The organism is Microcoleus sp. Pol12A5 (assembly GCF_036701435.1).
Taxonomy (GTDB): Bacteria; Cyanobacteriota; Cyanobacteriia; order Cyanobacteriales; family Microcoleaceae; genus Microcoleus.
On the sequence record NZ_JAUBQU010000035.1, the window covers coordinates 1 to 52,206 of the forward strand.

48 protein-coding genes are annotated in these 52,206 nt (G+C 46.1%); 16 read left to right on the forward strand and 32 right to left on the reverse strand.

Going from position 1 to position 52,206, the window contains the following annotated elements; translation table 11 throughout:
• Positions 1-534: 534 nt before the first annotated feature.
• From QUA45_RS12070 to QUA45_RS12085, 4 genes are all read right to left on the reverse strand, one after another.
• On the reverse strand, positions 535-1,380 hold the full coding sequence (locus tag QUA45_RS12070) for a nitrate ABC transporter ATP-binding protein (protein ID WP_333098265.1): 846 nt from the start codon (positions 1,378-1,380) through the stop codon (positions 535-537).
• Between the two features lie 184 nt (positions 1,381-1,564).
• Positions 1,565-3,565 carry a nitrate ABC transporter ATP-binding protein gene (locus QUA45_RS12075; RefSeq protein WP_333098264.1) on the reverse strand — a complete coding sequence of 667 codons (2,001 nt, stop codon included), beginning with the start codon at positions 3,563-3,565 and terminating at the stop codon, positions 1,565-1,567.
• A gap of 278 nt (positions 3,566-3,843) precedes the next feature.
• On the reverse strand, positions 3,844-4,686 hold the full coding sequence (gene ntrB / locus QUA45_RS12080; RefSeq protein WP_333098262.1) for a nitrate ABC transporter permease: 843 nt from the start codon (positions 4,684-4,686) through the stop codon (positions 3,844-3,846).
• 79 nt (positions 4,687-4,765) lie between these two features.
• Positions 4,766-6,151 (reverse strand): CmpA/NrtA family ABC transporter substrate-binding protein, encoded by a 1,386-nt coding sequence (locus QUA45_RS12085; protein ID WP_333220859.1) that lies wholly within the window; start codon positions 6,149-6,151, stop codon positions 4,766-4,768.
• 699 nt (positions 6,152-6,850) lie between these two features.
• On the opposite strand from QUA45_RS12085, the gene QUA45_RS12090 reads away from it, so the two are divergent.
• Complete coding sequence (locus QUA45_RS12090) at positions 6,851-8,128, forward strand: leucine-rich repeat domain-containing protein (protein WP_333220860.1); 1,278 nt, start codon at positions 6,851-6,853, stop codon at positions 8,126-8,128.
• A 97-nt stretch (positions 8,129-8,225) separates the two neighbouring features.
• Here QUA45_RS12090 and QUA45_RS12095 read toward each other — a convergent pair whose 3' ends face one another.
• On the reverse strand, positions 8,226-10,991 hold the full coding sequence (locus QUA45_RS12095) for an HAD-IC family P-type ATPase (protein WP_333220863.1): 2,766 nt from the start codon (positions 10,989-10,991) through the stop codon (positions 8,226-8,228).
• On the opposite strand from QUA45_RS12095, the gene QUA45_RS12100 reads away from it, so the two are divergent.
• Together QUA45_RS12100 and QUA45_RS12105 are read left to right on the forward strand one after the other, a co-directional pair.
• The gene (locus QUA45_RS12100) at positions 10,990-11,223 is read left to right on the forward strand and encodes a hypothetical protein (protein WP_333098255.1); all 234 of its coding nucleotides are present in this window, start codon (positions 10,990-10,992) and stop codon (positions 11,221-11,223) included. The two genes, QUA45_RS12095 and QUA45_RS12100, sit on opposite strands and share 2 nt — an antisense overlap.
• Positions 11,224-11,256: 33 nt before the next feature.
• Positions 11,257-11,415, forward strand: coding sequence for a hypothetical protein (locus QUA45_RS12105; RefSeq protein WP_333098253.1), 159 nt, complete (start codon positions 11,257-11,259; stop codon positions 11,413-11,415).
• Between the two features lie 81 nt (positions 11,416-11,496).
• On the opposite strand, the gene QUA45_RS12110 is transcribed toward QUA45_RS12105, so the two are convergent.
• Positions 11,497-12,951, reverse strand: coding sequence for a methyl-accepting chemotaxis protein (locus QUA45_RS12110; protein WP_333220865.1), 1,455 nt, complete (start codon positions 12,949-12,951; stop codon positions 11,497-11,499).
• Between the two features lie 415 nt (positions 12,952-13,366).
• Here QUA45_RS12110 and QUA45_RS12115 point away from each other — a divergent pair, with 415 nt between their 5' ends.
• Complete coding sequence (locus QUA45_RS12115) at positions 13,367-14,389, forward strand: cysteine peptidase family C39 domain-containing protein (protein WP_333098249.1); 1,023 nt, start codon at positions 13,367-13,369, stop codon at positions 14,387-14,389.
• Between the two features lie 383 nt (positions 14,390-14,772).
• Here QUA45_RS12115 and QUA45_RS12120 read toward each other — a convergent pair whose 3' ends face one another.
• Both QUA45_RS12120 and QUA45_RS12125 read right to left on the reverse strand, forming a co-directional pair.
• Positions 14,773-15,261 (reverse strand): hypothetical protein, encoded by a 489-nt coding sequence (locus tag QUA45_RS12120; RefSeq protein ID WP_333098248.1) that lies wholly within the window; start codon positions 15,259-15,261, stop codon positions 14,773-14,775.
• 170 nt (positions 15,262-15,431) lie between these two features.
• Positions 15,432-16,460, reverse strand: a complete 1,029-nt coding sequence (locus QUA45_RS12125; protein WP_333098247.1) for an isochorismatase — start codon at positions 16,458-16,460, stop codon at positions 15,432-15,434.
• 77 nt (positions 16,461-16,537) lie between these two features.
• On the opposite strand from QUA45_RS12125, the gene QUA45_RS12130 reads away from it, so the two are divergent.
• The gene (locus QUA45_RS12130; RefSeq protein ID WP_333220867.1) at positions 16,538-17,269 is read left to right on the forward strand and encodes a TVP38/TMEM64 family protein; all 732 of its coding nucleotides are present in this window, start codon (positions 16,538-16,540) and stop codon (positions 17,267-17,269) included.
• A 16-nt stretch (positions 17,270-17,285) separates the two neighbouring features.
• On the forward strand, positions 17,286-18,821 hold the full coding sequence (locus QUA45_RS12135) for a mercuric reductase (RefSeq protein ID WP_333220869.1): 1,536 nt from the start codon (positions 17,286-17,288) through the stop codon (positions 18,819-18,821).
• 153 nt (positions 18,822-18,974) lie between these two features.
• Here QUA45_RS12135 and QUA45_RS12140 read toward each other — a convergent pair whose 3' ends face one another.
• From QUA45_RS12140 to QUA45_RS12150, 3 genes are all read right to left on the reverse strand, one after another.
• The gene (locus QUA45_RS12140) at positions 18,975-19,565 is read right to left on the reverse strand and encodes a Uma2 family endonuclease (RefSeq protein ID WP_333220871.1); all 591 of its coding nucleotides are present in this window, start codon (positions 19,563-19,565) and stop codon (positions 18,975-18,977) included.
• A 74-nt stretch (positions 19,566-19,639) separates the two neighbouring features.
• Complete coding sequence (locus QUA45_RS12145; RefSeq protein WP_333098241.1) at positions 19,640-20,488, reverse strand: phosphatase domain-containing protein; 849 nt, start codon at positions 20,486-20,488, stop codon at positions 19,640-19,642.
• Positions 20,489-20,708: 220 nt separating this feature from the next.
• Entirely contained in the window at positions 20,709-21,794 is a 1,086-nt protein-coding gene (locus tag QUA45_RS12150; protein WP_333098240.1) for a T4 RnlA family RNA ligase, read from the reverse strand.
• A gap of 190 nt (positions 21,795-21,984) precedes the next feature.
• On the opposite strand from QUA45_RS12150, the gene QUA45_RS12155 reads away from it, so the two are divergent.
• From QUA45_RS12155 to glgA, 6 genes are all read left to right on the forward strand, one after another.
• Positions 21,985-22,545: a hypothetical protein gene (locus QUA45_RS12155; RefSeq protein WP_333220874.1), complete on the forward strand. Its 561-nt coding sequence runs from the start codon at positions 21,985-21,987 to the stop codon at positions 22,543-22,545.
• Positions 22,546-22,690: 145 nt separating this feature from the next.
• The gene (locus QUA45_RS12160; protein ID WP_333098237.1) at positions 22,691-23,743 is read left to right on the forward strand and encodes a hypothetical protein; all 1,053 of its coding nucleotides are present in this window, start codon (positions 22,691-22,693) and stop codon (positions 23,741-23,743) included.
• 360 nt (positions 23,744-24,103) lie between these two features.
• Complete coding sequence (locus tag QUA45_RS12165) at positions 24,104-24,343, forward strand: hypothetical protein (protein WP_333098236.1); 240 nt, start codon at positions 24,104-24,106, stop codon at positions 24,341-24,343.
• Between the two features lie 48 nt (positions 24,344-24,391).
• A complete protein-coding gene (hemC, locus tag QUA45_RS12170; protein ID WP_333098233.1) occupies positions 24,392-25,363 on the forward strand; it encodes a hydroxymethylbilane synthase in 972 nt (323 codons plus the stop codon).
• 357 nt (positions 25,364-25,720) lie between these two features.
• Entirely contained in the window at positions 25,721-26,548 is an 828-nt protein-coding gene (locus QUA45_RS12175; protein WP_333098231.1) for a S1C family serine protease, read from the forward strand.
• A gap of 415 nt (positions 26,549-26,963) precedes the next feature.
• Positions 26,964-28,391 (forward strand): glycogen synthase GlgA, encoded by a 1,428-nt coding sequence (glgA, locus tag QUA45_RS12180; protein ID WP_333098229.1) that lies wholly within the window; start codon positions 26,964-26,966, stop codon positions 28,389-28,391.
• 133 nt (positions 28,392-28,524) lie between these two features.
• Here the strand turns inward: glgA and QUA45_RS12185 are convergent, their stop codons facing one another.
• From QUA45_RS12185 to QUA45_RS12195, 3 genes are all read right to left on the reverse strand, one after another.
• Positions 28,525-28,953, reverse strand: coding sequence for a DUF1824 family protein (locus QUA45_RS12185; RefSeq protein ID WP_333220876.1), 429 nt, complete (start codon positions 28,951-28,953; stop codon positions 28,525-28,527).
• A 222-nt stretch (positions 28,954-29,175) separates the two neighbouring features.
• Positions 29,176-29,889, reverse strand: a complete 714-nt coding sequence (gene rnc / locus QUA45_RS12190; protein ID WP_333098225.1) for a ribonuclease III — start codon at positions 29,887-29,889, stop codon at positions 29,176-29,178.
• A 327-nt stretch (positions 29,890-30,216) separates the two neighbouring features.
• Positions 30,217-30,771 carry an NYN domain-containing protein gene (locus QUA45_RS12195; RefSeq protein WP_333220878.1) on the reverse strand — a complete coding sequence of 185 codons (555 nt, stop codon included), beginning with the start codon at positions 30,769-30,771 and terminating at the stop codon, positions 30,217-30,219.
• Positions 30,772-31,443: 672 nt separating this feature from the next.
• Here QUA45_RS12195 and QUA45_RS12200 point away from each other — a divergent pair.
• A complete protein-coding gene (locus QUA45_RS12200; protein ID WP_015176459.1) occupies positions 31,444-31,587 on the forward strand; it encodes a chlorophyll a/b-binding protein in 144 nt (47 codons plus the stop codon).
• Between the two features lie 192 nt (positions 31,588-31,779).
• Here the strand turns inward: QUA45_RS12200 and QUA45_RS12205 are convergent, their stop codons facing one another.
• The 11 genes from QUA45_RS12205 to QUA45_RS29175 form a co-directional block, all read right to left on the reverse strand.
• Positions 31,780-31,992: a hypothetical protein gene (locus QUA45_RS12205; RefSeq protein WP_333093764.1), complete on the reverse strand. Its 213-nt coding sequence runs from the start codon at positions 31,990-31,992 to the stop codon at positions 31,780-31,782.
• Between the two features lie 106 nt (positions 31,993-32,098).
• Positions 32,099-32,317 (reverse strand): hypothetical protein, encoded by a 219-nt coding sequence (locus tag QUA45_RS12210; RefSeq protein ID WP_333074130.1) that lies wholly within the window; start codon positions 32,315-32,317, stop codon positions 32,099-32,101.
• A 462-nt stretch (positions 32,318-32,779) separates the two neighbouring features.
• Positions 32,780-33,172, reverse strand: coding sequence for a response regulator (locus tag QUA45_RS12215; RefSeq protein WP_190655560.1), 393 nt, complete (start codon positions 33,170-33,172; stop codon positions 32,780-32,782).
• Positions 33,173-33,354: 182 nt separating this feature from the next.
• Positions 33,355-33,519, reverse strand: a complete 165-nt coding sequence (locus QUA45_RS12220; protein WP_333220880.1) for a hypothetical protein — start codon at positions 33,517-33,519, stop codon at positions 33,355-33,357.
• 11 nt (positions 33,520-33,530) lie between these two features.
• A complete protein-coding gene (locus QUA45_RS12225; RefSeq protein WP_333220882.1) occupies positions 33,531-36,098 on the reverse strand; it encodes a PAS domain S-box protein in 2,568 nt (855 codons plus the stop codon).
• A gap of 354 nt (positions 36,099-36,452) precedes the next feature.
• Positions 36,453-38,699, reverse strand: coding sequence for a glycoside hydrolase (locus tag QUA45_RS12230; protein ID WP_333220884.1), 2,247 nt, complete (start codon positions 38,697-38,699; stop codon positions 36,453-36,455).
• A gap of 209 nt (positions 38,700-38,908) precedes the next feature.
• Positions 38,909-39,145 (reverse strand): NifU family protein, encoded by a 237-nt coding sequence (locus QUA45_RS12235; RefSeq protein WP_006632519.1) that lies wholly within the window; start codon positions 39,143-39,145, stop codon positions 38,909-38,911.
• Positions 39,120-39,260 carry a hypothetical protein gene (locus tag QUA45_RS12240; RefSeq protein WP_333098218.1) on the reverse strand — a complete coding sequence of 47 codons (141 nt, stop codon included), beginning with the start codon at positions 39,258-39,260 and terminating at the stop codon, positions 39,120-39,122. The genes QUA45_RS12235 and QUA45_RS12240 overlap by 26 nt, the downstream gene beginning before the upstream one ends.
• 163 nt (positions 39,261-39,423) lie before the next feature.
• On the reverse strand, positions 39,424-40,074 hold the full coding sequence (locus QUA45_RS12245; protein WP_333098216.1) for a DUF3386 domain-containing protein: 651 nt from the start codon (positions 40,072-40,074) through the stop codon (positions 39,424-39,426).
• Between the two features lie 225 nt (positions 40,075-40,299).
• Positions 40,300-41,022, reverse strand: a complete 723-nt coding sequence (locus tag QUA45_RS29170; RefSeq protein WP_445305308.1) for an RNA-guided endonuclease InsQ/TnpB family protein — start codon at positions 41,020-41,022, stop codon at positions 40,300-40,302.
• A gap of 6 nt (positions 41,023-41,028) precedes the next feature.
• Positions 41,029-41,559 (reverse strand): RNA-guided endonuclease InsQ/TnpB family protein, encoded by a 531-nt coding sequence (locus tag QUA45_RS29175; protein WP_445305307.1) that lies wholly within the window; start codon positions 41,557-41,559, stop codon positions 41,029-41,031.
• 307 nt (positions 41,560-41,866) lie between these two features.
• On the opposite strand from QUA45_RS29175, the gene QUA45_RS12255 reads away from it, so the two are divergent.
• Positions 41,867-43,405 carry a PAS domain S-box protein gene (locus QUA45_RS12255; protein ID WP_333220886.1) on the forward strand — a complete coding sequence of 513 codons (1,539 nt, stop codon included), beginning with the start codon at positions 41,867-41,869 and terminating at the stop codon, positions 43,403-43,405.
• 307 nt (positions 43,406-43,712) lie between these two features.
• On the opposite strand, the gene QUA45_RS12260 is transcribed toward QUA45_RS12255, so the two are convergent.
• The 3 genes from QUA45_RS12260 to QUA45_RS12270 form a co-directional block, all read right to left on the reverse strand.
• Complete coding sequence (locus QUA45_RS12260) at positions 43,713-44,522, reverse strand: GAF domain-containing protein (RefSeq protein ID WP_333220888.1); 810 nt, start codon at positions 44,520-44,522, stop codon at positions 43,713-43,715.
• Between the two features lie 776 nt (positions 44,523-45,298).
• Positions 45,299-47,197, reverse strand: coding sequence for an ATP-binding protein (locus tag QUA45_RS12265; protein ID WP_333220890.1), 1,899 nt, complete (start codon positions 47,195-47,197; stop codon positions 45,299-45,301).
• 561 nt (positions 47,198-47,758) lie between these two features.
• On the reverse strand, positions 47,759-47,986 hold the full coding sequence (locus QUA45_RS12270; RefSeq protein ID WP_333069950.1) for a type II toxin-antitoxin system CcdA family antitoxin: 228 nt from the start codon (positions 47,984-47,986) through the stop codon (positions 47,759-47,761).
• A 327-nt stretch (positions 47,987-48,313) separates the two neighbouring features.
• Here QUA45_RS12270 and lepA point away from each other — a divergent pair, with 327 nt between their 5' ends.
• Positions 48,314-50,128 (forward strand): translation elongation factor 4, encoded by a 1,815-nt coding sequence (gene lepA / locus QUA45_RS12275; RefSeq protein ID WP_333101039.1) that lies wholly within the window; start codon positions 48,314-48,316, stop codon positions 50,126-50,128.
• A gap of 216 nt (positions 50,129-50,344) precedes the next feature.
• On the opposite strand, the gene QUA45_RS12280 is transcribed toward lepA, so the two are convergent.
• Positions 50,345-50,782 (reverse strand): DUF5958 family protein, encoded by a 438-nt coding sequence (locus tag QUA45_RS12280; protein ID WP_333101038.1) that lies wholly within the window; start codon positions 50,780-50,782, stop codon positions 50,345-50,347.
• The gene (locus tag QUA45_RS12285) at positions 50,775-50,945 is read right to left on the reverse strand and encodes a ribbon-helix-helix domain-containing protein (RefSeq protein ID WP_333101037.1); all 171 of its coding nucleotides are present in this window, start codon (positions 50,943-50,945) and stop codon (positions 50,775-50,777) included. Before QUA45_RS12285 ends, QUA45_RS12280 begins: the two co-directional genes overlap by 8 nt.
• Between QUA45_RS12285 and QUA45_RS12290 the strand changes: the two genes are divergently transcribed.
• Positions 50,944-51,126: a hypothetical protein gene (locus QUA45_RS12290; protein ID WP_333220892.1), complete on the forward strand. Its 183-nt coding sequence runs from the start codon at positions 50,944-50,946 to the stop codon at positions 51,124-51,126. The genes QUA45_RS12285 and QUA45_RS12290 overlap by 2 nt on opposite strands.
• Before the next feature lie 133 nt (positions 51,127-51,259).
• Here the strand turns inward: QUA45_RS12290 and QUA45_RS12295 are convergent, their stop codons facing one another.
• Positions 51,260-51,571, reverse strand: a complete 312-nt coding sequence (locus QUA45_RS12295) for a hypothetical protein (RefSeq protein WP_333220894.1) — start codon at positions 51,569-51,571, stop codon at positions 51,260-51,262.
• 104 nt (positions 51,572-51,675) lie between these two features.
• Positions 51,676-52,095, reverse strand: a complete 420-nt coding sequence (locus QUA45_RS12300; RefSeq protein WP_333220896.1) for a hypothetical protein — start codon at positions 52,093-52,095, stop codon at positions 51,676-51,678.
• Between the last annotated feature and the right edge of the window lie 111 nt (positions 52,096-52,206).

Here is a 52,206-nt window from a genome sequence, read left to right on the forward strand (position 1 = left end):
CCAAATCCCTTCTCTTACTTGATGAATGAGAGGGAATTCTTATTTTCTTCTGCCTAGAGTGACAGAAGAGGGATATTGACAAAAGCCTTAATCCATGAAACACCGATAAGCGTTCCTGCAGTGTGCCAGTTCCCAGGGTGGAATGCACCAACCACCGATCGCCCAAAAACAGTTAATAACATGAAGAAGAAGCCCACCCTCGATCGAAGGTGGGCTCAGTTCATGCCAGCTTACCGACAGCTAGGCAATCGGGTCTCTTCGCTGGTAGACGTAAAATATCGGAAAAAGATCCGAACGTCCGAAAAAACTTATCGCCCACCATTAAGCTTCAGTTTACCCAACCGGATCGGGAAAATTGCGCCCCTAGCGATGTTCCCCTGAAACCGGGGAACACTGGGGCTTCAACTTTTCAATAGACTTCTGCAAAAAAGCTAGTCTTGGGCCGGCAGGATGCCCAACCCCTACTCCGCACAAGAATTAAAATTGTTCGAGAAGTCTCATAATTCTCCTCTTTAACTTTGATTTGCCAACCGATTAAGCATCGTGATCGTGTGCAAAACGACGGAACAGGAAATCTAGGGCGTAGTTCCGCAAATTGTAGTATTCCGGATCTTCCATCATTTGAACCCGATCGCGCGGACGCGGGAAAGGAATCTCCAAAACTTCGCCAATTGTCGCCGACGGGCCATTAGTCATCATCACCAGTCGATCGGCCAAAAACAGCGCTTCATCAATATCGTGAGTAATCATCAACACCGTACAGCGGTGATCGTTCCAGATTTTCAGCAATTCTTCCTGCAATTCCTCCTTAGTAATTGCGTCCAGAGCACCAAAAGGTTCGTCTAAAATCAGCACTTTCGGGCGAATTGCCAAAGCGCGGGCGATCGAGACCCGCTGCTTCATCCCCCCCGAAATTTGCGGCGGTCTTTTCTCAGCAGCTTCTGTCAATCCCACCATCGCCAAATGCTCTTTGACGATCGCATTTTTTTCTACCTTCGACTTATTCGGAAATACAGCATTAACCGCCAGATAAACATTTTCAAACACCGTCCGCCAAGGCAGCAAAGCGTAACCCTGAAACACCACCATGCGATCGGGACCCGGCTTCGTAATCCGCTGCCCGTTAATCGACACGGTACCCTGGCTTGGATGGCTAAAACCCGACACCATATTTAACAGTGTTGATTTGCCGCAGCCCGAGTGTCCGATCAGAGCAATAAACTCTCCCTCAGCTACATTCAGATTGACGTTTTCTAAAGCCCTGTAACCGTTTGGATATACTTTATAAACATTGTCCATCACCAAAAAAGGTTGGCGGCGGCTTTTTCCCCGCTGGATTTGAGTTTTGGTGTTCGTCTGGTTTTTAGTGGTGTTGAGCATGGGTTTAGGAAATTGTGAGTGGGTGATTCGCCAATAAAGAAGGAAGTTCGGCAACGAGCGATGTACGGGATGTAAAAGATGTAACGGATGTCATGAACAGGGAATTGCTCACTAGCAATTAACAGCTAAAAACCAACAACTAACAATTAGCAATTTCCCTGTTTTTATCTAACTAAAAACCTCTCTAAGCAGCTCTGCGGCCGGAATCGAGTACAACTTCAGCCATCGTGAAATCGCGTTTAATCGCCAGATTGTTGAGATAGCCGATCGGATCGTCAGCATTAAACACCGAGCCGTCAAACAAGCTGAGAGAACCGCGAGTGTAAGTAATATCAGCCATCCCCAGCTCTCGGGCCGCCGTGCTGAACGCACCGACTCGCACCACCCGTTCCAGAATTTCCACCCAGTTGCGCGGGAACACAGTATCGCCCCAGCGCGCCATCTGTACCATGTGCCACAGTTGTTCGGTGCGGCTCGGGCGATTCACCCCCTCTCCAGAAAACAAGTGGTGGGCGTATTCCCGCATCGGAGTATCAAGGTTGCAAGCAACAGATTTCGGGTCGCCTAGTTGGATGTAACTCTTGTCGGTGGCGACGTACTCCCTTCCCGCGACAATTTCCGAAACCTCGGCGGCGTGATTTGGATCGGCGCAATAGTGGCAAGCTTCCAGCAAAGCTTTGACTAGAGCAATGTGAGTGTTGGGATAAGCATTTGCCCAGTCTTCCCGCACCCCCAGAATTTTCCCGGGGTGTCCGGGCCACAGTTCCAAATCTGTCGCCACCGTAAAGCCGACTCCTTCCATCGAGGCCCGCAAGTTCCAAGGTTCGCCGACGCAGAAACCGTCAATAGTGCCACCCTGCAAGTCAACGATCATTTGAGCCGGTGGGATATTTTTCAGCAACACATCGCGATCCGGGTCAATGCCACCGGAAGCCAGCCAGTAACGCAGCAACAGGTTGTGCATCGAAGACGGGTGAACGATTCCCATACGGTGCGTTTGCGCGGGCGTTCTCTGGAGCATTTTTTTAAAGTCTGCCAGAGTGTAGATTCCTTGGTCGTAAAAGCGCCTCGCGAGGGTAATTCCGTTGCCATTGCGGCTCATGGTGAGGGCTGTAACCGTCGGAATCGGCTTCTCTTGGTGGCCTCCCAAGCTCAACCACACCGCCATCCCAGAGGGCATTTGAGCTGCGTCTAAGTAACCTGCGGCGATGCCGTCTACGATGCCGCGCCAGCTTGTTTCCCGCACGAGGTGGACTTCATCGAGGCCGTGCTTGGCAAAAAAGCCTTTTTCTTTGGCGACAGCGAGGGGAGCACAGGCTGCCAGCGGAATAAAGCCGAGTTCGAGGTTGACTTTTTCCAGACCGTGGCGGGCGATCGCGGGTACTTTCCGCGCCCGCAGTTTTTTCACCCGCTTCTGCTGGTTGAGGAAGTAAATCATTTCGCTGCGTAGAGCGTAGTAGCTGGGGTGTGAGACTACTTCCATCCGTTTGCGGGGGCGGGGGATGTCTACTTCGAGAATGCCGCCAATCTTCGATTCTGGGCCGTTGGTGAGCATGACGATGCGATCGCTCAGCAACACGGCCTCATCCACGTCGTGCGTTACCATCAGGGCGCTGATTTCGTACTCTTGGCAAATTTCCATCAACTTTTCTTGCAAGTTGCCCCGAGTCAAAGCATCCAAAGCGCCGAAGGGTTCGTCTAAGAGTAACAGTTTGGGCCGCAGGGCCAGAGCACGGGCGATCGCCACGCGCTGTTTTTGTCCGCCCGACAGCAGTGCGGGTTGCTTCTCGGCGTGGGGCGTCAAGCCCACCATGTCGATGTGTTTTTGAACGATTTCGAGGCGTTCGGCCTTGGGTAAGCCGCTCATTACCGAGTCTACGGCTAGGGTAATGTTTTCTCTGACCGTCCGCCAAGGTAGCAGGGAATAGTTTTGGAATACTACCATGCGATCGGGGCCTGGCTGGGTGATTCTTTGTCCTTCTATTGTCACCAATCCTTCTGTCGGCAGATCCAAACCTGCCACCATATTTAGTAGCGTAGATTTACCGCAGCCTGAGTGTCCTATCAAGGAGATAAATTCTCCTTTTTTAATTTCTAAGTCGATGCCTTTGAGGGCTATGTATGTGCCACCGTCTGTTAAATTAAATACTTTTCCGACTTGTTCTACTGCAATCAAAACAGACATGATTTTCTTGCCTTTTTTGTAGGTTTGTTATTTCGCTAGATATTGATTGTTGACTGTTGACTGTTCGCTGTTTGCTGTTTGCTGTGGATTGTTAGCTGTTAATATATAACAGCTAATAGTTAATACATTCCTGGATGCCTAAAACTGGTCTTTAAACTAACCAAAATACTTTGTTTAATCCCTCAACAATAGTTGAAAAAACAGGTTTCTGAGCCTCGGAGTTCGTACTTCCTGTAACAGTCAACCGTCAACTGCCAACCGTTAAACCATAGAATTAGCTACTTTCCTTGAGGGGGGGCAATTTTTTGCTGCAACCAAGCCATCATGCGATCGAGCAACAAACCAACAGCCCCAATGTAGAACACCGCTAACAGAATTTCGCTGATGTAGTTTTGCTGGTAAGCATTCCAAATAAAGAAGCCGATACCCGTAATCCCCGACATCACGATTTCCGCAGCAATAATCGCCAGCCAAGCCAAACCGATCGCAATTCTCAATCCTGTGAAGATATAAGGAAGCGCCGACGGAAACAAGATATTCATGTAATATTCCTGACGAGAAAGCTGCAGCACTTTCGCCACGTTGTTGTAATCGTCGGGAATTTGGCGAACACCTTCAGCCGTGTTGATTAAAATCGGCCAAACTGAAGTGATAAAAATCACGAACAAAGCAGCAGGTTCGTTTTGTTGCAGTGCAGCCAGGGCAATGGGCACCCAAGCCAAAGGGGCCACCATCCGCAAAAACTGAAAAAGCGGATCTAAAGCGCGGTTTAGAAAAGGATTTGTACCTACCAAAACACCCGTACCAATTCCCACAACGGCCGCGAGAGTGTAGCCTTTTGCCACCCGTTCCAAACTCGCCAAAGTCTGCCAAAATAAGCCAATTCCGTAGGTTTTGGAGTTCATGAAAGGATACATCAACAAGATCCGCGTCCGTTCGTCAGTCCAAATGCTGATCGGCCCCGGCAGTTTGATCAGTCCCGTACTTGACAAGAATTGCCAAACCAACAGAAACCCCAAAACTCCTAAAATTGGCGGCAAGATATTTGGGGAATTCTTCTTCCAAAACTCGCCAAAAGCTCCTTGTGCATTGCCGCCTCTCCGACTTGTACTTACAGCCATGCTGCTAATCTCCTATGTCTGGTGCTGTGTATTTTCGAGACTAAATTTCGAGACTAAATTATGGGAAGCTAAAACCCCATCACACTTTTTTAATTGCCAAACTCTTGAGATAAGCTTCTGGCTTTTCCGGGTTGAATTCTGTGCCGTCAAAGAACTTTTCAACGCCGCGAGACGTACTTTTCGGAATGTCAGCATCAGCAACTCCGGCTAATTTTGCTGCGGCTTTCCACAAATCTTCGCGGTTGACTTTATCGATGATTGTCTTAGAATCTGCCAAGGTTGTTGTCGGCAGGAAACCCCAGCGAACGCTTTCGGTTAAGAACCACAAATCGTGACTCTTGTAGGGATAAGAAACGTTGCCGAGGTCGTCTTTCCAGTACAGCGGACTCATCTTGAAATCGTCGATCTCTGGTTGGCCGTCACCCATCATGTACTTGCCTTGGTAGGGAGGTGTCAAAACTGCCGGAGGTACGTCAAAGAAGTTTCTGCCAGAAGTAATGGCAACTAATTCGGGGCGATTTTCTGGTTTGTCGCACCACTGCTGGGCTTCGATCAGTCCTGCTAGCAGGGCTTCGGTGGCTTTCGGGTGTTTGTCTACCCAGTCGCCACGAATAGCGAGATATTCCTCTGGGTGATCTTTCCAGATTTGGCCCGTGAGGGCGGACATAAAGCCGATGTCCTCTGTGACGATCCGCAGGGGCCAGGGGTCACCGGTACTGAAACCGTCCATGCTGCCGGTTTTCATGTTGGCTACGGTTTGCGCTGACGGTACTGTTAGCAACTCGGCTTCTGTGTCGGGATTGATGCCGTTAGCTGCCAGCCAGTAACGAATCCACAAGTCTTGATTGGCTTTGGGGAAGGTGTAGGCTGCTTTGAAGGGTGTGCCTGTTTGTTTGAGGCCTTTGATGTAGTCTTGGGCGGCTTGATCTAGTTTGAGCCCGATGCCTTTGCCTTTGTGTTTTCCGGCGATCGCAATTCCATTTCCCTGAGTGTTCAACTGGGCCAGAACATACATTGGGATTTGGACGCTGTTTTTGGTAATCAGACCTTTACTAATTTGATAAGGCATGGGCATTTGCCACTGGCCGCCGTCGATGCCGCCGCCAGCAGATCCGATTTCTACGTTATCTCTTGCCGAGCCCCAGTTTGCTTGCTTGGCAATCGTAACTTCGGTCATGCCGTATTTGGCAAAAAAGCCTTTTTCTTGGGCAATGATTAAAGGTGCTGCTTCGACGATCGGGATATATCCCAATGTGATTTTAGTGCTTTCAATTCCTTCGACTCTTTTCTCGTTGGCAACAGCCATTACTGAGGTAGCTGCGGGTATCGCGCCGTCAGCACCGGCAGTTGCACCGGGTTCTGGGGGATTTCCCAAACAACCTTTGAGCAGTATTGAACCCAGGGCAGATGCACCTGCTGTGACGATAAATTTGCGCCTGGAAAATTGATCGGAAAATCTTGTCATAGTCTAGCCTCACTGCAATTCATAATCTTCTGTAACGACATCACTGAAGTTTATCAATGCGCTTTTTTTGTGTTCGCTAATTGGGTTGAGCGAACTGTTTTGAGCGCAGGTTGGCAGGAGGGAGCCAAAGATTTATCGCTAGCATAAGTCTTTAAACTATCCCTGCTGATTTGACTTTTTTGATTAATATCGATATTTCGAGCTGCCGAGTTGTGTGAACTCACTTTTTGCGAGCCACACGTTTCCTTGGCTTCGTTATTAGCTTACCGTACTCTTGCGGAAATTATAAAACAATTATTAAATTTGATTGATAAGCAAATCTTTTAGGAGTGCGATATCGATAAGGAGCCGTTGGGAAGGGCGAGCCGGTTTGCTTATCAAAACCGGGTCAAACTAAGACTGGCAGGGTAAAGGTTGTAGCGAATGGCGATCGCGTGGCATTCAAATAGATTGTCAATAAGCTCTCAACATCTGAGCGATCGCACATTTACTTTGTTAATATGTGTATATTTTTTTTAAGGTGGCGGTTAATTGTATTTTAAAATACAGAAATAAATACTGTTTTATGGTAGTGCTGTTTTCTAAGAGTTAACTGGTTTTCATTGGTGGACTAAGATTGGCGCTTAATCGTAAGTGATTTACCAAACTAAATATTAAATCCTAAAACTTGAAATTTCAGAAGATTAGAAGTACAAGATTATGACACTTATAGTTGCAGAGAAACACATTAATTTACAAAAGTCGATCGCAGTTATTTGTAGCGCGATCGTCCTAACATTATGTGGAAGTGGACTGTCTGCTTATGCCGCCGAAACGCGATCGTCCAACAGTAGACGAACATTTGCTGATTGGTGTCGCCAAAAAGCTGATTTGAGTCCTGAAGCTAAACATACTGTTGAGGTGCTGTTGAAAAAAGCTGAGACTACAAACTGTGATGAGGCCGATCGGAAACTTTCGAGTCTCATTGAACTCGACCTCATCAACAATTCTATCAGCGACATCAAACCATTGCAATCCTTGACCAACCTGGCCGATCTAGACCTCACATTCAATCAAATCAGCGACCTCAAACCGCTAGAATCCTTAACTAATCTGAGCGATCTCGACATCAGGAGCAATAAAATCAGCGACCTCAAACCGCTAGAATCCTTAACTAACCTGACTGTACTCTCCCTCGGCGAAAATCAAATCGGTGACATCCAACCGCTAGCATCTTTGACTAACCTAAAGCGTCTAGAGCTCTGGAAAAATCAGATCGGTGACATCAAGCCGCTAGTATCTTTGACTAACCTAACTTTGCTCTGGCTCAGCGAAAATCAGATCGGTGACATCAAACCGCTAGTATCTTTGACTAACCTGACTTCACTCAACCTCAGCTACAATCAAATCGGCGACATCAAACCGCTAGTATCTTTGACTAAACTGACTTCGCTCTGGCTCGACAAAACTCAAATCGGCGACATCAAACCGCTAGCATCCTTGACTAACCTGAAACAGCTCTTCCTCTACAACAATCAGATCGGTGACATCAAGCCGCTAGCATCCTTGACTAGCTTGACTGAACTCTGGATCAACAACAATCAGATCGATGACATCAAACCGCTAGCGTCCTTGACTAACCTGACACAGCTCAACCTCAGCCACAATCAGATCGATGACCTCAAACCGCTAGCATCTTTGACTAACCTGACCGATCTCTGGCTCGACAGCAATGAAATCAACGACATCAAACCGCTAGCATCTTTGACTAACCTGACCGATCTCAGGCTCGACAGCAATGAAATCAACGACATCAAACCGCTAGCATCTTTGACTAACCTGACTTATCTCCGGCTCGTCAACAATCAGATCGGTGACATCAAACCGCTAGCATCTTTGACTAACCTGACTGAACTCGGGCTCAACGGAAATCCGATCGCTCCCAAAACTTGTCCCCTCAAACCAGAGTCTATCTGTCATTGGGAACCCTTAAATTAAATGCTAAAACTTTACAGGCGGTAGGGTGCGTCAGTGGGAAAATCCGAGTTTATCGTGCTCACCACAAGCCTGACGCACCATACAGGTTAATGGTGAATTAGTTGGGCGGGTCAAAGCGGTTGACCCAGAGAGCAACACCGATCATCGGTAGGGCTACGCCGAAGCAAATCAGCCACTGATCCAAATTCATTGGAGCCGTCTCAAATATGCGATTGACAAACGGAGAATTAGCAAAGATGATCTGCAAAATCACCGCCATGACAATTCCCACACCGAGGGCGGGAGCGCCGCTAACTTCTTCCTTAGAACCGCTAAATTTAGCAATCAAAGAAGGCAGCAACTGGCTGAGACTCAACAGGTAAAAAATTCTCCCCATTACCAAAGCTTGAATCGCCATCGTGCGGGCCAGTTCCAAGGTTCCCCAATCCGCTTGGCGTACCCATTCAAACATTCCGAAAATCAGAGTCCAATTGTAAAGAGAAATAGCGATGATCCGCTTGATCCGATTTCCGGTGAGGAAAGCTTCGTTTACCGGTCGGGGCTGCTGTTTCATGACTCCCGCTGACTTGGGCTCGAAAGCCAGAGGCACTGTCATGGTGATCGAGTTGAGCATATTCAGCCAGAGAATTTGTAGCGACAAAATCGGCAATTCTCGACCGAGGAGGGTGCTGAGCAAAATTGTCATCGATTCTCCGCCGTTGACTGGGAGAATGAAGCTAATTGCTTTGAGCAGATTTTTGTAAACAGATCGCCCTTCTTCAACAGCAGATTCGATCGACGCAAAGTTATCATCGGTAAGAATCATGTCGGCGGCTTCCTTAGAAACCTCAGTACCGCTGCCCATCGCAATCCCGATATCCGCTTGTTTCAGCGCCGGCGCGTCGTTAACGCCGTCTCCCGTCATCGCCACGATTTCGCCTTTCTGCTGCAAGGCTTCTACGATGCGGAGTTTTTGTTCTGGGGCGACGCGGGCAAAAACTGAGCCGGCTTCTACGGCTTCGCCGAGTTCCTGCTTGCTCATTTCGGCGAGTTGAGCGCCGGTGTAGGCTACAAGTTCTCTGTGGTGTTTAGTTTTGCGGAATCCCATGCGGCGGGCGATCGCCTTGGCTGTAGCGATGTGGTCGCCGGTAATCATTTTGACTTGGATGCCGGCGGTTTGACAAGCTTGGACGGCTGCGATCGCTTCTGCCCGCGGCGGGTCAATCATGCCTTGCAGTCCCAAGAAAACCAAGCCTGACTCCAAATCCGAGTGATCGACGGAATTTTGGCTTTGGGGTACTGGCTTTTTCGCTAAAGCCAAGACGCGCAAGCCTTGCTTTGCCATTTCATCGACTTGATGGTGAATTTCTGCGCGATCGACTTCTACCGGATTTCCTTGGGTATCGAGACTGGAACCGCAGCGGCCGAGAATTGATTCTACTGAACCTTTGACGTACAAAATTTTGCCACTGGGAGTTCGGTGCAGCGTCGCCATGTATTGAAACTGAGATTCAAAGGGAATTGAATCCAGTCGCTGCATTGACTTGGACAAAGTTTGCTGGCTCAAGTCAGCTTTTTTGCCTGCAGCAATTAACGCTCCTTCTGTCGGATCTCCGACGACTATCCAATCATCATCTTTAAATTCCAGGTGAGAGTCGTTGCAAAGGAGTCCAGCTTGCAAACATTCTTGCAAAGTAGGAGCTTGGCTGACAGTAATTGGCAGTTGGTTGAGTTGAATTTCACCTTCGGGGCTGTATCCCGTACCCGTAACCGAGTAGGATTCGCCGCCAGAATAGATTTCTTGCACCGTCATTTGGTTTTCCGTCAAAGTTCCGGTTTTGTCGGAACAGATGACTGTAGCGCCGCCGAGGGTTTCGACTGCGGGCAATTTGCGGACGATCGCGTGGCGATTTGCCATCCGGGAAACGCCTACGGCTAGGGTGACGGTAATGACGGCGGGTAAGCCTTCGGGAATTGCGCCGACAATCAGGGCGACTGCGGGTTCGACTGCTTCTTTAAAGGCTGAAACTCCCGCAGGAACTGGCCGCCCCAATCTGACGGCGAAGGTCAAGGTTGCCATTCCCAACACGAATAACAGCCAGTTTTGACTGAATTGGTTGAATTTGCGGGTTAAGGGGGTGGTGAGGTCGATGTGCCGATCTAATAGTTGGGAGATTTTGCCGGTTTCGGTTTTATTGGCGATCGCAATTACGATGCCGCTAGCTTGGCCAAAAGTGACAAAACTGCCGGCATAGGCCATGTTATCCCGTTCTGCTAGTGGCGTTTCTTGTGGCAGAACTATGTCTCCAGATTGTCCTAATTCTTTTTCGACAGCAACAGATTCCCCGGTGAGTCCCGACTCGTCGATTTGCAAGTCGCGCACTTTCACTAATCGCAAGTCTGCTGGTACTTTGTCGCCGGAAGTCAGGATTACTAAGTCACCGACAACGAGTTCTTTGGAGGGAATTCTTAATTTTTTGCCGCCCCGAATGACTGTGGCTTCGGTGGTGACAGCTTGGGCTAGGGCTTCAATTTTTTTCTCGGCTCCAGCTTCTTGGATGAAACTAATAGTAGCGTTGGTGGTTGTTACGCCCCAAATTACGCTAGCGTTTAGCCATTCTCCGATAACTGCTTTGATTAAACCTGCACTCAGCAAGATGATCAGGAGGGGTTGGTTAAATTGCAGGATAAATTTTAACCAGGCTGGTTTCGCAGCTTTAACCGTTAGTTCGTTTTGCCCGAATTTCTGTTGGCGATGGTTGGCTTCTGTCGGTTCTAAACCGCTTTCCAGGTTGGTTTCTAAGATAGTTGCAACCTTGGATATTTCTAGGTAGTGCCAATATTGCTCTGCTACGTCTACATCGTTGGCGGATCTTGATGGCATGATTCTTCCTGAATATTTGGGGTGTCTGACGAACTTCGATCGCTCCTTAATAGGCACGCTCAATACAACTCACCGCTCGTTGGAGCGTGAATATATTGAGCGACCTAATTGTTTGTTGATTACTTTAACGGGCTGTGACTTACATCTATATTACAACGGATGTGGCCGTTTGTGGCAAGAGATTTTGGGGATTTTTTCCAGCGCTAAATCTTGTTTGGGACTTGGTGGCTAAGATGGGGAAAAGTCGATCGAGTCCCTTGACATTTTGCCAACTTTAGGTTTGGTTGAAGAAAGTCTGTTTGGGCGGGTGTTAGTTCGATCGTCCGTTACAGAAGAGGATTTGTTTAAGGGCAGAAATTCGATCGTCCTAGCTTTCGCGATGCCATCGCCTGCGAACACTTTGACTTGGATGCCGACTGTTTGACAAGCTGGGAGGGCAGCGAGCTCAATTCATGACTCAATGCTATCAATTGCTCGTCTGCTATCCCAAAAAACTGAGCACCCTTTAGACCATTGAATTGAGATTTTGGGCTGCATCGTTCAATTGTTGAGTGCCTACTTTGGTTTGAGTAATACCACTAGCGGTTTCTTTTGCTGCTAGGTTGAGGCTGTTCATCGCATCCACTACTTGTTTAATCGCAACTGCTTGTTGTTGAGCAGTTAGAGAAATTTGTTGATTGTTCAATACCACATTGTTAACAGCATTTGCTACTTCCGAGAAAGCTGCTGCCGTTTCTTGACTGATTTTTGTTCCTTCTTCTACTGTTTTAGTACCTTCCTTTGTCACCGTTACAGTGGAATTTATCGCATTCTTGATATCATCGACTAGGCGGTTAATTTTCTCTGCTGATTTCTTACTTTTATCTGCTAGTTTGCGGATTTCTGTGGCTATGACAGTAAAACCTTTGGCGTTTTCGCCCGCCCGGACTGCTTCTACTGAGGCATTCAGTGCCAGCATATTTGTTTGATTGGCTAAATCTGTGACATCAGTAGAGATATTGCCAATCTGATGGGTTTGTTGGCTCAATTGCAGAATTTGTGCCGCGATTGCCCCGACATTTTCTTTCAAAATTATCATCGATTCCAGGGTTTGCTCCACTGCTAGGGTTCCCTTTTCAGTGATCTGTAAAGCTTGGCGTGCAGATTCCGCACCAGCTTGGGCTTGCTGGGCTGATTGTTGGGAAGCAGCGCCCAACTCATCCATTGTGATTGTAGTTTGATTTACAGAGCTAGATTGCTGTGCGGCTGTGCGTTCCTGCTGTTCAACTGTGGCAGCAATCTCTGTGGAAGAACTAACAATCATATTGACGGACTGATTCAGTGTCTCTGCAATTCCTGAAGCAATCCACCGAGCGATCGCAATTGCCATAATCGCTGCTAAAGCCGTGCTTAAAATCACCACTGTACTCAGGAACTGCAAAGCTTGAATCTGTTTCTTTTCTTGAGCGAATAAATTACTTTCCTCGGTTCTTTGAAACTCCTTAGCGATAGCATCAACCTGACGAAGCTTTGGTACAATTTGGCTCTTCCATAAGTTAAGTCCATCGTCTTGCTTACCTTGGTCAACCAAAGAAAAGGCTTGGTTATAGCCTTTGTCTATCTTATCTTGTAAGACATTCATTTCCTCTAGCCGCTGGCGCTGCTGTGGGTTTTGAACCCGCTTCAGTAAATCCTGATAGAATTCGTCAAAGCTCTTTACCGCATTATTGTATTCAGTTAAAAAATCACTATCTTTTGCCAAAAAATACCCGCGAGCAGATTTTTGCATACCTGCAAATCCTAGCTGTTGCTCTTTCAAATCTATAACAACAGCATGAGAATTATTTAGCAATTTTCCTTTTTCTTCTACCTCTTTAGCATTAAAAAAAACCAAAGTAGCTGCTCCAACTGAAAGCAAAATCGGTATGGAATATCCCCACAGGATACGCTGTCTTAATTTGGTCGCTTTGAAGTTAATCATCGAAAATTTTCCTTATTGTTACAAAAAATCACTTAATCGCCTTCAAAGCAATAGGAACTGCATATCCGAGTAACATCAGGTTTCTCAGCTTTAAATTGGCAAACATGGCAATATCTCCTTTTAGGTTAGGTAGCTAAATTATCTGATTCTCAACCATTTATTCAGACTCATCAAAAAAATATGGCAAAACTTAATATCCAAAATCGATGCAGGTCAAAGTTTTTAGGCTTGAGGATTGTTTTGCCTGCTTCGATTTTGGATAAATCCTGTTTATTCGATTGTAGCGGGTAATGGAGGAACAAAGCGCAAACATCGTCAAATTCTCTCCCCACTCGGACTCCCTCCAACTCTTGATTGGGGTGTAAGTCGATCGCATAAATGTTACAACCTAGTTAAGCGATCAAATTCTGAACTTATGGAAATATTTGTGACGCTGGTGCTGGGTTCGGTGATGTTACTCTGGGGAATGCGGTTCGGGCGGGTGTTAGTTCGATCTGGAGTAACGGCTAACGATTTGTTTAAGGGCAGAAATTCGATCGCCCTAGCTTTTTTGGGTTTTTATATTGCCTTGCTGCTACTGGCTCTAAATCTGCCTCAAATGCCAGCTTTGCCGATCGAGTGGCGCTTTCACGGGATGCGAGTTACTTGGACTTTGCTACGAGTCATGTTGATGGGAGTCTGCGGTATTGGTTTTAGTATAAGTTGGTTTACCGCGCGATCGCAAGTAATCGCAGTAATTTTAATTTGCTTGTTAGGATTCGGAGGATTTACAGGCGCTGAAAACTATTTTATGGCGCCCATTTACGCTGATTTAATAGATAATTTGCTGCCCAACGGTGTATTTCGACAAACATCTAACAGCAGTTGCGCGCCGGCGGCGCTAGCAACAGTGTTGAGACGTTGGGGAATCGAGGCGACGGAATCGAGTGTAGCGCGTTTTGCCGGCACGAGTCGCTTGGGAACTTCCATGCCTCAGTTAATAATAGCAGCAAGAGCTTTGGGCGTAAATGCGATCGAACTGGCGCCAACTTGGGAGCAAATTCAGCAAATTAATCGCCCCGGAGTGCTAGCAGTTTGGCTGTTTGACGGCCCTCGGAAGCTACCGCACGCGGTGGCTTTGCTGGGAATGAATGACAGTATTGCTGCAATTGGAGACCCGGCGCGGGGCAGGATTTTCTATTTAGATAGGGCAACTTTTGCCCAGATTTGGCGCGAGGAATACGTGCCGATTTTTCGGTCGGCGGATATCTTGTTAAGCGATCGGCAAGCTATTGACTATTTGAGTAAATTAGGATATAATTCGGGTAATTTGCTCGCAGATATTGAGCGCTTTCAAAAAGACAAAAAATTAAAAATCAGCGGCCAATTAGACCGGATGACGGAGTTAATGTTGAGCGGCAGTTTTTTGGAAGGAGTTCCCCGATTGGATGGGAAATAGTTATGGGAAATCATCCAACGCAGAGGCACTCTTGACCTGCAGAAAATAGGAATTATGCGGTTTTTATTCAAACAATCTTTGAGTTCTTCGTTCCTAGCGATCGCAAATATTCGATCGCCCCAGCAGACGATCGGCGATCGCACCTTCGTAGCATAGCTGCATGAAATTACCCATATAACCGTAGGCAGTTGCATCTAATTCCTCCTCTATTTTAGGCGTTGCAGAATTTGAGGAGGATTCTTGTGGGGAGTAGGGTTAGGCGTCCCGCCTGCTGTGAAAATACACGCCTTCGGGGTACGAGAGTCGATGCCACAAAACCATCAAAATCATCCCGCAATTACGAAACACCCTATTTTTAGAGTCGATCGCACTTTGGCCACGCCTCACCGTTTTTGACAATTGGGAACAGTTGAATCGCTCATTTTAGGATCGGAAAGTTTGACTTCCCATCCATTTGAATTCCACCAATTAACTCGCTGATTTGGCTGAATCCAGAAGTTTAGCTGCGCGATTTTTCCATCCTCAAATCTGAGTTTTGGAAAGGTAGGATAACTGGTATCATCGGTTTCGCGGTAAGTGCGTCCCAGGTAATTAATGCAGGTTGTTAATCCCTCAGCAATTCCCACTTCTTCCACTCCAGTTCCCTTCAATTTCGCATCATCGTAGCTGAAAGAACCGTTGAATGAATTGCCGGCTAACCTGCCTTTGGTAACAGTGACGGTGAAATCGTAGGTGACGGGAACTGCGCCGGCTTTGGTTGCAGTTAAAGATGCGATCAGAAGAGTGGTGGCGATCGCCAGCGAGAGTTTTGAAATTGCTTGCACACTCGCCTCCCGAAAAAGAACAACACTATAAATTTCGCTTTCAGCCATCGGGAAACTCCTTAACTACGCTTCTCTCGTAAGTGATTTACCGGATATGATATCATAAGTAATCAGTTAAAGGCGATCGCAGCAGAGTGCCAAGCGAACAAAAATTACCGCCTCTGGTTAATCCTGTATACTTTTTTTGCACTGAAAACCCCAAGATAAAAAACTCGTCTTTAATCGCCCAAAATTAACTCACTAGATTTAACCACATTCATTCCCGCAGCCGCAAATTTTTGATAAGCTGCATCTGCTTGTTCCGTAAAATCCACAACACCCGGAACAACCACAGGCGAAGTGCAATCTTCCAACAAATAAACCTTCTTTGCCAAATTCGGATCTCGCGTCAAAATTTCCGTTAACAAATCATCAATTGTCCAAGCAACGCAGTGACTTTTGGCTTGTCCGGCAATAATTACTGCATCAAAATCGAGCAATTTATCAATAAACTTAGAATTTTTTTCCGCAATCGGATTGCCGTCGAATCCATCTAAAACTTCTGGCCGCAAAACAGAATAGTTTTCTGTCAGTGGATTCCCGCCTTTGATTTCAAAAACTGCTTGGCTGTTGCGGGCTATAGTATGAAAAAATACTGCTTCTTCTACCGCAGAAACCAGCGCGTGTCCGATGCCGCCCAGCATCGAGTGATAGGGCCAAATTGTCAGGGGATATTTCCCATCGTCGCTGAGTTTTTTGACGTAGTGGAAAGCTTGTTTTTCGAGTGCTGAAAAATTGCCCCCGCTGATGCTATCGGCGACGGCGGGATTGACTTTCCAAATGCCTTTTTGGACATCTTCAAATGTAATAGAAGTTGCGGCTGGTAGGGGGTGTTCGCCAGCTTCGTTTATCCAAAAGATTGGATGAAAAATTTGCATGGCGGTGTGGGTATCCATTGTGGGCGCAATGGTTGTAATTGCGTTTAAATTGCGGTAAATAAATTCGCACAGCCGCAGGTTGTCATCAACTGCACCGCTACCGGAACGCCCGCCCACAAATAGTTCAAATTCAGGCAAGCAAAAGGTATTTTGGGCATCAATTATCAGCAAACAAATGCGGTTTTTGTCGCTGGATGCTGGCTGGATGCTGTGCTGCTTTGCCCAATCTTGCGCTTGGACGGCACGTTCTCGGTAGGGGACTCGCCAGAATTCGCCTACTTTTTTGGGGTCGAAATGTTCGGGGATGGGAAGTTGGGCTTTTGGTGTCATGACGATAGCTTTTAGGATCGTTTACAGTAATAATTTAAGTGGGAAGTATAATGCTGATAAATATTTGCGGGTGAATCATGGCAAAAGAACGAATCCAAAATTATGCTAGGGTAAAATTTAAACGCATAGTGTTGTTTTTTTCGATCGCCCTTTTGCTCGCTCTTTTAATTGTAGCAACTAGATATGCCTACGTTCAAGATGTTTTGAGAGCTGTGTTAATGCGGATCGAGGATTTAGGGTGGTGGGGGCCGGTGGCTTTTGTAGCTACTTACAACTTGGCTACTGTGCTGTTTGTACCGGGTTCGGTGCTGACGCTGGGAGGGGGGGCAATTTTTGGTTTGTGGTGGGGTTCGGTTTACGTCTTTGTGGCGTCCATTTTAGGTGCTGTATTTGCTTTTGCGATCGGGCGCTATTTGTGCCGCGATCGCGTGGTAAAATATATGGAATCTCACCCCAAGTTTAAAGCTCTCGATCGCGCAGTTTCCCAACAAGGATTAAAAATAGTTTTTTTGACTCGTCTTTGTCCTTTATTTCCTTTCAATTTATTGAATTACGCTCTGGGAATTACTCAGGTTTCTTTGAAAGATTACGTGCTGGGTTCCTTTGGCATGATACCGGGTACAATTATGTACGTTTACTCGGGTTCTTTGGTGGGAGAGGTTGCTGCGATAGGCGCGATATGTCAGTCCACAAGTCCCCAAACAGAAGCAGCAAAATGGTCGCTCAATATCCTCGGTTTTATTGCTACTGTCGCTGTTACTGTATTTGTCACTCGGATAGCCAGCCAAGCTTTGGAAGAAAGTATTTAATTAGGAGGATTTGCCAATGCTGCCGTCAAAAGTCGATCGCGTAACTGTCCCCCCGATGGACGAACATAACCAGAAATTAGTCTCCTATTTGCATCCGCCCGATTGGGTAAATCCGCAGCCGGCTAGTTCTTATAATTTAGTAGTAATTGGCGCGGGGCCCGCTGGATTAATTGTTGCTGCCGGTGCCGCAGGTTTGGGCGCGAAAGTTGCTTTGATTGAAAAACATTTGATGGGCGGCGACTGTTTGAATGTCGGTTGTGTGCCGTCAAAAGCTTTAATTCGATCGTCCCGCACAGTCGGCGAGATCTGGAATGCCAGTAAATTTGGCGTTCATATTTCTAACGGTGCAGAAGTGGATTTTGCCGCTGTGATGGAACGGCTGCGCCGCATCAGGGCGGGAATCAGCGATGTTGATTCTGCTGAACGCTACCAGTACAAATTAGGAGTTGATGTTTTTTTAGGTTCGGGTCGTTTTACTAGCAACAATACAGTAGAAGTTGCAGGTCAAACTCTCCGGTTTAAAAAAGCAGTAATTGCCACAGGTGCAAGGGCGTTACAACCACAAATTCCCGGCTTACAAGAATCTGGATATCTGACAAATGAAACTGTTTTTAACCTCACGGAAAAACCGCAACGTTTGGCAGTAATTGGCGCAGGGCCGATCGGCTGCGAATTGGCTCAAGCCTTTCGCCGGCTGGGTTCGGAAGTTGTGTTGCTGCACAAAAATGCTCAGATTTTAGACAAAGAAGATGCGGATGCTGCTAAAATCGTGCAGCAGGCTTTTGTACGCGAAGAAATTCAACTAATACTAGAATCTAAAATAGAGCGCGTTGAAAAAACAAATGCAGGCAAAGTAATTTATTATAAATATCAAGATAAGGAAGCATCGGTAATAGTAGATGAAATTATTGTGAGTACAGGGCGATCGCCTAACGTGGAAGGATTGAATCTGGAGGCTGTGGGCGTTGAATACGATACACAAACAGGCGTATTTGTCAACGATAATTTGCAAACTACTAATCCCCGCATTTATGCCGCTGGGGATATTTGCATGAAACATAAATTTACTCACGCGGCTGATTTTGCCGCGAGAATGGTAATTCAAAACACTCTATTTTTCGGGCGCAAAAAGCTCAGCGCTTTGACGATACCTTGGTGTACTTACACAGACCCGGAAATTGCGCGCGTCGGAATTGGCAAACACGAGGCTAAGGAAAAAGGCCTTGATATCGATACATTTTTAATTCCTTTCAGTCAAGTCGATCGGGCAATTATTGACGGCGAAGAGGAAGGATTTGTGAAAGTTCACGTCAAAAAAGGCAGCGATAAAATATTAGGTGCAACTATTGTAGCGCGACACGCTGGTGATATGATTAGCGAAATTACTTTAGCAATGGTTAATAATATTGGTTTAGGAAAAATTGCTAGCACAATTCACCCGTATCCGACACAAGCTGATGCAATTCGGAAAGCGGGAGATGCTTACAATCGCACTCGTTTGACGCCGTTTGTGAAAAATTTGTTTAACCGCTGGCTGGCTTGGACGCGATAGATAAATAATTGTGGAACAGGCATCTTGCCTGTTCATTATCGGCTTTTATGGGCGGCGTCGAAGCCCAACCCCTACTCTCCACAAGAAAATTCACTCTCTGTGGAACAGGCCAGAAAGCGTGTTCAGGAAAGAGGTGCAAAATGAAGGGTGTTTTTATGCTTCTGTTTCTGTTTTTGTTTCAAATCCAACACCTTCATACAAAAGTGCGATCGGCAAATCAAACCCAATACTTGATAAAGTGATAATCTCCCCAGCAGTGTAAGAATAGTACAGCCACGTTCTCCCCTCTCCCCGACAGTAACGCTCAACAAAAATCTTTTGTGAATCAATCAAGATATACTCTTGCAAAGTCGGAATTTTTAGGTAACAAGTGAATTTTTCATCCCGATCTTTAGCACTTGTACTGGGAGAAAGAACTTCCACAATGATTTTAGGATTCGGAATGAAATTGCGCGAATTAATGTCTTCTGGATCGCAACTGACTATCACATCAGGGTAGTAGTAACGGCTTTGAAAGTTAACTTGCAATTTCACATCTGACACGTTCATCCGACAGCCTCTGGAACGCAGATGCGGGCGTAATGCAGTGTAAAAGTTAAGTGCAAGATCGTTATGAGGAATTGTACTGCCCGTCATGGCAAAAACTTCGCCGTTGACATATTCGTGGCGAATCTCTTGTTGAGCTTCCCATTCGAGATATTCCTCAACGGTCATTTTTTGGGCTGGTTGGGGAATGGATATCATAACAAAATTTTTGTCAATGTTACTTTGATTGTAGCATTAGGAGTTGGGAGATACCCGCGCCAAAAAACCCGGTCTTAAAAATCCCCTTCATCTACTTGGAATACCGTCAATCCCAAGCCTCTCCACATATCAACAACTTGCTGGCGATCGTCCAACACAAACTTAACATTATATTTTCCTGCAATATGCTGCCGATAAAATTCTTCCTTCATAATCGCATCCTTCCTCATATCTCCGGTTTTCCGCATATAAAGAGCGGCATAATTGACCTCATACTGCTGCAACCATTTTTCCGTTTGAGGCTGACAGTCGTCTGTGCGGCCCGACACTACAATAATATGGGCGCTGGACTGCCACTTGCGAACTGTATCTAAGACGGGCTGATTGGGCAAATCGCGATCGCACCTCGAAGCATCAAAAGGATTTCTGCCGTTGAGAAGCGCCAGCGTACCGTCCATATCCACAATAATTGCATCCGGCAAATCCGGGTTATATTCCGGCGGCTCAACGGGAACCCGCACATACTTATTGTACATTTTCATGATCACATCTTTCCCCACCGAATTAAGCCTTTTCAAATCCCGTTTAATACATTCCTCCACCGGAACTTGTAGGAAAGAATCATTAACTTCGACAACAGCTTTACCTTTAACTAACTCCTTGATATGCTCGATGTGAGGCCCAAAATTAGTATCATCAACAATGACGTGTTTGCCACTTTCCAAAGCCATCAAAATAATCGTATCTCTCAGCTTCACAATAAACTTTTCATTCGCCGGCGACCAATGAGAAGCGTGAGCCATTTCTCTGAGCAAATCTTTATTGCTACGCACCCACTTTGCAGGTTCAGACAGCAGCAATTCCCTAGCAAATTGAGATTTTCCAGAAGCAGGTAAACCGACAAGTACAATAACTCTTTTCATGGTAAGTATAAGGAAGTTCGGCAACGGATTCTGTAACGGATGTAACGGATGTCAGGAAGAAGGAAGAAGGAATAATGCTCATACAGCAAGATTTTTAGCTACCTGTATCTTAGGCTTAATTAGCTGCATTTACTTCTTTATTCTGTCACCTAAATATAATTTTAATTTTCGTTCGTAGTGAGGATTTTAGTCCTCCTTCAAGAAACGACTGTAGTCGTTACTACAAACCTAGATGGATGTAATCTAAACCCAATAGCTCCTCTATTTTATGGATCGTAACATCACGGAGAGCTTCTTTCACTCCCGCAACTCTTCGGGCTCGCAAAGAAAACAAAATTCCGGAATACGGCAAATGTTTCACAGCTAATGCAAAATCTTTCTGAATTTCGATATGTTGGTGCTGTCGGTAAGCTTCCTCGATTTCTTCAACCAAAGATTGATATTTGTCCTTAACTTGTTGATACAACTCACTCCACTCAGGAAAATAAGTTAAAAACTCTTCTCCTTCATTAGTTAAAACAATTTCTATCAGGCGGCGGGTCGAAAACCCTTCGCGCAGATGGGAAATCGCGACATATTGCGGAGACTTAACTTTAACTCGGTTGAAGTTAGCGTCGCAGATAATATACCCTTCCGAATCCATCGGGTCTAAATGTTGAGCCGCTTCGATAACTTCTTTCCAGCTAGTTAAAGGATAGGATGCTACCAATTCCCAGCCGTATTTATTAGCCCAAAGACTCGGGTCTGTTTCTAGCAGCGTTTGAGTGTTGCGAACCCCGTGCAGCACGATTTGATTTTTTTGTTGCTGGACAACTATTCTATTGTAAGGCGTCATCAACTCAAAGATAAAACACTCGTCTGTTTCTTGTGGCAATTGATATCCCAATTCTTGCCATACTTTCCAAAAAAGTTCGGCAAAGCTGAACCCAAAACCATTAACTTCGCCGGCGGCGTCGGGAGTGCCGCTAGATTGCACTCTCCATTCTCCCTTGTAAAAATACAGTACAGTCAGAGAACCGTCTAGTTTTTCGTAAACTTTGGCATTTGTCCAATCAATTGCAGCAGCGTGAATTTCTCCGTAATTAAAAAATTTGTCGTAGGGATAAGAAACTATCTGCCAATCTTGAGATGAATCTAAAATAATGCCTCGGCACTGCTGGACTATTTTTTCGCCCAATGGAGATTCTATCTGCGAGTATTTCAGACAGACTATATCGGGATATTGGCGGTGGCGGGTAACTTTGATATGATAAGTTTCGGACAAAGTTTCCAATCCGTGCTGGCGCAAATACTCTTGCAGTTCCACGATCGACTCCTAAATTGCTCGCCTTCTCTATATTATAGATGACTCCATATTCTGGCAACCTTGTCAAGATAGTCAAAAAACATTTCTCCCGGAAAAGCGAGTGTTAATTTGGTATTTTGAATTATGGTTGTACATAAGTGAATGCGGTTCGCCGCCAAACTAAACTCTTGGAATATTAAGGTAAAATACCGTGAGGAAGAAATTATTACTTTTGGCTACTTCTGCTGGTGTATTAACTGCTTTAGTACCTCTCTCTGTTGTTTTTGGAGCTTCACAACTGTCGCAGCGACAATCGGGAACAACACAAATTGCTCAAGGAGGCACTGCGTTTCCGGTAAATGAAATTTTGCGAAAGTTAAAAGGCAAAACGCAAGTGCCTATTTTTATTCCCAGCAGGATTCCGGTTCCGCAAAAAATGTACTATCCAACTACAGCACAAGCAAACAGCTATAGTATTTCAATCGAGTATAAACCCGATTGCGGCGGTACGACTGTTTGCACTTTTGGGTCAATTGAAGGTCAAAAAGGCGGCGACTTTACTACAAAACTAGAAGGGGTAACTAAGACGTTAAAAAATGTCAAGCTTGCGGGCGGAGTGAAAGGAGTTTTTCATAACGGTTGCGGGGCTTACTGCACAGCAACTCTTCAGTGGAAAACTCAGGGTTTTATGTATACCGTCGCCATTAAGAACGGACGAGAATCTGATTTAATTTTAATAGGAAATTCTGCTATTCAAGCTGGGAAGCGTTAAGTTTAGCAGTCGGGGAGGCACAACTTCTATATGTAGGGTGCGTAAGGACGCACCTTACCGTTATTGTATGATATATCTTAACTCGCACTCGCCTCTTACAAGATGCTATATTTTTTTGCGCTTACCTACTTAGGGAGAAATGAGGATGAGGGGAAGATGGCTATTTGCGGCGATTTTTGCTTGTGCGGTGACTGCTTTTACGATTCCCTACCCTTCGGGAACCCCTGCGGGGAACGGGATAGCTTCGCTTCACGCACCTTTGATACCAAACTCAGCGTTAGCCAGAAATGAACTCCCGATTACAGAAATCCGCTGGTTTAATTATTCCCCTGAAGATAGCTGGCAACCGATACAATTTATTGTACCCGATCGCAACACTGCAAAATCGGCCGACCGCCGTAAGTTGCGGTTGTACGATGTTCATATTGCCAAGATGTTTGAGATTTCTCATTTTCTCTGCGATCGCGATCGTGCTTCTGAGGGTTACAATTGGTCTTATCAAGCGGAAAATGGTAATATTGAGATGGGACGCTTCAAAATTAGCTGCAATCTCGCCCGTTCCATAGCCACAGCTTACGGCTTAGGCAAACCAGAAATTACAGTGATTCGCCGCAGCTTCAACCTGAAAAATGGTCGCCCTTCTTTTTCCATAGAAAAATACTCTATTCCCACTTTTAACATTGCTAAAAATAGAGTTGTGCAGTGGAGGGATTTTGTGCAGAAGTTTCCCCCAATCCCCGATAACTCAGGTGCAAACCAAGCTAACAGTCGTTTTCCTGCGAGTAACATTTCTAGACAAATCAAAGGCAAAACGCGAGTGCCTGTTTTTCTTCCGAGTAGACTTCCTTTATCTGACGTTCAGCAACTTGATTTTGATGTGCAAGCCGGTGCCCACGGTTACATTGTGGGAATGTATTTAGGCAAAGGATGCCGGGCAGCATCCTGTTATTTCGGCACAATCGAAGCTAAAAGAAATGAACCGTTTTCGCCTCCTTCGCGATTGCCACAGGATACTTATAGAAGCATTGAATTGGCAGGTGGCATCAGGGGAATTTATTTCAATAATTGCGGTGCTTACTGCACTGCTTTTGTTGAGTGGCAAAGGCTGGGGGTGCTGTACCGAGTCACAAGGAAAAACGCACGGCAGCAAGAAGTTGTGCAAATAGCAAATTCTGCACTTCAAGCAGGGCAGCGTTAATACCATTTTAGATTTTAGATTTTAGATTTTAGATTTGGTAATGGCTATCACTAGACTCCAATTGCATTCATTTGCAAACAATCTATAAATTATCTGCGTTTATCTGCCTTGCATCTGCGGTAGATCGATGGGAGATATATGCAATAAGTCTACTTTTTATGCTAAGCTATTTGGTGGCTTTATAAATAAGATCGCAATTGCGATCGCCCTTTTCCCCTTCCCACTACATTTCTCTCTCCAAATCTCGCAACCTTTGAGCTAATTCTTTCTCGCTGCAGCTAAGCTAACTCCTCATGTCAACCAGGTTCATCCGGCTCGACCCTAGGTAAATCTTACATCGCCGCCAGCGTTTGCTTCGGAATGTCGATCGCCCCCGTGCCAGCGACGCCCCATGCAGGATGGGAAACATCATCAAGGGTTACGGCTGCTGGCGGTCATACGATTTTAGATTTTAGATGGGCAATGGCTTATTATGTAAAGGTTTGGAGCTTGCCTACCATTGCATCCTTTTTTCACACAGGCGGTCAAAACCTGGTATTTCTATTTTATCGCCCGAATTATCCCAACCAGCAATTAAAGTCCCCACCTGCGGTACGCTAGATCAGGTGAATATATTGGCTGATTTCAAGCTATCCTCCGATCGATCTTATGTCCCCAACCACATCTGCCCCTTCCCGAACCGTTCGCATCGGTTCCCGCAAAAGCCAACTCGCTCTCGTGCAAACCCACTGGGTGCAAGAACAGCTACAGAAACACTTCCCGGAACACACTTTTGAAGTCCACACCATGTCCACCCAAGGGGACATAATTCTTGATGTCGCCCTCGCTAAAATTGGCGATAAAGGACTTTTCACCAAAGAATTAGAAACGGGGATGATTAACAATGAAACGGACTTTGCCGTTCATTCCCTCAAAGATTTGCCTACCAATTTGCCCGAGGGTTTAATTTTAGGATGCGTCACCGAACGGGAAAATCCCGCTGACGCCCTGGTAGTTCACTCCAAGCATAAAGACAAGCAACTAGACACCCTGCCAGAAGGTTCAGTAATCGGCACTTCTTCCCTGCGGCGGCTAGCTCAACTGCGACACCATTTCCCTCATTTTGAATTTAAAGATATTCGCGGCAATCTCAATACTAGACTCGCTAAATTAGATGAGGGCGGTTACGACGCGATTATTTTAGCAGTGGCCGGCCTCGAAAGATTGGGAATGGGCGATCGCATCCACCAAATTATCCCTGCAGAAATCTCCCTTCACGCCGTCGGACAAGGTGCTTTGGGCATCGAATGCCGCGCCGGAGACACAGAAATCATGTCAGTGATTAAAGCTCTCGAACACTCGGAAACCGCCCAAAGATGTTATGCTGAACGCGCATTCCTGCGGGAATTAGAAGGTGGCTGTCAAGTACCAATCGGCGTCAATACCAAAATAGAAAACGGTCAATTAACCTTAACCGGAATGGTATCGAGTCTCGATGGCAAGCGATTCGTCAAAGATACTGTTTCCGGCGCCGCCGAGACTGCTGAAATGCTGGGAATTGACCTCGCTCACCGACTGCGCCAACAGGGTGCTAGTGCAATTTTGGAGGAAATATTTGTCCAAGTTCAACGTGGTTCCTAAAACCGCTCCGCATCTCTTGGTCAATGCTTTTAGATGCGATATATCGCCTTTTGTACAATAATAAAAATAACAGGCGTTTCGCGGCAAAACAGATAGAATAGCAGTCTGATTGTAGATTGTTGATGGGATTTTAGGTAGGACTTGCGCGATAGATTTCAAAAATATCTGACTAATTTAGGACGCTCCGCACGGGTGTTAAGCAACCCGGTTTCTGATGTAAGTCTCGCTGTATAGCCCAAGATTTATGGTAAAAACCGGTTTTTTTTCGTAAGTCCTATAATTCTTAATCTACCCATCCACAATCTACAATCAAACATCCAAAATTAATCAGCAATTTATTTCAGGTAAAAGCCAAATATGAGCGCTAGAGAAATTCAATTAAAGCTGGAATTGAAAAAGGTTCAGCAACTTTATAGCAAAATGCAGGCCGACCAACAAGCTTTGCAGAAGCAATTGAAAGAGTTCAAAACTCAAGCAGGAAATTTTTCGGATGTAGTCGAGCAAGTCTTGCCGTCCGTAGTGTCAATTTACGTCATGGATTGGGATACAGAAGAAGAGATTTCTTCAGGGAGCGGGTTCTTTGTATCGCCGGACATAATTGTCACGAACTATCACGTTGTAGAAGATATTGCCGATCAAGATTACTTTTATGAAGAAGATGAAGTCGAACAGGTTTTAGTGGAAACTCACGACGGAAAATTGAGATTGGCAGAGGTGGTGTTTACTGGTAATGCTGAAGAAGATTTAGCATTACTCTTAATTAGCGATTTTATTTTCGACCCGAACACAGGGGAACAAGTGGACTCTCCCCAAGAATATCCTCCCCTAGAGTTGTCTTTTGATGTGAAAGTGGGAGATAGAGTAATTGCTGTGGGCAATCCTTTGGGGCAGTTTGCTTCAACTGTAACTCAAGGTATTGTGAGTGCTATTCGCGAACCCGAGGAATATGAAGAAGGCGACGACGAAGAAGATGATGTTGGTGAGGTGAAGGTGTTGCAAACTGATGCGGCGATTAATCCTGGAAATTCCGGCGGGCCGCTGATTAATATGGCAGGTCAAGTGGTTGGGGTGAATACGTGGGGATGGGAAGATGCTGATAATATTAATTTGGCGATCGCCTCTGAAGCTTTGGATGATTTTCTAGCGGGATTTGAGGAGACTTTTGAGGACAATTCTCAGAATTAGTCGGGAGTTATCCGTAATATGTCATTCGGGCGATCGCCCTTTTTCTCAGAGGGGACGGAAAAGGTGATCGCTATTTGCTTAATTATATACTGATGGCTTTGCGTGCAGTTTTACTAATGCGTAAAGGTGAGCAGACTGCATACAATTTTTGATGTTTACCGTCCCTCAGAAAGTGACAGATAAATTTGATTAGATCGTGAAAATTATCGCGGGAGAAGAGTACGGGCGATCGCACTTTCATCCCCCGCCACTGTTACCTCAAAAAGCGATCGCTCTCTTTTTTATTGCAGATGAACCGACGCAGATCTGAGAAGAGGGATCGAAAATTATTTATTTGGCACGATCGCGTTAATATTGTGACGCTCCCCATTTAAACTTAATCTAGACTAACAATCTCAAGGAACACAAAAAAATAATGCGTATTTTATTTGTATCCGCCGAAGCAGCACCCCTCGCTAAAGTGGGCGGTATGGGCGATGTCGTCGGCGCTTTGCCGAAATTTCTGCGGCGCATGGGCCACGATGTCCGCATCTTCATGCCCTACTACGGTTTCGTTCCCGACAAAATGGATGTTCCCAAAAAACCTGTTTGGGATGGGTCTGCCATGTTCCAAAGCTTCTCGGTCTTTGAAAGTGTTTTGCCGGGAACCGATGTACCTTTATACTTATTACAACATCCATCTTTCTTGCCACGCCGCGTTTACGGCGGTTTAGATGAAGATTGGAGGTTCACTTTCTTTGCCAATGCTGCGGCTGAATTTGCCTGGAATCATTGGAAGCCACAAATTATCCACTGTCACGACTGGCATACGGGGATGATACCTGTTTGGATGAGTCAAGACCCCGATATCAGCACGGTTTTTACTATTCACAATTTAGCTTATCAAGGGCCGTGGCGCTGGCGTTTGGAGCAGATGACTTGGTGTCCTTGGTATATGCAAGGTCACAATACAATGGCGGCCGCAGTACAGTTTGCCGATCGAGTAAATACAGTTTCACCGACTTACGCCGAGCAAATCAAAACCCCAGCTTATGGGGAAACTTTGGAAGGTTTGCTGTCTTACCTCGGCGGTAAAGTATCGGGCATTTTGAATGGAATTGATACAGAATCTTACAACCCCGCCACTGACAAGTACCTCCATCAACAATTTAGTGTTGATACTATTGAAAAGCGCCCCGCTAATAAAATTGCGCTGCAAGAAGAAGTCGGTTTGGAAGTGAATAAAAATGCTTTTTTGATCGGCATGGTGACGCGGCTGGTAGAACAGAAGGGATTGGATTTGATAATTCAAATGCTAGATCTGTTCATGGCCTATACCGACGCTCAATTTATTGTACTCGGAACGGGCGATCGCTACTACGAAACCCAACTCTGGCAAATGACAGCCCGCTATCCCGGTCGGATGTCCACCCAACTACTTTACAACGAGGCCCTCTCCCGGCGCGTTTACGCAGGCTGCGACAGCTTCCTGATGCCCAGTCGTTTCGAGCCCTGCGGCATCAGCCAAATGCTCGCCCTCCGCTACGGGTGCGTGCCAATGGTTCGCCGCACCGGCGGTTTAGTAGATACCGTTTCCCACAACAACCCGATCGACAATACTGGTACAGGTTACTGTTTCGATCGCTACGAACCCCTCGATTTGTTCACCTGCATGATCAGAACTTGGGAAGGTTTCCGCTACAAAGATAAGTGGAGAGAACTGCAACAGCGTGGCATGAGAGAAGATTTTAGCTGGGATATTTCGGCCCGGAAATACGTCAACTTGTACAGCGATATTTTGGGACTGCCGCCCGAAGGAATCGCACCGGAACAAGAACCAGAATTGATCGTTGGTAAAGGTTAATTTTAGTAAGGTGCGTCAGTCGGTGTTTGATTCAACTGAATCGAAGGGCGATCGGCTGACGCACCCTACAGCTTAGTAAGGTGCATGAGTCAGTTTTTGATTCAATTTAATCGATCAACTGAATACTGACACATTAATCCACAAATAAATCGAGAGGTAAATGACCGTAAGTTCCGCTAACTCCACCTTCTGAGGCAGATTGACACGAAATCAAAACGCCCCGGTAAGTTCCGGGATAGCCGTCAACATAATACGAACCCTTCAAAGTATTGAACTTAATATAAACCGAACCAGCAAAGGTCGAGACAGCATTGGGATCTAAAACAGCTTGATATCCCAAAGCTTTCAAATAAGCTTCTAAAGCTAAAAAACCCTCATCCGTCGAAGAAGCGCACACTCCTAACATTTGATAATCCGACAAACTTGCTACCAGCAAAAGTGCTTGACGGAGTGCCTGTTTTTCCAGTGGCGATGCTACAGATTGCATATCCAGACAAGTGAAATCTTTGAGGATTTGCTGTGCTTCTTCAACAGTTAGGGTAGTCGGGTTTTGAGTAGACATGAATTGCTCTGATATTTCCCAAAATTACGATCGACAATCGGGCACTCGTCAACGAATTTCTGCCATTGCAACCCTCAATTGATGGCGGTAACACTTGCACAAGTCCTGATTATAGCCGATTGTGTACTCTGGCAATCAATTCGGGCGATCGTCTTCGAGGGCTTCGCCAACGTCCATATCGCCGCAGAAAAAAGCTAGTAGTTTTTACCCGCGTTTTCAAGTTTAGATCAGTCCGCGTTTTTTTAGCTTTGCTAGGGCATCTTCAGCCGCATTTTTCTCAGCATCTTTTTTGCTTTTGCCTTTACCTTCTCCATAGAGTTTCTCTGCGACATAAACTTTAGCGAGAAATTCCGGCTTGTGAGGGGTTCCTCCTGCTTGGATGGTCACGTATTTGGGCGGAGTGGTGTCACCGTTGGCTTGTACCCATTCCTGAAAGCGATTTTTCGAGTCTACAGTCGATCGAGTTTCCACAACATTTTCGGGAACAGAATCAAACATTTGTTGTACAAACTGGCGAACTTTGTCCATATCTTGCGTGTCCAGATAGTAAGCGCCAATAAATGCTTCAAAAGTGCTACTGAGCAAATTTGGATTGGTAATCCCACCTTCTCGATAAGCTCCTTTTCCGAGCCGCATTTTTAAGTCTAAACCTATTTCAGTAGCAAATCTGGCTAATTGTTTTTCATCTACTAATGCAGAACGCCGACGAGTCAGTTGGTCTTCTCCCATTTCTGGATGACGCTGATAGAGATATTCGCCGCTGAGAAAAGTCAGCAAAGCATCGCCGAGAAATTCTAAGCGTTCGTTGTCTTCTTCGCGGAATGTGGGGTTTTCGTTGACGTAGGAACGGTGGGTGAGCGCTTGGCGCAGCAGTTTTTCATGGTGGAATTCGGGAATGGCTATTTCTATCTCTTGTGTTGGATTAGTTAATGGCATAAGAGTTTTGTAATGATTATTGTTTGTGGACTTTTGTGTTGTTAGGTGGACATAAAATAGCCGCAAATAGCGGTTTGTTTGGAGAATCTAGTTTATCAAATAAACTGGATTTTTGCTATCGGCGGTGAGGGGAATTTTAACAGATCTTTGGCGGTTATACTATTAGTCTGTCTGTCACTCAGTCCGCCAGGGTTTAAAACCCCACAGCGAGTAGCTAAAGTCCTATTAAGAGGACTGAAGATTGTGTTTTTTTAACTCTCTGTAAGTCGGTTAAAACCGACTTTAGCTATTAGACAGGGAATTCATTCCCTGGCGGACTGTGTTGCCTCAAGCAGATAATTTATCTGCTTCTATTGATAACTTTTTTTGATTTTCAAGTTGCGGTTTCAATCCGGCACACAAACTAGACAATTCATCTACATCATGAAAGTTATCCTCGCCAACAAGGTTAATCAGTTTTTGGCTTGCACTTTTACGCCGTGCAAAAACGATGACTGTTTTACGTAAATCCTTCAAAACGGTGATTAAACCTGCAAAGTCCCGATCTGCTAACCCTAGGACAATTATGTCAGGAGAAGGCTTAGTTGCCACTCGTTTGATACAGTCAAACACCAATTGTTTATCTGCACTATTTTTGCCTGAATCGGGAACATCAACGCCAATAAAACCCAGCTTTTCTAGCCGAGTTTTGTCGTTAACTTGATTTTTGTGCTGCGAGTTATAGTAATTTTTCGGCGGTTCTAAACGCCCTTTTGATTTGGCAAAAGTGACCAATAATTCAGCTTGCTTTTGGTTTAAGTGGACACCCTGAGAATCCAACAACATGGCAACTAGCTGAGACTGGGTTTGTTGTTTGCCTGTGGTTCGATGATTGTCCGTCATTTCATTATGCCCTACAAAGAGGTTGACTGGACAGCCTCGACATATCGCGCATCTAGCATTAATGGAGTTTTGTCTGTGGGTTTGCTCAAAAATGAACATATCGGCACAAGACAATCTGTCACCACAAAACACTGTAATTTTGTTGGGATTTGATTAGCGTCTTAGCTACAGGGTTTACAGAACTGGAACGAGTTTAGTAGCAGCCCGTTGAAGGGAAATTGAACTCAATAATGTTTCGATTTTCTCAAGCTTGTATGAACTTGTCAAAACGACATTAGACGTACTTTCCGCTCAACGGGCTGCTAGAAACTTGCCCCAGTTTTATAAACCGTGTAGCTAAGACGACTCAATCAACATTCCTTCATTTTGAATGCGATCTTTAGTTTTAGCTGTGCTTTTAGGCTAGCGTTCTAATTATTGGATGTCAAGTATTAACTCAAAATAATTTTTTTACATCCTTAGACATCTCACCAAGGTTTTCGCCAACTTGACACCGATCGCCCGTCCCCACATCAAAAACTCTCTCCCCCTTCCCCCGCGAGCCCCTCTCGCTGCGGGCCCATCCCGCTGATCTCCGGCATTTGAACAGTAAATGTAAAAATATGTTGCAAACTTTGTACTGCTGTGTTAAGTTTAGTTACATAAGGTTGAAATTAAACGAGGTTTCTGGTCATGGAAAACAAAGACGCAAAAGTTGGCTTCACTGAGTTTGCTGAAACCTGGAACGGCCGTTTGGCAATGTTGGGCTTCGTTATCGGCCTAGCTACCGAATTCCTCACCGGTCAAGGCATTCTCTCTCAAATCGGTTTGATGTAATCAGCTTAACTGCATACAATAGCTGAAATTCAGTTGGGCGACCCCATCACAAGTGCAAAAGCCCCCCCGCTCTTAAGTCCCCTTCACTTCAAACGGAAGGGGCTTTTGCATTTTTTATCAAAAAATCTAACAGATGGGACAATCAAAAATCTTTTCCGTCTCAATATTTATCGCGAGACTAACTCCAGCAAACTAAGCAATTTCTACAGACTCAAAAATCCTCAATTTAGGAGTCAAAGTCGCCACCTTCACCAAACCGTCGCGTTTGTGAGTCCGCACGCTGTTACCTAAAATCATCTCCGACAGATCGGGCATTTCCTGCCAGCAGTGCGAGCAGAACCAATAAACGCGATTGTGGCGAGCGTGGCGGAGCAATTTAGAGGAGCAACAAGGGCAACTATTCATGATATTTTAAACCTTTTTTGAAGATATGGAGCGATAACCAAATCATTAGAGAGATTCACGAATGCCTGCATATCTCAATTCCAGGCACAAAAATCAAACATCTCTTTCACTCACAGCTTTGAGCGTCGCGCAAGTAGAACTTTTGGAGGCCTAAGAGTAACACCACAATCAAAAGCTGAACGCTCCAAGGAGCCCAAGAGAAACCCCAAATAAAACAACCCAGCCCGGCCCAAGCCACAAGAACAAAAATATCTTGAGAGGTTTGCCAGTAAACCCAGACTGCTGCCAGAGAAACTATTAGTAGCAAAATGTAAGCTGAGGGCATAGTCGTCTTCTCCCAATGTGTCTGCCAACAGTCAGGAGCGATCCCTGACGTTCTGCTTAAACATAAAACTAAAACCTGAAGAACTTATGAAGACGAGTGAGTTGTTACAAAAAGTAAAATAATCCTGCCAGCTTATATTTGTCCGAGAAACCCACAGGAATATTCAGTTCATGGCTGAGGTCGAATGCCGTTAAATAAGCGCAGTACCAATAGGAACTTAGGCATCCATAATTTGTATCAATTTCACCCCAACACCAACAGGGTTGAAATTGATACCGGACTGAGGTTTTTTGTCTTAAGCTGACAAGACGAAAGGCACGGCGCCTAAGTCGCTACATATATCCTGTCCGATCGACCCGATTCGATCTCAGGAACGATACCAAAGAAAGCAAGTTTTTTTAACTATCTTTGCCTGCAAAACTACTGCTTGAAAAACTGTACAATTCAAGGCGCGCGATCGATCTATTCTTGCTCCCAGCCCAAAGCTTCAGCGACCTGAGCCGCCAAAAACATCGGTTCAAAAGGCTTGGCAATCACGCTCACCACCCCCAAATCCGCGAACATCCGCCTGTCCCCAGCCAGAGCCTTAGCTGTCAATAAAATTACCGGAATGTGCTGCGTAGCCTTATTGGCTTGTAACTGTAGAAAAGTAGTAGGCCCGTCTTGGTCGGGCATCATCACGTCCAATAGAATAGCATCAGGCTGTTCGGCAAGAGCCTTAGCAACCCCCTCGCGGCCCGAACTAGCTGTCAGGACTTCCCAGCCCCCCACCAGTTCAAGACTGACTTGAGCTACTTCCCGAATATCTTCCGCATCGTCAATAACCAAGATGCGCTTGGCAGTCAAAATTAACATTTTTTTAGAAATGAGAACTGATCACAGATTAGAGGCGAAATGTGAATATTTTGTAAAGCAAATTATTTTAGCCGATCAGACTTTACAGTAAATTTTCAAAACTGTATAGCAGATGTTGAAGAAAGAAGGAACAAGGAAGACCGAAGTTGCAATCGAGCGGCAGGATTTCAACTAAGAACATCCTAACTGTCTGGCGCGGTTGCTGTAAAATATCCCACCCAAAAAAGCCGCTTTTCCACCTCAAATCGCGCTTTTTGCCTGCTGTCCCCAAACGCCAGAAAAGGCTGAGATTGTTTGTCGATGACTCGATCGAACAATCCGCACAAAATCAGTAACTTTGGGTACACCTGGGTAGTAATTAACTTTCAGTTGCAAGCCCCTCCCTGAGAAGTGGCAGACTTAAGAAAAAAGTGCTGCCCTCCCCCACAACACTCTCCACCCACATCCGCCCCCCGTGCTGCTGCACAATACTGCGACAAATAGCCAGCCCCAAACCAGTACCTCCCTTCTGGCGAGAATCAGAAGCATCAACCTGTTGAAAGCGTTCAAAGACCATCTCCAGTTTGTCTGGCGGAATGCCCCGCCCTTGGTCTTTCACAGCAATCACGATGTACCACGAGCTCGGAACTGGCAAGTGCGGATGCGCGGCGGCAGGCTCAGGAGATAACAAAGACGGAGACGACACCGACTTGTGCGCTGCTTTTTCTGCCAAATCCAGATTGTGGCTCAACTCCCCGCTCAGCCAAACCGTAGCGCCGGAGGGAGAAAATTTTATAGCATTACTGAGTAAATTTGTCAAAGCTTGAATTAGCCGATCGGGAACAGCTTGCAATTGCGCCCCCACAGGCTTCACCGACAGAGTAACTCCCGCCTGCTGAGCCATTCCCTGCATCTCGTCAGCCGCCTGCAACATCAGCTCAGCCACATTGCAAGTTTGTTTGACGGCAGTGCTGTAACTCGACTCCATCCGCTCTAAATCCAGGATGTCGTTGACCAAGCGCACCAAGCGGTCAGTGTTAGTGACAGCAATCTCCAGCATCCGCTTAGCTTTCTGGGGGTAAGCGTCCAGCAGGCCGCTGTTGAGGAGGCCCAGGGCGCCGTGAATCGAGGTCATGGGCGTCCGCAGTTCGTGGCTGACAACAGAGATGAATTCATCTTTCATGCGCTCGACGGCAAGCCGATCGGTGATGTCCTTAAAAGTCACCACAGCTCCAATAATTTCCCCTTCTTCTCGCATGGGAGCGACAACGTACTCAACCGGAAAACTGCTGCCGTCTCGCCGCCAAAAAATCTCATCGGTGACGCGTCGCGCCTCTCCGTCTTCCAAGGTGGCTAAAATTTGAGAACTTACCCGGTTCGGCAGCAGTTTGCCCGCCTGCGGTGCGGCGCAGTGTGGGACAAGTTCAGAGCCTGAATTGATGTCTGTTACAGGTGACAGTTGCTGGATCGCCTTTGAGCCTTCTTCCTGTGAACGGTGTAAGCTTTCATAGAGTGGTCGATCGATCAATTGCTTCGATTCACACCCAGCCATTCTCACCGCCGCAGGATTGACAAAAGTTACTTTTCCCTCTTTGTTCAACCCGCAAATTCCTTCTCCTGCGGAGAACAAAATCATTTCTGTTTGGTGGCGGAGTTGTTCAAAGGCTTTTTCGACTCGCTTGCTGTCGCTGATGTCGCGAGCGATTGTGGAAACGCCCGTTACCGCTCCAGTCGCGTCTTTAATCGGAGAAATCGTCAGGGACACATCTATCTGTTGCCCATCTTTCCGCAAGTGCACGGTTTCGTAATGGTCGATGGTGGCTCCAGCCCTAATATTTTCCAAAATTTGGGGTATTTCCTTGGGGCGTTCGGGTATGGCTAAAATCTCGATCGACTGACCCTTAATTTCCGCGGCACAGTAGCCGTAAATCTTCTCTGCTCCTGCGTTCCAGCTCTGAATAGTCCCGGCGAGGGTTTTGCCGACTATGCCGTCGTCGGAAGACTCGACAATCGACGCCAAGCGCACGAGTTCGTCTCTAGTTTGCTTGTGTTCGGTAATGTCCCGACCCAAAATCACTATACTTTTGCGTCTGCCGTCGGGGTGAAATACGGGTACTTTAATCACGTCGTAGATTTTCACAGTACCGTCCGATCGGGGAATTATTTCTTCCCCCCTAGAAAGAGTACCTTTTTCCCACGCTTCTCGATCGCTCACCTCGCACGCCTCTAGGGCCTCCCGGTAAAAACTGCTGAGTTCTCCTAGCTGAGAATCTTTGAGGCTGCGGTAGTCTATTTTTTCTAGCTCGAACACTTCCAATATCGCTCGATTTGCCTCCTGCCACCTGCCCTCGCCATCTTTGAAGCAGACAATATCTGGCATGGCATTCATCAGCAAGTCGAGATAGGAGTTTTCTCGCCGTGCAGATTCTACCTCCGCCCGCTTGGTGATTTCCCGTTGCAGGTTTTCGTTTGCCGTTTGCAGCGAGTCCTTTAACAAACTTTCTGTAACAGTTCTTTCCTTAATTACTTCCTGAAGTTTGTGGAGTTCTAGGGACAGCCGCCTGCGCGCCAACAAATTTTCTACCCGCAAATGCAGTTGGGCAGGTTCGGCGGGAGTTACTATCAAATCGTCTATTCTGCGTTCTAGTGGTTTTGCCTGCTGCGAAAATGGCTGCTCAAAAAGAGCAGGCGTTTGGGACTTACTAACAAGCAAAAACGGTAAAAATATCGGCTCCGCGGCAGCTTTTAATGATTCTACCAGCGGCCCGATACGATCGAAATTTGCCTCGTCGAGAATGCACAAGTCAAAAGCGATTTGGGGAATGGGAAATTCGGAGTTGGGATCTAAAGCGCGATCGAGTACGAGCACCTCATGCTCGGTGTTGAGGTGGGCGATCGGCAAATTCAGTTGTTGGTGGCGATCGACCAAGAGTAAAATGCGGCTCATTAGTGTGTTAATTTCCCCATGACTAATGATATGATGTCCGGTAAATTAACTATTATATCTTTTGTAGCGAGGACTTATGTCCTCTTTTTTAGGAGAAATTAAGCCCTCACTACAAACAAATTTTATAGCCTTAGATCAACCGGACGCGATCGAAACGATCGAGGCATTAGGTAGCCCGAGTTGAAGCCCCTATTTAATATAATTTGATAATTATTTAATTGTTTGTTGGTTCAAGAAATGACTAATGACTAATTACTAATTCAGGGGGCGGGTTGATATTTATTTAGGCTGTCAATTCTATGAAAGCTAGTGCAACCCGCCCCTACAGCCTCATGACTAATGACTAATGACTTTTTACGGCATTCCGATCGGAATCAAAGCATCTTCCGGCATACAGCTAGAGTAACGACTCCCATCCGATAAAACCGCAATCAGCCTCACCTGCCAGTCGGGCATAATCTGCAAATCCGCCCAGGGTACTGCTACCTCCAAACATTTATCCACTCCCACTTGGGCGCGGCTAATGCGGGGCTGCCACCGATCGCCCTCTTCTGCTTCCTGAAACCAAATCGATTTCGTCAGCAAATTAATCTCTAACTGATGGTGATATCGATAGTTTAGCGGTGCTTCGTCAGGCAAACCCGACAGCGGAATCAGACTGTTGTGCATCGTGCGATCGGGATAAAACCAGAACAAATTTAACTGCTGCGGGCAATCAATTCCCGGCCGCACCCCTACCTTGAAGTCGGCGCGAATGTAAAAATTCAAGTGGTCAACCCCGTACCAAAGCCGCTGAATTGCCGAACTCCGGTGCATCGTACCCCTTGCTCCCCCAACTTCAATCCGACCGGCTTTGTCCCAATCCTGTTCGTTGCCGATACCGTCAATCACCGGGTGAATAAAGCTCAGCGGCAGGTGGTCGCCTTGAACCTGGTGCACCTCTACTTGCCGCCGCACTTCCGGGGGTACGGGCTCGCCGAGAGCGTCGTAAATCGCCGCTACGTGTTCGCGAAATAGCTGGTCGAACATGGCATCTTGGTTCGACGTGTGGCCTTCGCCAAACCACCAGAACCAGTCGGAACCTTCGGCAGCGTAAAGCGCTTCCCAAGCTTCTGGGTTGCTTTCTTCTGTGGCCTCTGGATGGTTTGCCAGCATTTGCCTCGCGGGCCCTAACAAGTCCCAAGCGCGATTTTTCGCCGGATCGCCGATCCAAGTTGTCAGAGAACCGTCCACCCAGGAACCGGTATGCAGTTGGGCTGCGGGAATTGTTTCGGTTGCTGGGAATTTGTCGAGAAATTCCGAGACTGTGACTAATTTGATATCTGGATTGTCGCTGAGAGTTTGATAGAGGGATTCTAAGAAGGGTTTGCCGTCTTGGGGATAGAATTCCCAGCAATTTTCGCCGTCTAGGGCGATCGTCACTAACCAGGGATTTTCTAAAGCTGTTTGGCCGTCGGACTGTCGGTGTTTGAGAGTTTTGCCGATCGCTTCTAAGTGTCCCACTAAATCTGATGCTGCTTTTTTCGGTTCCATCGAACCGTAAGTAAACCCTATCAAGTCGGACAATCTGTGGTCTCTAAATACTATAGCTAAATCACCGTCAGGAGTTTCTAAACGGTAAGGGCGATATAAGAATTCTGGTTCGTAGACATTCCCTGTCGCGTCGCGGTTGAAAAAGTGTTTAATTGTCCACCCCAATACTGCTTCGTCCGAGACTATCCATTTAAAGCCTTGTTTGGCAATGTAGGGCAAAATTTCCGGGCTGACTGCTTGTTCCGACGGCCACAAACCGCGCGGGTTGCAATCAAACCGGTCTTGATACATTTCCCAGGCTTTTCTCAAATGTCTGGGAATATCTTCTGCCCACTGAAACCGGTGTTGTGGCAGCGTCATGTTTGGAATAGCTACGCGACCGCCGTTGGTGTCGGCAAGCAGCGGTAAAATCGGGTGCGTGTAGGGGGTTGTGGAGACTTCTAACTGTCCCTCAGCTTGCATTTTACGGTGCTGGGGAATGATGCGAGCGAGGATTTCTTTTTGTTTTGAGTAGATGTTTTTTCGGTCTACCAAACTAAAATTTTGTCCTTGTTTCAGCCACCCTGCAATATCGGGGTCGTCCCAAAACATCGGGTCAATCCAAGCTAAATTGTGCCACGCCAGCAAGTCGCTAAAATCCTGCAATTTCCAGTTTTCCAAACACCACTTAATGCCTTTTTCCTGCCGCTGAGTGTAGAGTTGAGCGTAGCGGGGATGCGGCTGAATCAGAGTGTGGTAATTGGCGTCAAAAAAGTGTTCTAAAACGAACTCTTGTTCTGGGAGGGTTAAAATTTCTGCTGACTTTAATGTCACCGTCAAGTAAGGGTCTAATGCTTTGTCTGCGATGCAGTCTTCTATCTGCAAAATCAAGGACGGAACCAGGTTTACGGTTTGATGAAGTTTGGGATATTTTGCCAGCATTAGCACTAAATCCAAGTAGTCTTTGACTCCGTGCAAGCGCACCCAAGGCAGTCGGTATTGAGCCTCTGTGGAGTTAGCTGATATTCTGGATTTGTACAGCGGTTGATGTTGGTGCCAAATGAAGGCTACATAAAGAGGGTGAGACATTGAATTTGGTAATTGATAATTGGTAATCAGTAATTGGTAATTGGTAATTGGTAATTGGTAATTGGTAATTGGTAATTGGTAATTGGTAATTGGTAACAGTCAACACTCAATAGTCAACTGGTAATTGGTAATTGGTAACAGTCAACAGTCAACTGTTAAACGTCAACTGGTAACAGTTAACTCTCAACCGTCAACTGCCAACTGACTAATTACATTACCTGTTCGACTTCGGCAATTTCTGGGATAGCTTCGCGCAGGCGGCGTTCAATCCCCATTCTCAGAGTCATTGTGGAACTGGGGCAAGAGCCGCAAGCTCCTTGCAGTCTCAGGTGTACGACTGGGCCGTCGATTTCTACGAGCTCGACGTTGCCGCCGTCAGATATCAAGTAAGGGCGCATTTCATCGAGAACTGTTTCGACGTTATCTCTGGTTAGTGCTAGTGTCATATTTCGCCTCTGTGATGATTTCTTGCAGTTGATTTTGTTCTATTTGACTCAAGGGCAGCATTCTCAACCGCACGAGATTTAAGAAACCGGGTTCCTTGACAAAAGACTTGTACACTCAGGTGAACTGGCTGCCGGAAACCCGGTTTCTGTCATGCTGATGCTCGATCTGAATTCGCTCTCTAGTTCGATCGTAGCCTTACTTGCTGCTAAATCAAGTTGATTCTAATAGGTTAACCAAAAAAACCCGTTTTATTTAAGAACTTGGGTTTTCGATCGCGCTACACTACTGCTGGTTCTAGCAGTTTGACGTTGGAGTAGTTGAACTCGGTTGTTGTCAGTTGACCTTTTTCTTTTGCTCGAACTACTTGCTTTGTCATGACATAATAGTCGCCTATCTTCTCAAAGGTATCTTCAAATTCGAGTTCTCTGATGATTTCGTCTGTTTGGGGGTTGCGGAAAACGGCATCATAGTGAGTCGCCAAAGAACCTTCGGGTGTCTCTAAGCTTTTGTGTGTGTCAATTACGAAAGCCATGCGGCCCATCACCCGGCTGACTTGACAAATTGAGAGACCTCGGATTTTATAATTCGAGCCCATTGAGTCGCCTTGCACCAAGATGTCAACAGCTTCGGTGCTGTCCTTCTCGCCCAGGGTAAAGCTATTTTTGCCGTGAGATTTTTCAAATGTCGAGCGTTTGCGGTGGGTGACAATATCGCGCATTTGGGTGTAGACGCTTTGCTGCACTTCCTCATCTTCAATGCCGCTGACTTCCACGCTCATGTCGGGTTTGATGGAAACATGACCCGTATATACTTCGTCGCCCTGTTTGAGTTCAATATCGGCACTGTAACCGGGAAAATTGGCATCCCAGGTATAGCGGTGTTCGTAAGCAGCGCGAAACAAATCGCGAGCGTTGGCTTGCTCTGTCATAAATCCCTCTTTCTCTTGACACCCATCTAGTTTAGCTTAACCGCGAGAAGCCCCACATTCACTGGGTAGGGGAGTTACCCGCACTCTTGGCGAGCACTTTTTGGGGGTGCTGCTGGGCTGGCAATTAGGGCGCAACAAGAATTTACTGTCTCTATCGGTTGCTATGATTTGAAAGTGACATCCTCCTACACCAAATCAAAGATTATGGTATAGGCTTCCCAAGAATCACTTCTTAGGTTTCCTGGTTGTTCTCTTGTGAAATTTCGCCACTTGCCCAGACTGAGTTACCTCAGTCCCCGGTAGATCTGCTGCACAGGCGCTTTCGATTCCCGTCTGTCCAACGGTACTAATGAGGGATATTCCTCGGTTTCTGATATTCTGACCTGCTGCCACGTCTCTATCCGTTGTGTATCGACAGTGAGGACAGCTATGAACTCTAACACTCAGGTTTTTTTTGACTTCCCCGCCACACTCAGGACATTCTTGAGAAGTCCTCCTAGCATCAACTTCGGCAAAGAATTTCCCACGCTTCCAGCACACATACTTAACGATGGTTCTGAATTGTCCAAAAGTAGCGTCAAGCATATGCTTCCCAAACATCCCTTTGGCACTGATGCGGTAATCCAAGTCTTCCATGAAAACCAGATCACCAGGATCGCAAAGGGCATGGGCTTGCTTGAAGTGGAAGTCTTTCCTCGTGTTATCAATTTGATGGTGAAGTCGGGCAAATTTAAGGCGTTGTTTTTCGTAGTTTTTAGACCGCTTACTTTTTCGAGACAGTCTGCGTTGCAGCACTTTAAGCCTACCTTGCAGACTTTTAAAGAACTTTGGCAGTTTTACAAGAACACCGTCACTTGTTGCCAAGAATTTCTCCAACCCAATATGAACTCCAATGGGATGACCGTAGGGTGTTGGGTCGGGAACGTTGACATCACATTGCAGCGAAATAGATGCTTACCATTTATCGACTTTCCTCAAGATTCGCACTTGTTTGACCACAAACCCTGTCGGGATAGGTCGATGCAAGTTGATGGGAATTGCCCCAATCTTGGGCAGTTTAAGGTGCAAATTCATCACCGGATTCTCTTTAAATTGAGGAAACAGCAACGACTTAAATTGCCCATACTTATTGAATCTGGGGAAAGCGAACCCTCTCTCCTGAAAATATTCCCACCCTCTATGCAACTGCTTAATAGCATGCGGTCGAACCTGAGAAGGAACCTCACTCAACTTGGGAAATTCTTTCTTAGCTTTCGGCAAGTTATTAAGCTGTTGAATTTCGCCGGGAAACTTCAGCTCTGGAGAAATGATGTACTCTTTCTTCAGAGAGCATCTGTCAATCGGACACTTACGACTGTCACACCAATCCTTTATCTCTCTCAATGCGTAGTTAAATGCGCCTCGACAGATTTCCATCCACTCAATGAGTTGTTGCTCAAGAGCGGAGTCTGGATAAATTCGGTAGCGGTGTGTAAGTGTCAGCATTCCAGTATTATACAGTGTTTGCTAGTGAGTAGTGTAGGGTTAAATGTTGCTTTTAGGGAGATCGAGTCCCATAAAATCAACTTGGGGGAGTCCATGTATCCACGCGCGAAATCAGAGATTATGGTGTGGGTCTTATAGCTACCCCAAATCCCCACGAAAAGATAAAGTCACAAAATGCCTGGTTATTGAGAGCGCGATTGGTCGATCGCCAGACACCAGTCTTTGTTATGGGTTATGTTGAAAAAACTTGTGTCCGCTTTTTAGGGGTTGCACCCGCAGGCAACTATTAGATTCCCCCCTTAATAAAATGCTAGAAACTGTCTACAAACACTTAGAAACATTGCAGGAACAATCTAGGGAATTGCCACTCCCCCAACAGGCAATTTTTACAAAAATTTTGGAAGATTTATCAAATTCTCTACAAGAAATGGCAGGCAGCCGCTTGTTTGAAAGCGCCACAAATAACGCCGCAAAGCTGGTTGAGATTGAAAAAAATAATCGCCTTTTGGAACGCACTGTAGCCCAGCAAGTAGGGCAGATCAGACAGCTACGGGAGCAGTTGGAAAAACAAATCAGCCAGCATCGCAGGGACAATCAAGCATTAACTAAAAGTGAAGCAAAACTGCAAGCTATGCTGCGTAATTCTCCCGATCTAATTAGCATTGTTGGCTCCGACGGGCGAGTTCGATACCACAGCGGAGCCCTACAGAGGCTTTTGGGTTACAACCCAGAAGAAAGAATTGGTAAATTTCACGGCGAGTTAATCCATCCAGATGATTTGCTGGCTTGGCAGACGTATTTTGGTAAGTTGTTAGAATCTCCAGGAATTGGGGGGGCAATCGAATATCGGAAACGCCACGCGGACGGTTCTTGGATATACATGGAGTCGATAGGTAACAGTTTGCTTTACGATTCTAGCGTGCAGGGAATTATAATTAATTCGCGGGAAATAGGGGAACGAAAGCAAGCCGAAATCGCAGTCCGAGAGTCGGAACTCCACTATAGAGTTATGTCGCAAATTACTTCGGATTTTGCCTATTCTTTTAAGGGACTTCCCGACGGCAAGTTCGCCTGCGAGTGGGCGACAGAAGCTTTTGAGCGCTGCACCGGGATCGTTCCTGAAGAATTAGAATCGTTTGGTTGGTGGAACTCTGAACTCGTTCATCCCGACGACAGGGAAATGTTAATTAAACAATTAGAAGGCTGTACTTTCAGCCGCACTGGAGCTAATGAGTATCGAATTATTAATCAAAAAGGCGAGGTGCGCTGGGTGCGGGACTACTGGCAAGTGGTGTGGGACAAAACTGCTGAACGGGTTGTCCGTTTGTGGGGCGCTTGTCAGGAAATTACCGATCGCAAGCAAGTAGAATTGAAACTACAACTCGTTAACCAAGTTTTGCAAGCCCAGATAGCATCGGCGCCGCTGGCAATTAACTGTACCAGCAATGACGGCCATACCGTTGTTTGGAACCGCGCCGCCGAACAACTTTTTGGCTGGACTGCTGCTGAGGTTTTAGGGAAACCTTTACCGAATATTCCTGAAGGCCAAAAGCAAGATTTTTACGCGCTGCTAAAGTCTGCGTCTAATGGCAAACCGCAAAACGGTTTGGAAATATCTTTGTTAAAAAAAGACGGTAGTTCGATCGATGTTTGGCTTTGGGCCGCACGCGTGCGAGATGCGGGCGGCCAGACTGTCGGCAATATCAACATATTTTCCGATCTTTCAGAACGCAAGCGCATAGAGGAAGAACGCCAAAAACTAGCAGCGATGAAAGATATGGAGGAACCTTTTTGGGCGCGATATGTCAGCCCTCCAAAAACTCCGAAAAAAAAGGGCAGTGGGTAATTATATCAAGCACAAGTTAAAACCATTAAAAGTGCGAAAGTGCAATCTTATGCGTGCAATATCCTTTCCGGTCAAATAACCTATTTGATGGGAGTTGTTCCAGCGGACATAATACGATCGATACACCAAGCTACTACGTGTAGTAGTTGCTATGCTGTACTGTGTAAAACTATAATGCCCTAAAAATAATTGATGAACCAGCTACCGAATTTCTTTAGGGAATCTATCGATAAAGTATCAGCTTTTTCCAGGGTAAAACTTGTTTGCACGGTAAATATTAGACTTGTTAAATACGCCACTAGAAGGTTTACTGATGCCCCGATTTTTCCTGAGTCCTGAAAGTGGCTAACTCTGCGTGAGTTTGGCAAGCTTCACTTAACTCAATGTAATCTAAGATATTGGAAATTACCTCAGAAAGGTGGATAGCCGAACGGTGAGCTTCTTCGATAAAATCTCTCTCTTCTATGGGATCGTCAGCTTGGTCGTCTATGGTTAGTTGTAGATAGCCGATGATGTGATTTAGGGGAGTGCGGAGCTCGTGGGACGCCTTCAACAAAAATTGCTTTTTGAGCTGGGATAGTCCTTGTACTCGCTTGCTGCGCTCTTGGTAGAGAGTGGCGAGGGCTATCGCACTTCCTACTTGTTCGGCGAGTTCTTGTGCGAATTCGATTTGGCATTGAGTCCAAGGTCGATCGGTCTTACCCTTCCCCGACGATCGACCTTTGCACTGATGCAAGCTAATTATCCCGTTAGGTTGCTCTTGGTAAGCGGTAGCCACCACTAGCAGCGACTGGGGTCCAAAAGGGTCATTGGCTGCAAAGGACTCTACTACCACTGGTTCGAGGGTGGCTAGAGCTTGAACGAAATGAGGTGCTGCTGTGAGCGAGATTTCCATTCCCAGCATGGGTAAAAATGGTTCTTGGCAGTATTCAGCAGCTACTTTGACTTGCAGGTTAGAACTTTCATAGGGACAAATGATGCAGCGGCTGACGCCTAGTGTTTCTCCCAGAGTGTTAACTGTTTGCTGCCAGATGGTATGGATATCCAAGGTTCGACGAATACTTCTGCCAATTTGGAGTAAAAGCTTTTGCGATTGAGCTGATATTTGCTGATTCATAGCAACCCTTTTTCTACTAGACTGGCAAAAGTTTACCACTCCGGCAACAGAGCAGGAATTTACTCAATTTGCCAGCCTGCGGCTGTCCCACTTATGAATTACGTAATTCTACTTAAATATTGCCACACGCTTTCAAAAATTACTAAGTAGTTGGGCTGTCTTTACAAGATCTTTACGATCGGCACATAGAACGGAGAGCGTCCTTTATGCAACAGTTTTCTTAACAATCCTTTACAGTAGGGGATTCGGAAGCTGAATCAGTCCTAAAAGCAGGCATTAAGTTCTTGTAAAGTTGGCGGGCTGTGGGGGTTTACTAGGAGGTGTGAGCTGCCAGCCGATAGATCAAAGATGAGCTGTTATCCGTATCCCCCGGATTTGATTTATGCCAATTCTGGGTGGGGATCGGAAGTGGCGCGGGCGATCGATAGGAGTCCAAAACTCCCAAGGAGGGAGCTTGGCGACGGATAAAAGTCAAAATTTATACGCTGGTGGGCGATCGAACTGTGTTTGTAGGATAATTACCAATTATCGATGACTTTTATTAAGGCAAAAAAACTCACAAATACAGGAATATAGCAATTTTTAAGTGAGTAAGGTACAGTTTTTTAATTGGTAATAAAGCTTTCGAGTGCCTCACGAAATTCGAGAACTGCTATAGCTGTTTTTTGCTGCTTCCTGATTTTTTCTTGCTTCTTACTTTTTGCAGATTCCTGATTTAGGCTTCCTGATTCCTTCAACGTGCGGAGGAGAAATTATTGATGATTGATTACCGATGATTAATTTTTAAATAGTGGTTCTTGGTAAAGGGGTACAGTAAAAGTAACCGTAGCTCCGAGTCCTTCCCCCATACTGTAAAAATTTACTGTACCTCCCATTGCTTCTACCAGTTTTTGAGAAATAGCCAATCCCAAACCGGTGCCGCCGTATTGTCTGGTACGAGCGCCATCCACCTGAAAAAACGACTCAAATAATTTATCTTGCTTGTCGAGAGAAACCCCAATGCCAGTATCAGCGACTCGGATTTTCACCATTCCGGGGAACTGCTGGTTGTGAACAGTCACCTTTTTCTTAATAACCTCAGCACTGATGCGAATTCCCCCTTCCCCAGTAAATTTAATCGCATTGCCCGTGAGGTTCAAGATTACTTGAAGCAGGCGTTGGTAGTTGCCGTACACAATAATCTCGTCCTCAACAGAAGGTTTTTGGATTTGAAATTGCAATCGCTTTTGCTCGACTTGAACCCGTGTAAAATTCTCAACTTGTTGCAAAAGTTCGCCGAGTTTTACGGGAGCGAGGTCTAACTCCATTTTGCCAGCTTCGATTTTAGCGATATCCAAAATATCGTTAATGACATTGAACAAATGTAATGCCGATCGGTAAGCTTCTTCGATAAATTGGTGCGCTTCTTCGGGGTCATCTGCCATGCCGTCCACAAGCAGTTTTAGGAAGCCGAGGATGCCGTTGAGGGGGGTGCGGAGTTCGTGAGAAGTATTGGCAAGAAATTGACTTTTAAGTTGGGAAAGAGCTACGGCTTCGGCGCGGGCCTGTTCTAATTCTTGGTAAAGTGTAGCGTGGGCGATCGCACTGCCGACTTGAGCGACTAACTCGCGGGCGAATTCGAGTTCGACATGACTCCATTTTGGGGAACTGCCGCAGCGGTGCAAACATATCAGTGCATTGGGTTGGTCTTCATAAAAGGTAGCTGCTACGAGCACGGAATGGCGGTGGAAGGGATCTGCGGCGGGGGAGGCGTAATCGACTGCTACTGGTTTTAAGGTGGCTAAAGTTTGAATCCACCCTGGCTGTTCGGCTGCGCGCAGTTCTAATCCCAGCATAGAAGAGTAAGCTTCTTGGCGGTATTCAGCTACTACTTTAAAAGTTTTCGATTGGAGATTTTCGATTTGAGCTGGGGAAAGCGGGGGCGAGGAGTCCTTAGCTATTGACTGTTGTAATTCGGCTGCTGCTGCGGTCGAATTCTGCTGATTTTCCGAGGCAAGGAAGGGAGAAGTTTCGAGATTTTCGCTGTCTTGTTTGTATGAACAGATGATGCAGCGACTCGCGTTCAAAACTTGACCCAAGCTGTTAACAGTTTGCTGCCAAATTGTTTCTAAATCGAGGGTTTTGTGCAGGTTTTGAGCAATTTGGGAGATGATTTTGCGGTCGATTTCCGAGTAGGAAGGGAGAACTCGACCGGGGATGTGGCTCGCTGGAAGCGACATTGGTGGGCGTGCGTCCGATGGGGATGGCAAAGCTGGATAAAGCATAAATTCTGGGGAGTCGGGCCGTCTGTCTGTGGGTTTGTCAGACAGCAGCCTTCCCATAACTAAGACTTTTGCAGCTTTGCCGTTTGAGTCGATCGCCGGAGTAAGTGTCAAATCGAAGAGGAAATATTGTCCGGCGTGGCAAAATGGATAGCTGAACCGTTGCGGTACGAGGGTTTCGAGCGCCCGCTGCAGGATATCGAGGTAAGGCGCAGGGGGGATGGGTTGCAGGGTTTCGCTGAGGGGGCGATCGACAATTTGTTCTGCTGTAAGGTTGTACTGTTCGGCTTTTTGCCAATAAAAAGATAGATATTTACCAGAGCCGTCTTGGGTAAATACTAATTCTGCCCCTAACTCTTGAAAAAAGGCTGTAGAGGCGAGGCTCGATCGCCGGAAATCTGTGTTAGAGTCCATCAGAGTAGGGGATGAAAGTAGTTCTGATTTGGGAGTATTGAGTTTTTAATAAAGAACTCAATACTCCCCAGTGTTTGGGGCTTCTACTGTTAATTGGTGAGTTATTAATCCAAAAAGTTCTTGGCTTTTTAATTAAAACATTAATCGCTCAACACTCACACTTTGCAAAAATTTTATGCTTCTACTATTGACTTTTGAGTGATTAATGAACTCATAAAATATTAATTATTTAATTCTGAACTCAACTCAAAACTCAACACTATTCGTTCTCAGCCGTTTTGGGTAATTAAGAAATAAAAATTTAGATTGAGGAATTAGGAATCTGCACCGATTAACTATCTAGTTTGAAAATTACGCCAAAATCTGAGGCTGCCAACAGCTCAACTCTGGGACTGGCTCAGGCATTTTTTCTGTCACCTTGAATAGTTCCGAGGTTGTCAGTTAGCCGAGTTAACTCGCCCACAACCTGTAGGTTTCGTCACGAAATCTGCAGGAGATAGTCCGCGCGCTCTAAATTTCACAGCCTGCTGATTTGCGCGCGCCGTCTGGGGCGAGAGCAGCTCAGTCGTTCCATTCACCACGCGGCGGGACTGGGGGGTTGCGGCGTAAACTCAGAGCCAGCTCGTCTTCGCGGCGCTCGCCTCTGAGCCACTGCTTGATTGCTGTTTCAATGACTTTGCTGGGGTCATTCGTCAAGTGCTTAATTTGGTCTAGCAGTTCCGAATCTATATGGATAGATAGTTCCACTTTTTCTGACGAACTGTGGGAGGGTATACTTGGCTGGCTCATAGTTAAAAAATCCTAGTTTTAATTCTTAAGTTTCAATTCTTTTCATGACAACCGACTGGACTAGATATTTGCAGTCCCTGATTTGCACCCCACCTTTCCTCAACCGCTTAACAGCTTTCTGTACAATGAGACAGAGAAAAGTTTTTTCCTTTTGGGTGTCCGACCGAACCCGGACACTTGAATGGTAATAACTGATACTCTTGAGGTTTGTCTCTGTTGTGGTTTCATCTCAATCCCCAGTAAGAGGTTGAAGTAAGCACTCTACTCTTGCTTGTGTAATCATACAACAAAAAGTATCCTTTGCCGATTAGCTCTTCGATAAAAAACATGACTAACGTCCCTGTATCTCGCATTCGTAATTTTTCGATTATTGCTCACATCGACCACGGAAAATCGACCTTGGCCGATCGCCTGTTGCAGGCGACTGGGACTGTGCAGGCACGGGAGATGAAGGAGCAGTTTTTAGACAATATGGATCTCGAACGCGAACGCGGCATTACGATTAAGCTGCAAGCGGCTCGGATGAATTACACTGCCAAGGACGGTCAGGAGTACGTGCTCAACCTGATCGACACTCCCGGACACGTGGACTTTTCTTACGAGGTGTCGCGATCGCTCGCTGCTTGCGAAGGGGCGCTGCTGGTGGTTGACGCATCTCAAGGCGTGGAAGCACAAACCTTGGCAAATGTCTACCTTGCCTTGGGAAATAATTTGGAAATTATTCCAGTTTTAAATAAAATTGACCTGCCGGGAGCAGAACCGGAACGGGTAAAAGGGGAAATTGAAGAAATTATCGGTCTGGACTGTAGCGGGGCGATTGAGGCTTCGGCTAAGGAAGGAATTGGTATAGATGAGATTTTGGAGTCGATCGTCGAATTGGTGCCAGCGCCGCAGGATACTGTGGACAAACCGCTGCGGGCGCTAATTTTTGATAGTTATTACGACCCTTATCGCGGGGTAATTGTGTATTTCCGGGTGATGGACGGAAGTGTCAAAAAGGGCGATCGAGTTTTGTTGATGATTTCGGGTAAGGAATATGTCATCGATGAATTGGGCATCCTTTCACCGACTCAAGTTCAAGTAGACGAACTGCACGCCGGGGAAGTTGGTTATCTGGCTGCGGCAATTAAAGCCGTAGCTGATGCTCGCGTCGGCGATACGATTACTTTGGTCAAAAAGCCTGCACCGGAGCCTTGGCCGGGTTATACAGAAGCAAAACCGATGGTTTTTTGCGGCTTGTTCCCGATCGATGCTGACCAATTTCCAGATTTGCGGGAAGCTTTAGAAAAACTCAAACTCAACGATGCGGCCCTTTCTTACGAACCGGAAACTTCGAGTGCGATGGGATTTGGTTTTCGCTGCGGTTTCTTGGGTTTGCTGCACATGGAAATTGTGCAAGAAAGACTGGAGAGAGAATACAATTTGGATTTGATTGTTACGGCTCCTTCGGTGGTTTATCAAATCACAACAATTAAAGGGGAAGTGTTAACAATTGACAATCCCAGCCACTTGCCAGAGCCTCAGTATCGCGAGAAAATTGAGGAACCTTATGTGCGGGTAGAAATGCTGTCGCCGGAAACTTATGTGGGCGCGCTGATGGAACTGTCTCAAAGTCGGCGGGGCATTTTTATGGATATGAAGTATCTCAGTCAAGGCCGAACTACGCTGGTTTACGAGTTGCCTTTGGCGGAGGTGGTGACTGACTTTTTCGATCAGATGAAATCGCGATCGCGCGGTTATGCGAGCATGGAGTATCACATAATTGGCTACCGCGAAAATCCGTTGGTGAAAATGGACATTTTAATTAATGGCGATCCGGTTGATGCTTTGGCGATGATCGTACACCGGGATAAGGCTTACAATGTGGGCCGCGGGTTGACGGAAAAACTCAAGGAGTTGATTCCCCGCCATCAATTTAAGGTGCCGATTCAAGCAACAATTGGTGCGAAGGTGATTGCTTCTGAGCACATTCCCGCTTTGCGGAAGGATGTGTTGGCGAAGTGTTACGGCGGTGATATTTCGCGGAAGAAGAAGTTGCTGCAAAAGCAGGCGAAGGGTAAGAAGCGGATGAAGTCTGTGGGTACTGTGGATGTGCCGCAGGAGGCTTTTATGGCTGTGCTGAAGCTCGATCGGGATTCGTAATCTGTGTGGCCTTTTGTTAGGAACAGGCAAGATGCCTGTTCCACAAAGAGTCTGTTTTTTTGTAGTTGTTTGCAATCACCTCGAACAGGCAAGATGTCTGTTCCACAAAGAATCAGTTTTCTTGGGGGATGGGCCTCTTGCCCGTCCCTGTGGAAGCCCAGAATATGGCTGCTGCGTGAGTAGCGATCGCCTGCTCGCATCACAGCTTACTACAACTTAAACAAGAATGCTTTGTAGAAACTCGCGCTGAATTTCATCTACAACTTTGCGATCGCTCAAATCGCGATGCCACCAGTGGCTGCAGCCATCTTGACAATATTTGCAGTACCTGCGCGCATCGGCAATTGCCAATAAACTCATTAACAGGAAAAAGGTTTTGATAGATTCTGAGGGCGGCAGTTTCAAAAGCTTTGCCATTTGTTCTTTTAATCGCCCTCTACTCAGCAACACACAAGGGGTGTAAGTTGGGGGAAGTTTTGATTTGGCAATAGCGAGGGAAACATCTTCTTCTCGCGCCCCTGCTTGGAGGGTCATGTATGATAGCCGCTGCAATATTTCCTGCTGGTACTCGGTTGGGAAGCTTAAAAACCAGTTTTTTGCATCTTCTTGGCTAATTAATTCTTGTTGAATTTGATTGATTGTAATTTCAATCATCTATTGATTTGAGTTTGCCGAATGCTTTTGCTCGATCGATCGCCTCTTGAATCAGAAGGTAGACACAGTTGGAGATCAATCGCTTTTCGAGATCGCACAACTTTTCGAGATCCTTTTTAGCCTGTGTTGGCAAAACAACTGAAATCCGCTCGCTGTCGCTCATGCCTTGCAATCTGTTGGAAGTTTCCCCTATTGTGCCACCTCGTCCGTCCAGCTTGCAATGGGCGATCGTCGGTCGCTATCGCAGCCGATCGGATGCGGAGGGACATATTCAGTTGTTTCGGCAAGGAGTGCCCAACATCCGATTTGAAGTGGTGTTTGATTTACCCTCTCGCCGAGGATAACTTTTTTGACGGATGGTTTTTGATAAGTTAACTGTCAAATTATCGAGGGCGATCGCACTTTTGGAGATTAAGGGCGATCGCTTTTCAATTTAAGGGGATAGGTGAAGGGGCAACCCACACTCATAAAGGTGAATCAAAACACCCATTCATGGTCTGGATCGTTAAGTGCAGCTTTTACTGATGCTAAGTTTGCAAGGTCTTGGAAAGGACTCGACTTAGCTATTTCTGTAATTGAATGTAAAGCTAATGCTAACTGTTCATTATTGCCACTAGCTATTGCCGAATCCACTACGCTAAAAAGATCGCGAAAATTTTCTGCACGCTCATCAAATGAGCGATCGAGGTACTCCATCATCCAATCGCTCTGGGCTTTAATCTGAGCGATGGTTGTTTTCTCCCATGCCTCAATTTCACGCCGTTTAGTCTGCTCCTGCTCTGCCACCATCTTGTACTCAGTGTAAGCTGAGACAAGTTCCTGTCAGCATTCAGCAGGACTGGTGATCTTTGAGATGCCTCGCGAAACTTCTTTTGCTATCATGTCAACTTGCCTCAAATAGTACCGTATTTAGCTTTGATTTTAGCAGTCGCAGGGTTGAGGTTTCCTTCGCTATCTAAGACAGGGGTCTTCATAATTTCTGCAAGCGATTTTACCAGAAGCGCTACCTGTTGCAACTTACGCACATCTGCATTTTGATTTCGCTCGAATGCCTGGGATTCAAGTTCGTTAAGTCCGAAAACAGTACGAGAGTTCAAGTTATTCACCACATAGTTAAGTTCATCAATCCGTCGCTGGACTCTTTCCAAAAAGTCTTTAGCAGCATCAATTTTAGCGATTTCTGTATAGACCTTGGCTTCATATTCTCGTGCTTTTGTCAAAGCTTTTTCACCTTCACCAGCAAGCATGAAGCCACCAATTGCCAAGGCTGGACCAACCATAATACCTCCAAGTACAACTGTACCAACTGCCATGCCACCGCCACCAGCAGCCAGAGAACCACCTCCCCTGACGGGGTGACAACCCCGTCAAAACCCCTAGCTGAAGCAGGTTAGACCGATTTATGGTAAAAAAAGATGGGGTCA

Coding starts and splice junctions, on each gene's coding strand:
- QUA45_RS12120 (WP_333098248.1), bottom strand. CDS start 15,261: ATGGCTGAAAGCGAAATTTATAGTGTTGTTCTTTTTCGGGAGGCGAGT.
- QUA45_RS12165 (WP_333098236.1), top strand. CDS start 24,104: ATGTCGATCGCCCCCGTGCCAGCGACGCCCCATGCAGGATGGGAAACA.
- QUA45_RS12130 (WP_333220867.1), top strand. CDS start 16,538: ATGGCAAAAGAACGAATCCAAAATTATGCTAGGGTAAAATTTAAACGC.
- QUA45_RS29175 (WP_445305307.1), bottom strand. CDS start 41,559: ATGCTGACACTTACACACCGCTACCGAATTTATCCAGACTCCGCTCTT.
- QUA45_RS12280 (WP_333101038.1), bottom strand. CDS start 50,782: ATGATTGAAATTACAATCAATCAAATTCAACAAGAATTAATTAGCCAA.
- QUA45_RS12205 (WP_333093764.1), bottom strand. CDS start 31,992: ATGAATAGTTGCCCTTGTTGCTCCTCTAAATTGCTCCGCCACGCTCGC.
- QUA45_RS12185 (WP_333220876.1), bottom strand. CDS start 28,953: ATGTCTACTCAAAACCCGACTACCCTAACTGTTGAAGAAGCACAGCAA.
- QUA45_RS12270 (WP_333069950.1), bottom strand. CDS start 47,986: ATGAGCCAGCCAAGTATACCCTCCCACAGTTCGTCAGAAAAAGTGGAA.
- QUA45_RS12110 (WP_333220865.1), bottom strand. CDS start 12,951: ATGATTAACTTCAAAGCGACCAAATTAAGACAGCGTATCCTGTGGGGA.
- QUA45_RS12070 (WP_333098265.1), bottom strand. CDS start 1,380: ATGCTCAACACCACTAAAAACCAGACGAACACCAAAACTCAAATCCAG.
- QUA45_RS12235 (WP_006632519.1), bottom strand. CDS start 39,145: ATGACACTAGCACTAACCAGAGATAACGTCGAAACAGTTCTCGATGAA.
- QUA45_RS12300 (WP_333220896.1), bottom strand. CDS start 52,095: ATGGCAGTTGGTACAGTTGTACTTGGAGGTATTATGGTTGGTCCAGCC.
- QUA45_RS12260 (WP_333220888.1), bottom strand. CDS start 44,522: ATGAATCAGCAAATATCAGCTCAATCGCAAAAGCTTTTACTCCAAATT.
- QUA45_RS12175 (WP_333098231.1), top strand. CDS start 25,721: ATGAGCGCTAGAGAAATTCAATTAAAGCTGGAATTGAAAAAGGTTCAG.
- QUA45_RS12245 (WP_333098216.1), bottom strand. CDS start 40,074: ATGACAGAGCAAGCCAACGCTCGCGATTTGTTTCGCGCTGCTTACGAA.
- QUA45_RS12210 (WP_333074130.1), bottom strand. CDS start 32,317: ATGCCCTCAGCTTACATTTTGCTACTAATAGTTTCTCTGGCAGCAGTC.
- QUA45_RS12265 (WP_333220890.1), bottom strand. CDS start 47,197: ATGGACTCTAACACAGATTTCCGGCGATCGAGCCTCGCCTCTACAGCC.
- ntrB (WP_333098262.1), bottom strand. CDS start 4,686: ATGGCTGTAAGTACAAGTCGGAGAGGCGGCAATGCACAAGGAGCTTTT.
- QUA45_RS12090 (WP_333220860.1), top strand. CDS start 6,851: ATGACACTTATAGTTGCAGAGAAACACATTAATTTACAAAAGTCGATC.
- QUA45_RS12290 (WP_333220892.1), top strand. CDS start 50,944: ATGCCTTGCAATCTGTTGGAAGTTTCCCCTATTGTGCCACCTCGTCCG.
- QUA45_RS12140 (WP_333220871.1), bottom strand. CDS start 19,565: ATGATATCCATTCCCCAACCAGCCCAAAAAATGACCGTTGAGGAATAT.
- lepA (WP_333101039.1), top strand. CDS start 48,314: ATGACTAACGTCCCTGTATCTCGCATTCGTAATTTTTCGATTATTGCT.
- QUA45_RS12100 (WP_333098255.1), top strand. CDS start 10,990: ATGATTCTTCCTGAATATTTGGGGTGTCTGACGAACTTCGATCGCTCC.
- QUA45_RS12160 (WP_333098237.1), top strand. CDS start 22,691: ATGAGGGGAAGATGGCTATTTGCGGCGATTTTTGCTTGTGCGGTGACT.
- glgA (WP_333098229.1), top strand. CDS start 26,964: ATGCGTATTTTATTTGTATCCGCCGAAGCAGCACCCCTCGCTAAAGTG.
- QUA45_RS12195 (WP_333220878.1), bottom strand. CDS start 30,771: ATGACGGACAATCATCGAACCACAGGCAAACAACAAACCCAGTCTCAG.
- QUA45_RS12200 (WP_015176459.1), top strand. CDS start 31,444: ATGGAAAACAAAGACGCAAAAGTTGGCTTCACTGAGTTTGCTGAAACC.
- QUA45_RS12145 (WP_333098241.1), bottom strand. CDS start 20,488: ATGAAAAGAGTTATTGTACTTGTCGGTTTACCTGCTTCTGGAAAATCT.
- QUA45_RS12125 (WP_333098247.1), bottom strand. CDS start 16,460: ATGACACCAAAAGCCCAACTTCCCATCCCCGAACATTTCGACCCCAAA.
- QUA45_RS12085 (WP_333220859.1), bottom strand. CDS start 6,151: ATGACAAGATTTTCCGATCAATTTTCCAGGCGCAAATTTATCGTCACA.
- QUA45_RS12295 (WP_333220894.1), bottom strand. CDS start 51,571: ATGGTGGCAGAGCAGGAGCAGACTAAACGGCGTGAAATTGAGGCATGG.
- QUA45_RS12215 (WP_190655560.1), bottom strand. CDS start 33,172: ATGTTAATTTTGACTGCCAAGCGCATCTTGGTTATTGACGATGCGGAA.
- QUA45_RS12285 (WP_333101037.1), bottom strand. CDS start 50,945: ATGAGCGACAGCGAGCGGATTTCAGTTGTTTTGCCAACACAGGCTAAA.
- QUA45_RS12225 (WP_333220882.1), bottom strand. CDS start 36,098: ATGAGCCGCATTTTACTCTTGGTCGATCGCCACCAACAACTGAATTTG.
- rnc (WP_333098225.1), bottom strand. CDS start 29,889: ATGCCATTAACTAATCCAACACAAGAGATAGAAATAGCCATTCCCGAA.
- QUA45_RS12075 (WP_333098264.1), bottom strand. CDS start 3,565: ATGTCTGTTTTGATTGCAGTAGAACAAGTCGGAAAAGTATTTAATTTA.
- QUA45_RS12135 (WP_333220869.1), top strand. CDS start 17,286: ATGCTGCCGTCAAAAGTCGATCGCGTAACTGTCCCCCCGATGGACGAA.
- QUA45_RS12115 (WP_333098249.1), top strand. CDS start 13,367: ATGGAAATATTTGTGACGCTGGTGCTGGGTTCGGTGATGTTACTCTGG.
- hemC (WP_333098233.1), top strand. CDS start 24,392: ATGTCCCCAACCACATCTGCCCCTTCCCGAACCGTTCGCATCGGTTCC.
- QUA45_RS12230 (WP_333220884.1), bottom strand. CDS start 38,699: ATGTCTCACCCTCTTTATGTAGCCTTCATTTGGCACCAACATCAACCG.
- QUA45_RS12255 (WP_333220886.1), top strand. CDS start 41,867: ATGCTAGAAACTGTCTACAAACACTTAGAAACATTGCAGGAACAATCT.
- QUA45_RS12095 (WP_333220863.1), bottom strand. CDS start 10,991: ATGCCATCAAGATCCGCCAACGATGTAGACGTAGCAGAGCAATATTGG.